The sequence below is a fragment of the Bartonella sp. ML70XJBT.G genome (assembly GCF_028618575.1).
Classification (GTDB): Bacteria; Pseudomonadota; Alphaproteobacteria; order Rhizobiales; family Rhizobiaceae; genus Bartonella.
Map to the genome: position 1 here is coordinate 1 of NZ_JAQITA010000012.1, position 57671 is coordinate 57671.

The window sequence follows — 57671 nt, forward strand, 5'->3', positions numbered from 1 at the left end:
AGCGAAAATTTGTGAGCAGCGACAAAACAGCACGACAAGCACGCCTTAAACTCACCCTTACCGGTGGACCGGCGGCGCGGTCCATGGTGCGTGATTTTGGCGCCGGCATATTGTGATAAAAGAAACACATGACAAAAATCAAAAAACTCGACATGGAATTGCCAAAAGAGGGACGTTTTATCAGTTCTGAATTTCCAATCTTGCGGGAAAACTTAGGCAAAATTGATCAAGCACTTGCGGATATTGAGGAAAAGGTAGACGAAAAAGCACCTTTAAAACACACGCACACAATCAGTGATGTGACGGGTTTAGAAAGCGCCCTTAATGGCAAGATGGCAGCCGATAAAACCTTCACCTTTGCTGATTTAAGCGATATCGAGGGGGCAAAAGATGCTGCCAATAATTATGTTCTTTACAAATCAAGCAATAATAATTTTACCTTTGGCAGTGCTGTATCTTTGCTTGGTTCTCATCAACATAAGATTGAAGATATCGTGGGGCTTGATAAATTTAGAGCCAAGCTTAATGAAGACCTCACAGCCTATGGTCGCCTAAAACAAGCCAATGAATGGCAAAGTTATAATAAGTTTACCGGCAAAGTCACTATGAGTGGTGGCTTAGAACTGTTGGGAAACACATCATTGAATATTACCCATAATAACAAAGTGATCACTAACTTAAGTACAAGCGGAAGCTCGCTTAAAGGACCTTTAAAAGTCGATGGAGATCTTGTTTATACGAAATCAGAAATAGATATTCTCAAGCAGGAAATTAAAAACATCAAAAAAGATTTGATTAATAAACTCATTATTGCCGATGCTGAATTGCTCTATACGCAAGATGGGAAAATTGAATGGCCCGATTGGGTTACGGATAAAACCAAAGTCGAAATTACAGCCTGGGGTGGTGGCGGTAGTGGTGGTTGCTCTTGGTCTTATTGCTTAGGCGGCGGCGGAGGAGGAGGAGGTTGTTCCGTTTGGTATGGCTATAAAGCCAGTTTAAAAGGTCATGAAGATATCACAATTGGTAAGGGTGGAACTTCTGTTGTAAAGCATGGTGCGACAGGAAACTCTGGAGGAACAACAATCATTGGAAAAAATTTTATTACCGCTACAGGAGGAAAAGGTGGAGGTGGAGCTTATTATTACAATTCATCTAATTACTCTTCAGGTTCTGGTGGTTCTGGAGGAGTTGGCGGGAACTTTGGTTGGACAACAGATGGTCTCTTAGGACTTGCCAAAGGCGGAAATGGTTATGCTGGGACGAGTGGAATTAATGCAGAAATGAGTGGTAACGGAGGTGATGCTGGGGGAGATACATCAAGGGGTGGTGGTGGAGGAACGGGAGATGGTTACCATACTTCAGGAAAAGCAGGGCGTGGTTTTGGAGGTGGAGGTGCTGGTGCTAACGGGGATGGGTATTACAGCGGTGCTGGAGCTGATGGTGCTGTTCTTATAAGATTATGGAAAGAATGAATAATTTATGCACTTATAACTTATAAAAAAGTGATACGCTTAAACGGACAATTGTTGTCTGATAGCTTATAAACTGTATAGTTTCTTTTTTATAAAAGTTTTTTTAAAATTCTTTTAAAGCCCTTTGAAAGAGCTTTTTTTGATTGACACTGTCAGTCTTATGAAGCATGATGATGGTTGTTATTGTCTCTTCATTGATTTGGAGAGCAAAATGGCAATAGAATTTAAACTTCGTATTCGCTTTATTAAGAATGGCAAGGAATCTGAGTTTTTAGCAATATTTGATCAGACAGCCTTTGATGTGGTTGTAAAATCCTTGATGTTGACGTGCAAATTTATCCCCTCCATGCACCTATTCTTCTCTTTACGCATGAGATGGAGAAACAGGATAGTGTTCTGTTTCATAAGCTTCAATTAACAAAACAAGAGTTTTCATTCTATCAAATTCTGGAGTATTAACTTCTGGCTGATTGTCAAACATTGCAGATACAATTTCTAAGGCTTTTTGATAATCTTTCTCAGTGCGAATGGGCTTGATGTTCATTTCTTAAATTTCTTTAAATTACACAGTATTATTGTGATACTATTGAAATTGTAATAGTTTTAAAATTAATTGCAAAGAAGACTATCCATGACCACACGTAATCCTAATCGCTGCCCTACTCATCCAGGAGAAGTTTTAGCAGAAATTATTCCTGAAACAGGCAAAACAAAATCAGAAATTGCGCAGATGCTTGGTATATCACGCCAACATCTCTACGATATTCTGAACGCAAAAAAAACTGTTTCTCCTGCTATTTCGGCTTGTCTTGGCAAAATGTTTGGTGATGGAGCTGCTATATGGTTACGTATGCAGCCAATTATGATGCGTGGCATGCTGAACGCGAAACAAATGTTAGCAAAGTTCCAACACTTCACGCTGTTTGACTTTGTGACTCAATCTCTAGAGACGATGTTTTCTGAAATACTAGATAAATAATGACATCCCCTGCTTTAAACATGGTCATCGCTATTCAAAATGTCATCTAAACCACGATCTAAATCGTCTAATATATTTTGAGGTGCATCTGCATAGGAAAAAGACTGTGCGTGAGAGCGCGCTTTTATTAATTCATGATATAAATCAACAGGAAGCATAATGATTTTTTCACGCCCTCGTTTCGTTAAAGCAACAGGCTTTGACATTGCTTCATCTAAAATATCGCCTGCCCCGCGATTTACATCTGTAAAACTATATTTTTTCATCAGTACAGCCCTTTAATAAATAATACGTATTATACGTATAATATGTATTGCGTAAAGAGATTTTACAACGTACTGGAGAACACTTTTGTAATTGGAATAAGCTTCTTTAAGGGAATCTACTAAACTCTCCCCCACTTAGAAGCAGGGAAGAGAGGTTATGTTTTTTAATTAAGCCGCTTTTGTGACAGAGCTTTCTAAACTCGGCTCGTAAGATTTTAATAAAGGCTCTATAATCGGAGGAGGTTTTAAAGTTCCAAAATGTGTAATCATTGCTAAAATTTTTAGTGCATTTGGGGTTTCATCTTGAAGCTTGAAAATTAAAGCTTTTTCTATCGCATCCATGGTTTCAATGAGAGTATTAAAAGCATTATCTTCAACATCATCACGATCAGAAAACTGATACAACGCCATCCATAAATCGCATAAAAAATCAATACTGGTATTCATTGTACACCTCCATGGATTTGTTCTCTTAAACATGCCAAACCTCTTGAAGTGATTTTTGTTGAAGGCAGTACCTTTTCTGTCCCATCCGGTCTTTGAATGGTGATAGCAGGGCAATCCATAAAACCCTTCTTGATTTTATCTTGATAAGGCAACAGAGGTGCCCCTGGAGCCCGTCGATACACCCAATCATGTTTACGCAAGTAATCAGTTAAGTCCTTTGGTCGTACCTCTAACATCTTTGCTGCTTCAATAAGACCGAACAGCCCATCAGAACGCTTTAAGCCATCCAGAGCTTGTGCTTTTGGAGTTAGTTCTGCAATCACATGATCTTTCTGTTCGATTTGGCTCTGTAAGTGATTTAAAACACCAAGCAATGCTTCGGGTTTGGAGTAGTCAACTTGTAGAGCGGCTATATTCAACTTGTAGAGCGGCTATATGTTGTGTTGCTACTTGTTTTAACTGTTTTTCACATTTGATAAAGTATTGACGTGCTTCATGTCCTCTATCATTACGCTCTATCATGGAAAGGTGTTTAGCCATATCTAAGATGAGGTAGTATTCTATGCTTGGGCGCCCACCTTTTTCTAAATTTTTAGAAAAACCTATAAAGTCTATATTTTCTCGAAAGTTACATTCTTTAATACGATTTTTAATCCAGTCTGCAAACTTTGATGTAATTTCTAAAAACGCGTGTAAATCACGGGCATTAACTGTTTGAACAGTCTCTTGATCAATGATTTGTTCTTTAATTTCTATAAGAGTGTTCATGATGAACTCCTATGCAGTTAGACGTTTGTTAATGACACTCTAAAAAAGAGTGCCGGGCGCTAACAAACACGGTGCATAGTCCGTCGTTACGCTTTTCCCATAAGGGTATTGTATAGCGTAACTACACCCGACAAGAATCATTATATGCGTGTAACACACAATGAGTCAAAGCCTTTAATGTGCGGAGAAGAGATTGTGTCGGCAATCTACCCGCTATGCATTTAAGGTGTTTGTTAGGCACCTGATTCGAAAATATACAGTACAGAAATAATGTCAAGCATCTTTCGATAATTTTTTTATTTTTGGATGACGAGCTCTGAAAAACACAGCTCTTTACCTCTCATTTTTCCCATTCATTTTCATTCACCCATCATTTAAAGGAGCATAAAGTATGGCAACAGGTTTTCTACACGGTGTTGAAGTCGTTGAGGTTGACGACGGCACCCGTCCCCTTCGTGCAGTTCAGTCTGGCGTTATCGGAATTATCGGCACAGCACCCGATGCCGATGAACAAGCTTTTCCTCTTAACACACCCGTTTTGGTCGCAGGCTCTCTTTCACAAGCTGCAAAACTGGACAAAACAGGCAAACGACGCGGTACTTTACCCAATGCTCTTGATCTTATTTTCAAGCAAGTGGGAGCAATTGTTGTCGTCGTGCGCGTGAAAGAAGGTGACAACGAAAACGCAACACTCACCAACATTCTAGGCGGTGTGAACGAACATGGCGCCTATAAAGGTGTTCATGCTTTCATTGGAGCGCAATCTGTTGTGGGACAAACACCACGTATTCTGATTGCGCCAGGCTTTACCCATCAACGCCCTTCCAGTGTGAATATTGAAGGGAATGAAATGAGTGATAGCGCCAAAACTGAGATCAGTACAACATCTAATCCCGTTGCGGCAGAGTTGATTGGCATTGCCGAGCGTTTGCGCGCCATTGTGGTGATTGATGCCCCCAACACAACAGATGAAGCAGCCCTTAGTGCAGCAAAGGATTTTGATTCAAAACGCGCTATTCTCATTGATCCATTTGTAAAGGTCAATCGCAATGGCAAGATCTTAGAAGAGCCAGCAAGTGCAGCGGTTGCTGGAGTCATTGCTAAAACGGATTTTGCCAATGGCTTTTGGCATTCTCCTTCCAATAAAGTGATCAATGGAATTGTAGGAACTGCGCGCCCAATTGATTTTTCCATTGGTGATCGCGCAAGCCGCGCTAATCTTCTAAACGAACAAAACATCACAACCATCATCCGTGAAAACGGCTATCGCCTCTGGGGTAATCGCACACTTTCAAGCGATACAAAATTTGCCTTTTTATCGGTGGTACGCACTGCAGATATGATTAATGATGCCATTTTGCGCGGACATCTATGGGCAATCGACCGCAATATCAAAAAGACTTATCTGAATGATGTGAGTGAAAGCGTCAATGCTTATTTGCGTGATTTAAAAGCACAAGGCGCCATTCTTGGTGGACGCTGTACACCAGATCTAGAACTTAACACAGCAAGTGCCATTGGAGACGGCAGAGTCTATTTCAATGTGGAATTCACACCAACAACACCCGCAGAACACATCACCTTCCGTTCACAAATCATCAATGATTACCTAGAGGAGATCTTTTAATGACTGTCCCCGTTTTACCAAGAGTTCTGAAATATTTTAACATTTTTGTCGATGGTATTCCCTATCAAGCAAAGTGTGAAAGCGTCACCCTACCGAATTTGAACTTGACCGTTGAAAGTTATCGCGGCGGTGGCATGGATAGCGCCATTGAAGTTAATCTTGGTCTTGAAACCCTCATCCTCACCATGACCATTTCTGACTGCTCTCCAGAATTAATGGCGCTGTTGGGACGCACAGATCTCGACATCTCACTGCGCAGTTCAATGCAAGCGCAAGGAACACCCGCAGAAGGGGTTATCATTACCATGAGAGGACTTTGCAAAGGCTTTGAAATGGCAGAATGGCAACCAGGAAGCAAGGCAACATCCACAGCTACATTCACATTGCAATATTTCAAATATGTTCAGAAAGACGTTGAAATCGTTGAGATAGACGTCCTCAATCTCATCAGAAAATTCAATGGTGTCAATCAACTCGCAGACCATAGAGAAATTTTAGGATTATAAAATGACTATACAACAAAGAGTTACCCATCAATTGCTTGTTCCTATTACATTTGAAGGAAAAGAACATAACGAAATCACCTTAAACCGCCCCAAAACAAAAGATTTGCAAGCCATCGACAAAATAGAAGGCATAGAGCAAACAATCGCTATGATCGCACGTCTTTCTGGATGGCCGCATGAGGCGATCAGTGAACTCGATATCAATGATCTCTCAAACATTGGAGAGATTTTGGAATCTTTTATCAAACGGCGGGAAACCTCGATTGGGAAACCGCCGCTAAACTGATCGCCGATATTGCTATTGTGTTCCATTGGTCCCTTTCAGAGATGATGGAAATGGAGCCACAAGAACTCATATTCTGGCGAAAACAAGCAGCAGAAAGGTATAAAACAAAATGAGTGAAAAAGTTGCTGATGCAAAGGTAAAGTTGTCTCTTGAAGACCAACTTACCAAGCCTCTTAAACGTATACAAGAGCATTTTAAGAAATTGTCTCATAGTTTGAGTATTCCACGCTTTTCTGCTGCTTTACAAAACATGACAAAAAGCCTTCATGGCGTTCAAAGTGCTCTTGGCACCGCGGCAAGTCGTGCTTCGGTTTTTACCGGTGCTTTAGGACTTGCTGGTGGTGGTCTTGTGGCAAGTGTGACCGCCGTTACCATGAAAACCATGCATCTGGGCGATAGTCTTCACCATGCATCACGGCATTTGGGCATGAGTGTTGCATCGCTTCAATTATGGGGCGATGCGGCGGATAATTCAGGATATTCTGCCGAACTCTTTCAACAATCCTTAGCCACTTTAAATAGGCGTTCAGCACAAGCATATGCTGGACAAAAAAGAGGCATTATGGGTTTTGAGGCGCTTGGCATTTCTGTAAAAGACGCCTCTGGAAAGCTGAAATCAAATTCGGCTTTGTTGGAAGAAATTACCGACAAGATGAGTAAGATGAAAAATCAAGCACAAAGGCAGCACATTGCCGCTCTGTTGTTTGGTGGTGATGGTAAAGAAATGGCGGCCATGCTTGCACAAGGCATGGCGCCAATCAAAGAGCTGTTTGCAAAGGCACGGAAAGGAAAATGGCTCATAGGTGCCGATGTTGCACGCTATGCAGCAGATTTAAGTGACAAGATGGGAGCCTTTAAGAAAAAAATAGGCGGTATCGCGAGCTTTATTAGCGCGCGTTTCATGCCCGTCATCAATGATATGATTGACGGTTTTTCTCGCCTGATTGATGAAAACCGCGACCTCATTCAAACAACCGTTGCGAGCTGGGCAAAAACCTTAAAAAAAGTCTTTAATGATTTGCTTAATCCTACCTCTGATTTGAGAAGAGGAATCAGTGATCTTACAGAGAGAATTAAAGGCTGGTTTCAATGGATGGAGCCGTTGATTGGTGAAATAACCCTCTTTAAGGTAGGACTTGTAGCACTTGGTTCATTCATTTTTGGTCCACTCATTGCGTCATTAGCCGCTGCTGGAGCAGCGTTTGTCTCCCTTGGTATCACAATCATGACCACACCTATCGGTTGGATACTTGGTGGTATTACGGCACTTGTTGGAGCTGGATATCTGCTTTATAAAAATTGGGACAAAATCAATGGCTGGTTGGTTGCATCTTTAGCCGTGGTTAGCGTAGTTTGCGTCAGGCTTGCTGTTGCTCTTACAGGTCCGCTGTTTTCAGCCTTAACGCCAGTTGCTTCTAAAATTGCCGGTCTTGCTGTAACTCTTGTAGGTTCACTTATTTCGGCAATAACCGCCGTTAGTTCTGCTTTTATATCGCTTGGTGTCGCGATCATGACCACTCCTATAGGCTGGATCATCGGCGGTATTGCTGCCCTTGTTGGAGCTGGGTATCTACTCTACAAAAATTGGGATACGGTAGTAAGCTTCATAAGCAACTTGTGGAATTCTTTTGCCAACTTGTGCAGTAACATTTTCAGTAACCTCTTTACACTCTTTAAAAACTTTTTACCACTCCCTTGGATTGCAAAAAAAATCAATGCATTGATTGAATGGTTGTTTGGGGTCAATCTCATGGAAGCAGGAGCCAATCTGATTAACGGGCTTTGGGAGGGCATCAAAAGCAAGTGGAATGACCTATGCAACTGGTTTAGCAGCATGATAAGCAAATTAACCAGTTGGATGCCTAATTGGGTGAAAGAAAAGCTCGGTTTTAATGTTTCAATCAATAAAACTTCAACCCAAACTTTAAAAACCTTTACCGATGAGACCAATGCACGCGCAAAAAAATGGTTGATACAGCAATTGTACCCAATGCTCCATCTGGAAAAGGTAAAAGTGGTTTTAATACAAGCATAGTCGAAACAGGACAAATGCAGGCAACAAATAAAGTGGGTGCCTTTAAAGCTCCAAAGCCCATTACGGTTCATAAACCTGTTGAAGTAGACGCCCGCGTAACCATTACAAATCTCAATATTTCAGTACCAAATGGTCTCAAGGACGAAATCAGAGATGCAGTCAATCAAGCACTTGAACGCTATGCAAAACAGCAACGTTTAGCCATAGCCTCTAGCCTTTCGGATTAAATACTATGATGTTAGCTTTGGGTGGTTTTATTTTTTCGATTGAAACAGCAGCTTATCAAACACTCGATATGTCTTATGGGGTTCCATGGGTGGAGCAAGGGCGATTGGGGAGAAAGGCTGCTCTTCAATTGCCAGCTGTTGCAAATGCGGAATTTTCTTTAGCAGGCGTGATTTATCCAGATTTCAAAGGCGGTCACAGACAGCTCGAATATTTACGACAAATAGCGCATATGGGACCTCACATTCTTGTGACCGGTCAAGGCAAGATTTTAGGCAAGTTTGTCATTCTTTCTGTAGAGGAAAAACAAAGCGTTTTTCATCATAATGGCACCCCCAAAAAACAAGAATTTACGATAAAATTGAGAGAATATGGTGAAGACCAATGAGTGATCTTTACAGGACCAAAGATGGCGATATGGTGGATGCCATTTGCTGGAAATACTATGCCAAAGGTCAACAAGCGCTTGCTGTTGAACGCGTCTATGCGGCGAATTTTGGGCTTGCAGACTATGGACCCATTTTAAAAGCAGGCATCACAATACTCTTGCCGTCCCTCCCCTATCCCAAAGCCACACCAGTGATCAGAATTTGTGGTAGCAAATCAGAAACCTTTTTGCATGGTTCTGGCAAATGGAGAAAACATCACCAAAACGCTCATGGATTATGTTTTATCAATTGAAATTACCGATGAAGCAGAGGACAAGAGTGACCGTATCACCATAGAGCTTGATGACCGCGCACGTGACAGTGATAACGGCTTTTTAGACATTCCTCTTATTGGGACGGTTATTTCCATAACACTTGGCTATGAAGGCGGGAAAAACCGCGATATGGGAGCCTATCTGATAGATGAAATCTCTGTAAGCAGCCCACCACAAAGCTTAAGCGTGACAGGGCGCGCTGCATCAATGAACACATCTTACAGCCCCCCCAAAAGCCAATCTTATCACCAGCAAACCCTTGGCAGTATTGTTCAAGAGATAGCGCAGCGTAATGGTTATACGCCAAAAGTGATCCTTCTCTTGCAAAAATCGTTGTGCGTCACATTGACCAAACAGCTGAAAGCGATATGGCTTTTGCTACACGCCTTGCAGAAGAATATGATGCGGTAGCAAAGCCCGTTGATGGCAAACTTGTGCTCGCCAAACGGGGTGAAGCAGGTGCAGCTAATGGCTTAGAAACGGATGTGGGGAACGACCAAAAAGCCGCTGCTGATGCACGAGAACCAGAAGAGATTGATGATGATGAAAACTTTATCCATATGGATGACAATGACAGAGCACCATCATCATCTGAATCGGAAAAAGCAGAAAAAGAATCGGAAAAGCAAGAACAAGAAGAAGACAAAGAGAAAAAAGGCGGTGTTCTCGCAACCTATCATGATTTACGCAGTGGTGAAAAAAAAGAAGTCAAAGTTGGTAATCCGCCGTTTCATGAACTCAAATATACCTACCATAACCAATCAGAGGCTGTTGCAGCCATTGCTACTTATCGCAATAAATCATCACGCGGTAAGTCTTCTTTCTCATGTGATATCGGTGGTGATCCCTTTGTGCAAGCAGAAGCAAAGCTTGTTCAGGAGCCCCCTTTCCGCCCCTATATTCCAGCAGAATGGCGTATCAAAAGTGTTAAGCACAAACTTGATAAAACGGGTGGTTACACCACAAAAATAGAGTGCGAACTTTTTGATAAAGCGCAAGAAGATGCGGCTGGAAACGTTGCAAACACAACACCAGACAAGGAGGATACCCTTGATCCAAACGCTCCACCAAACGCATGCGACGAAGGCCAAGGCGTCATCCATATGGATAAAGAGGATACATGATAGGTTATAAACCAGATGTAGAGCCCCTCATTAAAAAGGTTGCTTAAGTATCTCCCTTCCCCATCTTTAAAGGTGGGGAGATAGTCAAGATGCTTCTTCTAAAGCTGCTTGTTCCTTACAATTATTTTGGATAGGCGTTAAGCTAATCTGCAAATTTAAAGCACTCAAAACACTAAGAAAAGTAGAAAGCCGTGGGTCGCCTTTATCACTTAAAGAACGATAGAGGGACTCGCGATTTAAACCTGTCTCTTGAGAAACAGCTGTCATTCCTTGTTTACGTGCAATAATACCTAATACATGTGCAATATAACCACTATTTTTAGTTTCTAAAGCATCATCTAATAAAATCTTAAAGTCTTCAGGCGTGTTAAAATATTCACTTACATCAAATTTAGTAATTTCCATGTTTCATTTCCTTTACTAATTGAAGGGCTTTTTCGATATCTTTTTGTTGTGTGGATTTATCACCAGCATTTAACAATAAAATGATTTGTTTTCCTTGTTTTACAAAATAAACCCGATAGCCTGGTCCATAATTTATTTTTAACTCACCAATACCACGGAAATATTTCACGTCTCCTAGAAGCCCATATTCAAGGCGGAAAATACGTGCAGCAATTTTCTTTTGCACCTGTTTGTCTTTTAATGAGTCTAACCACTCTGTAAAATATAGTGTTTTTTTAACAATAAACATCTGTAGTTTATATGCTACAAAATTGATAATGTCAAATACATTCTTTTGTTCCAATGAAAAAGCGACATGAAGCTTAACCAAGCTATCTTTCCGAATGAGAAAGATGTCAATTTTTTAATCCAGCTCTGCTTTTTGCGGGGCTTTTTTTATGGAGAATCATATGCGAAAAATATCATCAGAAGGACTTACACTTATCAAATAATGGGAAGGTTTGCGTTTGAACGCCTATAAAGATGCCATAGGTGTATGGACAATAGGTTATGGACATACAAACAGTGCTGGAAAACCTTTTATTTACGAAGGCATGACAATCACTGAAAAGCAAGCAGAAGAACTTCTTTGCCAAGACTTAAGACAATTTGAAAATGTCGTTGAACGCGCTGTTACAGTTTCATTAACGGATGAACAATTCGCGGCGTTAGTGTCGTTTTGCTATAATGTAGGAACAACAGCCTTTTGTAACTCGACACTGTTAAAAAAGCTCAATCAAGGTGAATATGAAGCTGTCCCTGCAGAGCTACAGAAATGGACCAAAGCAGGCGGTAAGCGTCTTGAAGGTCTCGCACACCGGCGCGCGGCAGAAACAGGCTTATGGGCGAAAGGGGCTTATGTTTCCTCCAATTATCAAACAGTAGAAACGCAAGCACCAACGGGGGTTTTCAAAGCAGAAGCGCTTGCACCGATTATAGGATCGTTTTCTGGACTTGGCGGCTTGTTAGCAGGCAATGGACCAATCCAATGGGCTTTAGCCACCATTATGATTTTAGCCGCATGTGCTGCTATTTTCTTTGTTGCTAAACGCTTTCAGGAGCACCGCCTATGATCTTATGGATGAAAAGAAATCTGATGGTAACAGGCGCGGCTTTAGCCGCTTTTTTTATGATTTTAGCAAGAGCTTTTACCCTTGGTAAGAAGAGTGAAACAGCAAAAGCAAACAGAAAAAGCTTTAAAAGCAGCCACAACACGTCTGGAGGTGGAAAGTGAAGTTAATCAAAAAAGTGATGCTGATGTGCGTGCTGCTCTCTCTGACTGGTTGCGCGACAAATAAATATGCTTTTTCTTGTGTTGGCTGGTTGCCAATTTATTTAAGCCGGCAAGATCTGAACGCCATCAGTTCAAACTTAGCAAGAGAAATCTTAAAGCATAATAATCTAGGTGAACGCGTGTGTGGGTGGAAACATGGCTAGAAAAAAAACACAAGACGATATAGAGCTTACAGAAGCAGAAAAAGAAATCCTTCAAGAAATCATCATGACCTACAAAAGTGTAAAAGTGATGTCACGTTATACGAAATGGATTGTACTCATTATACTCTTATTAGCGCTTGATTTTTCACGTATTATGGATGCGTTTGTAAGTATTTTTACACAAAAACCAAATATCCGACTCTAAACATACTCTGAGACGCGCGAAATTCTTTAGAAAATGATTTCTTAATTTTGCTCGTCTCATGGAGGCTATCAATAATGTCTTTGTACATTTAAAACAGTGGTTTTCAAAAAATTAAAAATTTACCCCCTCCCCGCTTTTGAAACGGGGAGAAGAGTTGTGTTTTTGAGTTAAGCAACCTTTTTAATGGGATGTTCTAAATCTGGTTCGTAAGCTTTTAACAAAGGCTCCATAATCGGGGGAGGTTTAAGGTTCCAAAATTTGTAATCATTGCGAGAACTCTGAGTGCATTTGGCGATTCATCTTGCAGTTTTAAAATCAAAGCTTTTTCTATTGCATCCATAGTCTCAATCAGAGCATTAAAAGCTTTATCTTCGACATCATCACGATCAGAAAATTGAAACAATGCCATCCATAAATCACATAAAAAGTCGATACTGGTATTCATTACACACCTCCATGGATTTGTTCTCTCAAACAAGCCAATCCTTTTGGTGTAATTTTTGTTGAAGGCAGCACCTTTTCTGTTCCATCTGGTCTTTGAATGGTAATCGCAGGGCAATCCATAAAACCTTTCTTTATCTTATCTTGATAAGGTAACAAAGGCGCCCCTGGAGCACGTCGATATACCCAATCATGTTTACGCAAATAATCGGTTAAATCCTTTGGTCGTACTTCTAACATCTTAGCTGCTTCAATAAGACCGAACAACCCATCAGAGCGCTTTAAGCCATCCAGAGCTTGTGCTTTTGGAGTTAGTTCTGCAATCACATGATCTTTCTGTTCGATTTGACTTTGTAAGTGATTCAAGACACCCAGTAATGCTTGAGGAGTTGAGTAATCTATTTGTGGTGTTGCTACTTTTCTCAAAAGTTTTTCACATTTGATAAAGTATTGACGTGCTTCATGCCCTTTATCATTACGCTCTATCATGGAAAGGTGTTTAGCCATATCTAACGTGAGGTAGTATTCTTTTACCTTTCCACCGTTTTCTAAATTTTTAGAAAGCGTTATAAAGTTTATATTTTCCAAAAACTTACATTCTTTAATGCGATTTTTAATCCAGTCTGCAAATTTTGATGTAATTTTCAAAAACGCGTGTAATTCACGTGCATTGACCGTTTGAACAGTTTCTTGATCAATAACTTGTTCTTTAATTTCTATAAGAGTATTCATGATGAACTCCTTGGTAGTAAATTGTTTCTTAATGACACCCTAGAAGGGTATCGGGTGCTAAGAAACACGGTACCAAGTCCGTCGCTATGTTTTTCCCGTAAGGGTATTGTATGACATAGCTACACCCGATAAGATCACTATATGCTATAGACATATAATGAGTCAAAATCTTTAATGTACGGAAAAAGATTGTGTCGGCAATCCGTCCGCTTGGTATTTTAAGGTGTTTCTTAGGCACCTGATTCGACAATAGACACATTGTTATAATCCTGTCAAGTCGCTCCTGTTATAAATGTAGCCCACTGTTCCAAGAGAGAGCGCCGTTGCTCTAAAAAGTCTGTCCGCATATAAGCTTTCGTCACTGAACTCCCAACTGAATGGGCAAGAACAGTTTCTGCAATCTCAAAAACGGTGTTGACGTTGTCTCTGCTATCCAGTCCCGTAAACTTGAACGAAAACCATGTGGACGATAAGTCAAACCACAAACTGTCATATATTTTGCCATGGTAGCATCAGAAATGGGATTGCCTTTAAGACCAGAAAAGAGAAAACCATTCTTTTCAAAGGGAAGAGTTTTTTCAATAACTCTCAAAGCTTCATCACTCAGTGGCACGCGAAAGTCTGAAACTTTCCCTACAAGACCTTTCATGTTGTCTTTTGGTATCGTCCATATATTTGTGTCAATTTGTTCAAGACGCAAATAGCGCAATGGATATGACCGTGCTCCAGTTAAAATCAGTAACTTTAGTGCTAAATTTGAAAGGGTATCATCTTTTAAGTTTTGATAAAAATCCGGCACTTCTTGCCACGGCATAGCAGGAATATTTGTTGATGTCGCACGTGGTTTTCCTAAAAGTGCGCGTGCCTTCATACAAGCCTGTAGATCAACATCTAAACCAAGAGCAGCGCCATATTTCAAGCAAATATTGATACGGTTAAGTGCTTTTCGCGCTGTATCTGCTTTTTCATGCCAAAGGGGTGAGAGAACATTGCGAATGATATTGGCTGTTAATTTTTCTATAGGTAAATTACCAATGTGTGGAATAACGTGCAACTCTAGTGGAGAAAACCAGCGGCCGTTTTTGCCTTCATTTTTCAACTCTGCTTTTTGCTTTCAAAAGCCGCTTTTGCAATTTCTTGGAAGATATTGCTTTGCTGTTTTAAAATAGTCTGTTTTCGAAAGACAATAGGATCATTGCCTTCTTTAAGAATATCACTATAATATCTTGCAAGCTCACGCGCTTCTTTTAAAGAGAGTTTCGTAATAGGACCAAGTCCCATTTCACGGCGCTTATTGTGGTGTGTATAGCGAAAAAACCAAGAGCGTGTATTGTCTTTTCGGACATTTAACCACAGCCCTGCCCCATCACAATATTTACCCTGCGGAGACGTCTTTACGAATGATGCTGATAACCGATGAATTGCTCTCACTTAGCTTACCTTCTCGTCCACCTTTTCACACATTGCCCGTCCACCTTTTAGACCACCTTAAATTTCTGATTTGAGATTTTTTCTTTAATTCTTAATTTTTTTATTGGAACATAAAAAATTACAGACATCAATACGTCCTTGCGCTTCTTTACACAATCTGATTCTTGCTAATAAAGCCTGATTCGCCCTCTGGAGGCACCATGCTCTTTTTTATCCAAAATAACTTATTGATTTTCCATATCTTTTTTACTGTGGGGGATACCCGAATAAAAGTAAGGGAATAGGATTTTCAGTGTACCTCTCAATTATTCTGAATCAGAACTTCTTTTCGAGGTTTTTTTATGAGAAATTTAGAATAAAGAATCTTACGATATTTCTCTTTTCCTAAATGAAGGGGAAAACTAGTATCATCTGCTTTTACAAAGAAATAAAAATCATCAAAGTCATCCTTAAGTAGGCAAGCAGATAAATAATAGTTGATCAAAGAAATACGCTGTGGAACCGCATCATCATCTGGAAAATCAATAACATCCTTCTGAAAACTAATATCATGGTTTTTGGCTTTATTTTTTCTACTATAATGATAACTGCCTAGAAAATATTGCGACAACCTCAAGGTGATTTATGAGAGGCACTTTTCCAGCTCTCTTCTCTAGTCCTCCCTACACCATCCCCTTGTGGTGCACAAGCAAGCGAATAAAATTAATTCAACATAAAGAGACATAAGAGTATATTACAATATTCGGGATTATGATTCAAGGTATATAGCGATGATTTATTATTATAAATCAATTCATTACCTGAATATTAACCTCACGTAATTTCCCTTAATTTAACCAACGTTCAGTGCGTCTCTCACATGTGTTTTTACTTCAAGAATCGCCCCCATATCCATAAGGATAAATACAGTAGCGAAACTTCTATCCTTTTCGCTCCCATCGGAATATCCCCAACACAAACAGTTACCCATTCTTGTAACGGTTTCTTAAATTTATCGACAATTTACTTCTTTTCACCGATCATCCACATGAGAGTTACCCAAAACACGCTGCCGAATATCCTTACCACGCTTAACTATTTACTTAGCGCCTCCAAACACTTTTTAAGGGATTAAATTTACCTAGATGTGACATAATTCACTTCTATTTCATTAAACATCTGCTGGATACATTTATCCGAATCCAATAGAAAGCGAGAGTTCACACCGGGTCGTGGCAGAACAAAGGTAAAAAAACAAGGACCTTCAATCGGATTACCCAAAGACCACACATTTTTTCTCACATCTCCATTGAGATCGATAATGTTATAATTTCTATCAATATTCAAGCCACCAGTATGATAGTTTCCATTTATATATTCTGTGAGAAAACCCTTATTAAAAAGGTTTCTGATTAATGGTGAGCGCTCAAGATTTATGTCAAATGGATCTATCCTTGCTTGGATGACAACATCTGCAACCTGAGTCGTTATTTCTTCTGAGAAAGTACTAACAATACGGAAAACAGAATTTTTCTCGTCAATTTCTAAAATAGGTGAAGGACCAAGATCTATGCGAAGTAAACCACTATCAATTAAAGCGAGTAACTGCCTGTTCCGCACTAAAGGCGGACCGACAGCTATACGATTCATAATAGGGACAAAGTCGCTTACAAAACGAGCATGCGATTCTGGTGTCAAACCACCCCATTCAACGCAATAGCGCATGGTATCACGCACATCTCTCAAGACATCGGCTGCTGCTTTGACACTGCCAGAAACATTTCCTGCGTAAGCATTTTTGAGATCGTTTTCCAAAAATTCATAGATATAGCGTTTGTAATCAACAGCATTTTTGAATACAACACCTTGTAAGGGATATAATATTTCGTCAATTTTCCTAAAATCTTCATAGTCAATGCACGCAGTTTTCCCCACGGCATGATAGTATGCCCTCAACATTTCCTTTTTCAAGACTGGAAGAACATCTTCAAAAAAATCAAATTTCTTTTTTTCTTGTCGCAGAGATTTGAAGTAATCTAATGTAAAGAATTCAGCTGTATAAGCCTCAGAGATTCCTTTCTCATTTATGGCTCTAGAAGAAAATGGAAGTCCTTGTCTGGAGAAGAGACTGATGACAGGCTCTCGCCCTGATGGTATATATTCCAAGCGGCCTCTGTTCTCTTTATATCGGCCTCCTCTTCCAACAGTTAGCTCGGCTATAACATCATGCGCTGTTAGTCCCATACCCTGCACCAACACTCGAGCATCAGGGCTAACACTTTCTATCATGGATAAAGGATAAGGAGATCTTATAAATCCTAAGTTGGGATTTTTATGCTTATTTGAAGAAACAAAATCTGTTTTTTGTTGCTCATTTTCTGTGAGTATATTAGTACCATGCCCAGTAGTCATAAATATAAATTCAAAGGACTGCTTATAATCCCCATCTACCACAACAATAAATTCGCGCTCTGATAATGGCTTAATATCAATCACATGAGATCTGATAATGGACACATCTACATTACGCGGTCTGTTTGCTGTCAATAGATCTACAACGAATTGTAAATAATTTCCTAATTCAGCACGTGATAGATAGTCATTATCGTCTATAGGTGCTCCAACATCTGAGTCTTCAGCCATATGATAGAAATTAGAACCTATTTTACGGATACCTGCATCTTTAGCCCATTGAGCAAATGATGGTCCGTTGGTATATGGGCCAGAAACTTCACAAGTTTTATCTAAGAACATAGTCATTTGCGATGCAACTGTATTGACTAATAGATAATCTGCTTGTCTTGGCGAATGAGATCCACAACCATGTTCATTGGGATCAAATATTGTCAGGTTTATATGCACACTACTTATATAACGACGAGCATAGGCATTTATCCTCTCATAAAAACTAATGCCACGCGCCCCAAAACCGATGATAGCACAATTAATGGTTTTTTTTCTGTTTATAGCCATAGTATCTTTCCTGTATAAACCCCACGCATAGAATAAAAAGAAGAAATGACGAAATAGAGAATATTAGGATATAACTCTCTATTATATAGAAAAGCCAAGTAAACATATACGCAGCTATTGCTTGTGATACGGCGAATGCTGACACTGCTCTGCTCCAGATAATCTGCTGAATTTGTGGATCAGATGAAGACAATTCTCCTATTAAACCAAGATATAAAGGCACAATGCCAGGGGTAGCGGCACCCATAATAAGAGCCGGTAGTAACAATGCGATCTTCAAATCAGGGAACAATAGCAATAGAAATGAGGCAAATAATTGCACAAAATTCATCAAAAAGATCACCGAGCGATACGATGTTTTCTTGGCTGCTATGCTCAATATTATGGCTCCTAAAAAGGCACCAAAGGCATAAACTAGCCAAATGATAGAAGCAAAATAGGTTGATGGTATTGTGCGAAGCAAAACAAAATTCACAAGAAACAATATATATGGCATAAACGCTGCAGCATTGATGCCATATGTTATATATATGAAATAATCTATTCGCTTAGACTTATACGACTTTTTAATATGCTTAAAATTCGTGTTGGGTATAAATTGATAGGTTATTATAAAAAATATAAGAGTGATTAAAAAAAGTATCCCCCAATAATAAGATACTTTAATACTTGCTATCATAGGTGTAAACAAAGCAGACAATAGCAAGCCTAACCCCACTCCTGAGAACATTATACCACCAGAACGAGCACGATCTTTTGGATCTATAGCCGATAACAAAGTTGGAGCAGCCACAGCTGTTAAGATCCCGCCCGACAAGCCAACAATAAAACGCCATATCATGAACCATAAGCTTCCATATGGATAACAACAGCATAAAAAAGACAGCCCACTCATGAAGAATGCTAATCTCAATGCATATCTTGGAGAAGTGAGGCGTAAAATATAAGGGGATGAAAGAGCACCGATGAAGTAACCAAAAAAGTTTGCAGAACCTACCCAAAAAATATGATTTTCATCAAGCCAACCTTGGCTTATAAGATAAGGTGTTGCAGGCGTATAAGCAAAGCGTGATAAACCTATGCCAACCAAGGATGCGGCAAATCCACTCAATACGCACTTGACCGTTTTATTCATTGTCATATTAGCTTTAGATTCACTTTTGCTTAGCTGTGTATATAGCGAGCATACTCGTTTTCTAACTCTGCGATAATTTGTGCTGCCGGAATAAAACGCGCCAAGAAAGCACTTTGCCCCGCCCAAAAAGGACCTATATCAAGATCTTCTCGTAAGAGCATACTTTTTTGCAGCTGCTTGAAGGCATCATAACCGTAAGGATACTCCGGAATATCCTTATCAGTAATACTCATCGCCCATTGGACAAATGACGTCATTATTGACCGCGCAGGCCGCCCAGAAATGGCTCGCGTCAAAACGGTCGGTATAGATTTATCAGACTTCAAAAGATTTTTATGACAATGACTCGCACCGCTTTCGCTACAACCTATAAAGGCACTCCCTAATTGTACTCCCTGAGCACCCATGAGCATAACGCTCGCTATATCAGCCCCAGTCATTATACCGCCTGCAGCAATTATAGGAAGTGATAAGTGCTGGGCTAAAAGCCGTGTCAAGACGTGCGTTGATAACTTTTCGTCAAATTGCGAAAGATTAAATTGTCCTCGGTGTCCTCCTGCCTCAAAGCCTTGAGCTATTATTGCATCCAAACCCTTGACTGCAATTTCTTTCCCCTCCTCAAGACAAGTTGCAGTCGCCATAAGTTTGGCACCGGTTTGTCGAAAAATGTCAATGATATCATCGTCAGGGACACCAAAATGAAAGCTAATAATATCAGGGGATTGTGCAGCGACAGCGATAGCTAAAGCCTTATTATTTTTAATAGAGGCATATATATTCTTAAGAGGAGTATTTAGAATCGTTTCCCCACCTAAAAAATGATCGTTTAGCTTAGTTCGCCAATAAGAATCTTTTGCTGTATCCACACGCAAAAAAGGATCATGACAGAAAAGATTAATATTAAACGGTCGATCAGTTAGTGCTTTCGTTTTTTGAATTAACGAAACTGCTTCATCCGGTCCTAATCCGCCAATAGCTATCGAACCAACCGCACCAGAATTAGATACGGCTGCCGCCATCTCAGGCGTCGATACACCAGCCATAGGAGCTTGTATTATTAAAGAACGTATATCTTTAGGTAATGTAGCTAACACAGTAGCCCTCAAAATTAATGGTTTGGAAATTCATCACCTATAATGCTTTGGAGACTATAGATGGGAAGTACGAATAATAACACTGCTTCCTCTTGCTCCACACCGCTTAGCATTAAGTTAGCAGCAAGAAAATTAAAGCTTCGTTCATTTTCATATCCAGCGGCGATATATATAAAAAAATGTACGATTGCAACAATCCATTATCCTGATAAATTGTGATATATACAGTTTTTCTCTAACCTTAAATCTACTTCATTAGGCTTGTCGTGATATATCTTATTTGTTTAGTACAGTAGGTAGAAAACTATGAGCAGTTTTTTGATGAACGTATTATAATTTCAAGAAAAACAAAGAGAACTAAATCACTGTAAAGATCACCACGCCCTTAAATTTTGTAAACGATATTTTGTATCTCATCTTAACCTACAAAACTTTATAATACTAAAACCAATCAACCAAAGAATGGTTAAAGCAGAAAGAAAAACAAGAAATTGAAGAGATACTAAAAATAACCTGTGCTCTTTTTTCTGAAAGCCTCTCTAAAGATAATATCCATGATGTTGCCGCCTCTCGTTTTATTGTCAATGATGTGACGGTCGAAAAACTTGGGAAATTGTTAAAAGCCCCCCGTGGTCTCTTAATGGTTCGTGATGAATTATCTGTTTTTTACCAATCTGGAAAGAAATATCAAACAGACTGTGCTTTTTATCTAACAACTTTTAATGAAGATGATTAATTTACCTATGACAGTATCGGGCGTGGAACCATTTTTATTCCCAATGCAACCCTTTCCATTATAGGGGACATTCAACTTTCACGGATTATTCCCCTCATTAAAGAAATCCTCCATGGGAGAAATGATGATGGTTTGCTCCAACGGTTCCAGATGCTAGTGTGGACGGATGCAATCGAAGAGCCGGACTAGGTTGATAGGTGTTCCAAGTAAGATATACAGCAAGATTATGAAGGGCTGTTTCTTTCTCTCTATAATAAACTCCTTGGCTCACCAGAACACCAGATTATCATGCATTTCTCTGCAAGTTTACAAGCACATCTTTGGAAAATGAATAAACCCCTACCAACCTTGCCTTGACTTTTGAACTTATTGATGGAGGGCGTTTTGAAATCAATAAAGCAATTTTTCAAACAGCGTTGCGTTGGGAAAAATATCTGATAAGTCACGCAAAACGTCTTTATGTGGCGGGAGATAAATTAGCAGCAGAACGTGCAAAATTAATTGTTGAACGCTGTGATTGTTTACAAGATGGCTTTACTGTACATGATATTTATAAGCGCGATTGGAAAAGTTTAAAAGATAATGAAACCGTTAAGCAAACTTTAGATCTTTTAAGCCGTTGTAACTATATCCGTGAAATCTCTGGAGACAATAACTTTCAAGGTGGTCGACCTACCATACGTTATGAATGGCCCCTCTTAGTGAAAATTCATAAGACATCATACAGAGGCAATCGTGAGATCTTATAAAACTTTGAACTATTAGTTTTAAAGTTTTTTTGGGGGAGCTTTTTACCATTATTATTTTATTTTTTCAGTCAAAAATAAAAGTTATTATATTTCAATGTATTAATATTTATGAACTTTTCAAAAAACAATCTATATCAACAATACAACGCATAAATTCAGCTATAGAATATATTTTCTGGGGGGATGTAAGAGTTTTGAGGGTTTTTAAAACAGACAAAACCTATCTAGATAAAACCTATCAAAATAATCATTCTGATGATCTAAAACACATTATAGCTTTTGTAAGACTTTACAAAGGATGTAACCATCTAAAAAGTCCTGTTAAAATGAAGTAACATTCTTCTGAAGCTAATAAATCTTTTTGAGATTTTCTTCAATTATTACGAATCAGGATTTCTGTTCGAGGATTTTTTTGCCGTATAAGATGTTCAAAAAGTGCTTATTTCTAGAAAATCAAAATTTTTAAAGATCTCTCACAGTTGGTTACAATCATTCAGATTCTAAACAAATTTTTCCTTAAATATCTTTGAGAAGCTTTGTCATGGTCACAAAATTATCTACAGTCAAGTTCCCAGAGCTATAATACAGTTTTACAAGATATTGTGGGTCTAAATAAAACAAACTGTCTGGAGCATAAAAAAGTTTAACACTATGTTCCCACGAATAATTTAAAATAGTTGTATCAAGCAGTTTTTTATCTAATATGCTTCATTTTTTAAACAATACCATGGATATTACCCTCTAAGAATTCCATGTTGATAACATAGCCCTCTTCTATTTTGTTTCTTACCGCAGTAGATATACAAAAAAAGAGCTTTGTTTTTTCAAATTGAAAAGCAATTGTAACACAATAGAAGCAGACACCCTATAAAAAGGAGTTTTCTTGTTTCAATGCTCGCCTTTTTGTTATAGTATCAATCCTTTATATCCCTCACGCAATCAAAGTAATTTTTTCCTTTGCTATAAAGCTAATAATAGCTCTGCTGATTTTGAACCTAATGAAACTTTACCTCAGTTTTGGTGGAGGGGGCATTTTAAATTCTCTCCCCCATTTGTGGATCTAGTTACTTTTTAAAAGATGTGCGTGAAGTTGAAGATTGCTTTTGTAAAGCTTTTTTTGCTTTTTGATATCGTTTTTCATTCTCAAAATGCGTTAATAAAGCGCGTTCTTTTTTTGTTGCATTAGACATACCAAAGCTCTCATTATCCATAAATTGCTGATATCCTGCTATCATGAGATTGGTTAAAAATGAATCACTTCTTGGAGCTTCTACAAAATAAATCCCCTTTGAATCCTGTAATTTGTACCGATAACCTGCTTTGGACATACACTCATAAATTGATGCAAACTCACCCACACGCGAATTCGTATCTTCAGGAGAAGCATAAACTGGTTTCCAGCCACATTGTGATAGAGCCTGTTGAAGAGTAGCTTTATCAACACCTGGTTTTTCCCATAATGCCAAGGTTGACGGAGGTGGCTGATTAATACATCCAGCTGTGCTTAAAAGAGCTATGGTGCTCAATAATTTCAAGATTTTTTTCATTCTTCCCCCCTCTTTTAATGAATTTATTTAAGACAAAAAAGCTTTTAAGTCTACTCATTTTTTATTCCAGTTTTCTAAAATAGTTTAGAGTTGAGTTGAGATAGTAGATTGAAAAAACATTCCACACAGATAAAAAAGAAAGTAGAAATTATTGATGATCGCTAGTAATAAAACTTAAGTCTAATATTTATATTGTTCTGAATATTTCATATAGTAGAAAAGGCTATTCAAGCACTTCGCGGTACTTCGCTGAGGAATGACAATAATAAAAAGACAAATGGAGAGGTCGTCTTCTTTAAATGTGTCCTCCCCACTCTACTCTCCAAATTTATCATGAAATCCGGCTTGAAGCATGCAAAATTCAATAGAACGAATATACATGAATCCTTAGTTTTGATTTTCTTGATCAATACTATAGAGGGCATACTACATTTCAAAAGTGCTTTTGCTATTTCAGTAAAATCTCTACAAAACTTCTCACATAAACGTCGGAGTTTCTTCTAAATAATATCTTGCCATAAATAACAAAGGTACAGCTTTTAATAGTTTTAAAATTTATTTCATTTTTCTTTCCAAATAAATTTATCCACGATGGAAAACCCCCATAAAGTCTTTAGAATATCGTATTCATCTCCAAAACAAGCATGGATACTGTTGGGACCTGCAACATTTTTGAATGCTTCTTTCTACTAATTGCCATTTGCTGAAACTGTTTTGTAGGTAAAACTATTATTTCTGATCTATCTAAGCTAAAATCATCTTTATGTCATCAAAACGAACAGGGGTGTATTTTTCTCACTCAGCGAGTCTAACTTACCTGCTCTAGCCACAGAACATGCGATCCCACTCTATAAAGATTATCACTTGTTTTGCTTGCTATACCTCTTGAACATTTTTTTATTCTAAAGAACTTTGCGTATTATGCCCTATCCGTCCACTGCGACTATAGGCATAAATTTTCAATTTTATATTGCCATTTCTCTTCAACAAGTCTTGTGATTCTTGTGTTGAGTTGCTAAGAGAAGTTATTCTCCGAAAATTTCAGATATTCTAATATTATTTGCATTCTCATATAACGGTATCAGTGTATGAAAATATAACAAAATGAAAGTCATTCATTTTGATTATCTGCATGTTGAACGGCGTAACGAGCAACGTTATCTGGTGGGATAAAATGTCAATATAGAATATACGAACATTGCCATTAGCACTTGTTTGTTTAATGTTTTTTCCCTTTAGCCATTAAATAGAGAACAATATTGTACATGCATGGAAAAGAAAAATAAAGAGGTTATTATTTATAATCATTAGCAATACTTAAGATTCTATTATTACTTTTAAAAACATTAATTGCAAATATGTAATATTTATAATATAAAACGATATTTATATATAAATATAATTATAAAATATGATTAAAGTACGCGCTTTGTTAACTGATTATTAGCTATCTTTAATTATTAATTTATAATCGTCATTCAATTTTATTACTATTTTTTTATTTATATTATTAGCAACCATTTAATATGATAAAAAAATTCAAAAAACTCTTTTTAATCCTGAAGGACAACGAGAAAACATTTTTTAGCTAAAATTTCAATTCACTTTTTAATTTAACCTTTGCTGGTATTTTAATTTATTTTGATTTTTCTTTAGATTGTAAATTTTAAGGATATAGAAACAAATAACAAGCCAAGTAATCCAGCTAATGCCCACGATCAAAACTGGCCGCGTATCATCGAAAAACCATAATAGAATAAAGATGAAAATCATAAATAAAACAGAAAAAAATGATCCTATCGGCCACAATGGAATTGGAAATTTTAAACTACATTGTACTTCTTTAGACATTTTAAGCCGCATAAAAATTTGCGAAAGTAAAATCATCATCCAGACAAAAACTGTTGCAAATGTTGCCATTGCTGCAATAAGAAAAAAGAGACCTTCATGATAAAAATAATTAAGCACAACGCCAAGAAGGAAGATGATAAAGATCAAAACAATCACAAGAATTGGTATACCGTTTTTTGATAAATGTTGAAATTTTTTTAAAGCATAACCTTCTTGCGATAAGCCATGTATCATACGACAGGCACCATACATTCCACTATTCATCGCTGAAATAGCTGCTGTAACAATAACAATGTTCAAAATATTCGCCGCATATGAAATTCCAAGATTTTCAAAAATTGACACAAAAGGACTATCCATAAGACCAATTTTATTCCAAGGATAAAGGGACATTAAAATAGCTAACGTCATGATATAAAAAAGCAAAACACGAATTGGAGTAGAATTAATTGCCTTTGAGATTGTTTGATGAGGATTTTGTACTTCCATCACTGCCATCCCAATGATTTCTATCCCACCAAAAGCAAAGACAACAACACTAAAACAAGCCAAAAAACCAAACCAGCCATTGGGAAAAATACCACCATTTTCCCATAAGTTGTGAACACCGATAGTAGAAGAATTCGTATTTGTATCCCAACCAAATAAAATTATTGCTATACCCAAAATAATCATTGCAATAATAGCAATAATTTTAATGGATGACAGCCAAAACTCTAGTTCGCCATATACTTCTACTGCAGCTAAATTAATCCCTGTAATGATCAGTGTAATGCTAAGTGCCCATATCCAAGGTGCAACCTGAGGGTACCAAAAGCCCATATAAGTTGCAAAAGCTGTAATGTCAGCTAAACCAACAAGAATCATTTCAAATACATATGTCCATCCCGTTAAAAAACCAGCCAACGGTGATATATAATTTGCAGCATAACGGGCAAAAGAACCGGGCATTGGATTATAAATAATCATCTCACCAAGTGCTCGCATAACCATAAAAATAGCTAAACCAGCAATACAATAGGCAATCAAAACACTTGGACCAGCAAGCTTAATCGCTTGTGCTGATCCATAAAACAGACCTGTACCAATAGCAGAGCCAAGAGCTAAAAAAATAACTTGACGCTTGTTCATGCCCCGTTTCAGTTCATTTGTTGCCATTTTTTTCCTTCTTCATTGAATTTTGATAAAACGTTTACTACAGCACTAACTCTATGATAAATAAAACCTCATATTTCTCTCAAAAATATATTTTAAAAAGTATAAAACACTGGCTTACCAGACATTTTGTCTTAGGCAGTGGAAAATACTTTTATTGCGAATGATCCAAGCTTTTTATAGCCTACAATCGCACATCATTTCATTGAGATAACGTGATAATGAATTTTTTTACAATTGTCATTTAATTCGTTTCGTATTTTCTATTTTTTACAGAAAAATAAAATTTATTATAATACGAATTCCCTTACTTTCTTTTCAGCACATTAAAATAGAAGCTTAAAAACTTCTACCATAGCAGTTGGGCGTAAGTATGTTATTTTTTTGTTTTTTCGCAAATTCTCTTACTTTGTAGCTCATAACAATAAAAAACTATCATAGTAGCCTATAAAACAACTTGCTAATATGGAACGCAATAACTTCATCAGTGATAGAGTGAATCTCGCCAATTATAAAAAGCTTGCGAAAATCTAGCACTTACCCATCTCTTAAGGACTGCGACTGTCTTCAATGCAATTCCTCCAAGAAAAACAGCTATTGCGGTAAAAATAACCTTTTCACCTTTTTTCTCAGTAATAGATTGACCATTTTCTCCAGCACTTTGACCTGAAATAATAATGAACGCTCCATTTGTTTTTTGAAAGAAAATATCTTTCCTTTGTGGTCCTACGGTAATGAAAATATTCTCTTGAGATCTCTCCCACCAAATTTTTGCATTCCCCTCTACGACTGATAAAAAATACAAAATGATAGATGTTAGAATAGATAATTTATTTTTTGCTAACATTTCTTTTTCCTTTGTGTTTATTTTAAAATACAAATAAGTAAGTATTAAACGCATAAGGATCTAAAAATAGAAATATAGCTAATAAAAATATTAACTTTAATTGTTAACAATAAGTATAATACAATTTTATGAGTTCGACAATTTAAGAGAAAAATAACATGACAGGACTATTGGAAAAATATTAAAAATACTGCTCTTATAAATTTGTGTTTGTAAATCACATCACCGAAAAGATAATGTTGGCAATATAACTGAAAACACCTTTTCAATATATCAGCAAATAAATGAGCACAGATTTGTTTAGTTGTGCAAAGTCTCATTATGAAGCCACAAACGTTGTATGAGAAAGCCAATAGTTAAATGGCTTTCTTTATAAACTTTAAAAACAAATATTATTGGGGATACAATGGAGGAAAAATTGTTTCGGGTAAAATGGATAATAAGTACCCTTCACGCACAAGTATATGTGCTTTATGAAGATCTGGAGCCATGTAGCGATCTTCCTTAAGAGTGTCAATATTTTTGCGTAGATGCTCCATAACAGTCTGTAGGAAAAAACTTGTTTTCAAAGGTGTACGATATTCAATTCCTTGTGCTGCAACAAGCGTTTCAATGCCAATAATGGTAAAAAGGTTTTCACTCATTGCCAATAACCGGCGAGCACCATGGCAGGCCATTGAAACGTGATCTTCCTGATTTGCGGATGTCGGCGTTGAATCTACAGAAGCAGGATGTGCCATTTGTTTATTTTCAGACATTAAAGCAGCAGAAGTTACTTCAGCAATCATAAAACCTGAATGAAGACCGGCATTTTGCGCTAAAAAAGCTGGAAGCCCATAAGAAACTGCTGGATCAACCATAAGAGCGATACGCCTTTGGCAAATAGAGCCTATTTCACATAAAGCAAGAGCGATTTGATCAGCAGCAAATGCTACAGGTTCAGCATGAAAATTTCCTCCCGATATTACTGCTCCATCACTTAAAATCAAGGGATTATCTGTAACTGCATTTGCTTCAATAATAAGTGTTTTTGCTGCGGCAATAAGAACATCAAAACATGCTCCCATAACTTGTGGTTGGCAACGTATACAGTAAGGGTCTTGTACACGATCATCGTCACGTAAATGTGTAGCTCGAATTTCTGAATCCTTTAAAAGCTTTTCTAATGTTTGTGATACAGCAATCTGCCCATAATGGCCTCGTAAAATATGAATATCGGGATGAAATGGTGCTGTTGATCCCATAATAGCGTCTGTTGTCAAAGCCCCCGCAAGAAGTCCACCGCACAATGCACGATGACTACGGAAAAGACCTGCAAGAGCAAGTGCTGTCGATGTTTGGGTACCATTTATAAGAGCCAAACCTTCTTTTGCCTCTAAAACAATAGGAGATAATCCTGCTTTTTCTAAAGCTGCAGCTCCACTCATGCGCGTATTTTGAAAAAATGCTTCTCCCTCTCCCATCATAACAGCAGCCATGTGAGCAAGTGGGGCAAGATCACCTGATGCACCAACAGATCCCTTTTCAGGGATGACAGGAATAACACCTTTTGCAAGCATATTTTCTAGTAAATGTATCAACTCTAAACGAACACCAGAAGCACCTCTTCCCAAAGAAAGAAGCTTTAAAGTCATTATCAAACGGACAATATTTTCAGTTAACGGTTCTCCCACCCCACAACAATGTGATAAAATAAGATTTCTTTGTAAAATGGCGACTTCGCTTGCATCAATTTTAATCGAAGCTAATTTACCAAAACCAGTATTGATACCATAAACTGGCTCACTACCCGCAGAAATTTCAGCAATACGCTCTGCTCCCTTTACAATCGATAAATGTGTATCGCTGTGAAGTTTACTTACTTCACCATTGAAATAAACAGCTTCAAGTTCACGAAGTGTTACCTCAGTAGGTTTTAATATGATCGCCATAATTTTCTTTCTTGTTTATTGAATATGATACTTAATATCACTAGGCTTTTCTATAAAAATATAAAAAGCTATGGAAACTCTGTGAGAAGAATTCAAACCAATCAGATAATAAATTCTGTTCATTGTTCTTTAATTTATAAAGAGCAAAACAAATCAGTTTTCTTTATTTTCTTAAAGAAACCCATGATACATGTCTTTTCAACAGCCCTAAACCAAAATCTGCTTTTTTGTTATTTGAAGAATTTGCTTATATTTTCTGCGCATGAATCCCCCCATAAATAATAAAAATCCAGTAAATTTTGATATTTTAAAATATCAATAAAAAATAACTATACTCACTTATAATACAAACAATACATTTATTATCATTAAATATAAGTTAAAATAAATTATAGAATATAAAAACTAATCCTATAAAGCTGTCTTTAATAAGATGTATTTTAATATTTATATAGATGTTATTAACATAAAAGACATTTTATATTTAAATCATTATGATAATAATATTTACTTTTAGAGCACACTTTGCAAATTTATGACAAGGTGATAAAAATACTCAGATAATAAAAAGAATATTTTTTTCACAGTCAAAAAAGAAAAAATAATTATACAATGCAATTACGCATTTGAACAAGATAACTATAAAGCGGCACCATTTTACCCATGAGTTTTGTACAATATTTTTTAAGCGAATAACAAAGGAAAATGGTTTGACATAATGAACTCTTTCATAATACCTCCCTCTCCTTTAATTCAATATTCAACATAATTGACAGAAAAGGTTATATAGAAAACACAATATATTCTTCTAAAATTATTTTTTCGTATATAACTTAACAGAAAATTCTCACAATTTTTTTAATAAAGACAGCTTTATTTCTTCTCAGACCATATGCTCACCAAAATAATATGAGATAGAACAAAAGAGTGGTGCACCCGACAGAATTCGAATCTGTGACCTCTGCCTTCGGAGGGCAGCGCTCTATCCAACTGAGCTACGGGTGCTTATAATTGAACAGTAGTCTTTTAACTGATCATACTCGCAGCTGCAATAATGAATTCTTATTCTTTTTAAAATAGATGTTCATGGGTTTATATCACGATACAATTTTTTTATTCTCTTCTGTATGATAGATTACCTGAAACAAATCAATTTTCAGACATAATGCTTTTTCTTACAAAAACGTTTTTTTATGATACAGTTTTAAAACTTCCCCTCAATAGGCTAAAAAATAAACTGTGAATATCAGGATAATTCTTAATGATGACATTACCAAATCGCTTTCATTTCATTTCTGCCGAAACGGAAGAAGCTATCAAAGCTACTGATAAATTAATTTCTGCTTACGGTCATTCTTCTTTAAAAGAAGCTGACGTTGTGATTGCAATCGGTGGTGATGGAACGATGTTACAAACAGTACGGGAGATTATGAACACAGGAAAACCTATTTATGGTATGAATCAAGGTTCTGTAGGATTTCTTATGAATGAATTTCATGAAAAGAAATTGCCAAATCGTATTGCTGCCGCGCATAAAAAGGAAATTCATCCCTTACGCATGATTGCAGAAGCTGAATGTCAAGGAACCATTGAAGCATTAGCAATCAATGAAGTTTCTCTTTTTCGTCAATCCTATCAAGCAGCAAAAATTCGCATTAGCATTGACGGCAATATACGTATGGAACAACTAATTTGTGATGGTATTCTTGTTGCCACCCCAGCAGGATCTACAGCATATAATTTATCCGCACAAGGCCCTATTTTACCGCTCATGGCTCCGTTGATGGCACTCACTCCTGTTAGTCCCTTTCGCCCACGACGTTGGCATGGTGCATTACTGCCCAATACGGCAACAATACGTTTTGATATGCTCGAATCTGATAAACGTCCCGTCAATGCAGCTGCTGATAATGTTGAAGTTAAATCTGTTCACTCCGTCACTATTTTAACCGCAACAGAAATAACAGCTTCAATTCTTTTTGATGCTAATCATTCATGGGATGAGCGTATTTTATCAGAACAATTTCGCTATTAAATATTGTATTATGTTCTCTATGTGTATATGGCTGTTATAGTTGACTTTTTGTGAAGTCGCCTTAACCCCTCTAGAGTAGTGTAATATTTAATTTCACGAATAGTTCAATAGCGAAATTAAAATCGCAAAGCAATTGATAAAAAAATGATAGAACCTTTAAACAGTTTTGATGATTTGGGTCTTTCCACAAAGGTTATTAAAGCCATAAAATCAGTGGGATATACGGTTCCAACACCTATTCAGAGTGAGACGATCCCCCATGTCCTTCAAAGAAAAGATGTTTTAGGAATTGCTCAAACAGGAACGGGAAAAACTGCTTCTTTTGTTTTGCCTATGCTCACATTGCTTGAAAAAGGTCGTGCAAGAGCACGAATGCCTCGTACTCTCATACTAGAACCAACTAGGGAGCTTGCAGCCCAAGTTGAAGAAAATTTTGATAAATATGGAATAAATCATCGTTTAAATGTTGCATTATTGATTGGTGGCGTTTCTTTTGAACAGCAAGATCGTAAACTTGAACGGGGGGCTGATGTACTTATAGCAACACCAGGACGCCTTCTTGATCATTTTGAACGCGGTAAATTGCTCCTTATGGGAGTTGAAATTCTTGTTATCGATGAAGCTGATCGCATGTTGGACATGGGATTTATTCCTGATATTGAACGCATCTGTAAAATAACGCCTTTTACACGTCAAACTTTGTTCTTTTCTGCAACAATGGCACCAGAAATCAGTAAACTGACACAGCAATTTTTACATGCTCCTGTATCTATTGAAGTTACAAAAGCTTCCTCAACAGCAAGCACAATTACACAACGGCTCGTCAAATCTGGAAATAAGGCATGGGATAAAAGAGCAGTTTTACGAGAACTTATTCATAATGAAGGCGATGAACTTAAAAATGCTATTATTTTCTGTAATAGAAAGAGAGATATTTCTGAACTTTTTAGATCACTCGTAAGATATAATTTTAGTGTAGGCGCACTTCATGGAGATATGGACCAATATTCGCGCACCAACACACTAACAGATTTTAAAAATAATAAACTCAAACTTCTTGTTGCTTCTGATGTTGCTGCTCGTGGACTTGATATCCCAGCTGTAAGCCACGTTTTCAACTATGACGTTCCTACACATGCTGAAGATTATATTCATCGAATTGGTCGTACAGGGCGTGCGAATCGTAGTGGAAAAGCTTTTACTATCGTTACAAAAGCGGATCAAAAATATATTAGTGCCATTGAAGAAATGAGTAACGAAAAAATTGAATGGCTCAATGGAGATCTCTCCACATTAACAACAGATGATCAAGGAAATGATGGCATTGTAAAGACAAAATCTCCAAAATCATTAAAGAAAACCGCGTCAAAAGGGACTATCATTCAAACTAAAAAAAACTTAAAAGATGATAGGGCAGATTATATTCAAACCACAAAGAATATATCAAAGTTTTCTGAACAACACCATCCTCGAAAAAACAAGGTGTCTTCTCCCTCTGGATTTGGGGATGATATCCCAGCATTTATGCTCATAAAAATCCGCAATTAAACGGAAAAATTCTTTTCTTGGAAAAGACAAAAAAGAATAAAATGTTTTTAAAAAGCTGCTCTTACGCGCTTTGAAGTGTCAGCCTTTTAATGATCTTCTCGCGCCCTAAAAGCGGTAAAAGTTTCCCCATTTCAGGACCATGATCCATTCGAGTAAGAGCCTGACGTAAGGGCATAAACAACGCTTTCCCACTACGACCTGTTTTTTCTTTTAAAGCTTTTGTCCAAACTTTCCAGCTTTCATCATTCAGCACACCCTCAGGCAAGAAATCCAGTGATTGACGGACGAATGCACGATCCTCAACCGGCACTGTATCAAAATGCTTATCATCATGAATAATTTCCCACCATAAGACAGCATCATTCACTTTATCAATATTGCTTCTTATCGCATTCCAAAAATATTCCGCCTTTTCTCCCTTAATAGAAAGACTTTCAAGGCGTGTTTTAACTTCTGCATAAGTTAATTCATGGACAAGATGACGATTTAAAGCAACAAGATCAGCAGTATCAAATTTTGCAACGGATCTTGATGTGTCCTGTAGGTTAAAATGTTTTAAAAGCGCTGTTTGATGAGGATAGGGATGCACATTTTGCGATGTTCCAATCAAAACCGCAAAACATTGAATAACTATAGATTCAAATCCTTCCGCTCGTAAAGAGCGAATAGAAAGATCATTGTTCCGCTTGGATAGTCCTTTTCCTAAAACTGTTGTCAATAAATTGAAATGGCCAAAGATTGGTAATTCTGCACCAAGAGCTTTAAAAAGAGCAATCTGAACACCCGTATTGGTAATGTGATCATCGCCACGAATAATGTGTGTAATGGCCATGTCTATATCATCAACGACAGAGGGCAATGTATAAAGGTAACTCTCATCTTCACGAATGAGAACAGGATCTGAAAGAGATGCCAAATCAATTGTCTGTTTTCCTTTTACCGCATCATCCCAGCAAATTTCTGTTCGCTTTGTTTGTAAAGGATTATTTTCAAAATTGGGAAGAAGAAAACGCCAATGAGGTTTACGACCTTGCGATTCAAATAATTTTTTATCCTCTGCTGTTAATTTCAATGCAGAACGATCATAAATAGGAGGCAATTTACGAGAAAGTTGGATTTTACGACGCCGCTCTAATTCTTCAGCGGTCTCATAACAGGGATAAAGAAGACCACTTTGTTTGAGAGTTTTTGCAACTTCATCATATCGAGGAAACCGTTTAGATTGATAATAAACCTCATCCGGTTGAATATTAAGCCACTCAAGATCAACGGCGATAGCATCAATATATTCCTGTCTAGAACGTTCAACATCTGTATCATCATAGCGCAAAATAAATGTTCCATTCTGCGCTTGTGCATAAAGCCAGTTGAAGAGGGCACTACGGATATTGCCAATGTGAATATAACCTGTTGGAGAAGGTGCAAAACGAACTCTTACCATAAAAACAACACTCAATTCTTATCGCGAAAACGATTAACAATAGGATAACGACGATCACGTCCAAAGTTCTTGTAACTGATCTTTACACCAGGTGCTGATTGTCGCCTTTTGTACTCTGCACTATAGAGAAGATCTTCAATTTTCTCAACCGTTTCGCGTGAATACCCACGTTTAACAATATCATAAACACTCATGTCATCTTCCACAAGAGATTGCAAGATATCATCTAAGACAGAATAAGGAGGAAGAGAATCTTCATCTTTTTGATTTTCACGAAGCTCTGCGGAAGGTGCCTTTTCTATAATACGAGAAGGAATTACAATTCCCTCTGGTCCCTTTAAATTTTGCAAGTGGTTTTTATTGCGCCACTGTGCCAATGCATAGACCTGTGTTTTATAAATGTCTTTAAGAGGATTAAAACCTCCATTCATATCACCATAAAGCGTCGCATATCCCACAGCCATTTCCGATTTATTACCTGTCGTTACCAACATTGAACCAAATTTATTTGAAAGCGCCATCAAAACAATGCCGCGTATACGACTTTGAAGATTTTCTTCTGTCACATCAGATGGTAAGCCTAAAAAAACAGGCGTCATTATATTCAAAAAAGCCTCAACAGGTTGCACAATCGGTATCACTTCATAACGACACCCTAAAAGATCTGCACATTCTTTGGCATCTTGCAATGATTTTTGTGAAGTATAATGATAAGGCATCATTACGGTGCGAACCCTTTCAGCACCAAGGGCATCTACCGCCATTACCGCACAAAGAGCTGAATCAATTCCTCCTGAAAGACCAAGAACAACATCCTTAAAGCGATTTTTATTGACGTAGTCTTTCAACCCCAAAACACAAGCTTGGTAATCAGCAGCTAACCCATTGAAAAAAAAATCATTTGGACCAGAAATACACTGCCATCCTCGTTCTTTTCGTTGCCAATGGTTTATAGCAACATGGCTTTCAAAATGTTTCATTTGAAAAACGATTTTGCCTTGCCCATTCAACGCAAAAGATCCCCCATCAAAAACCAGCTCATCCTGACCACCTATTTGATTAGCATAAATAACCGGTATGCCGGATTGAAGAACTTGCTTACGTACAACTTCTATTCGTTTTAGTGTTTTATCACGTTGATAGGGAGACCCATTAAGGGCGAGAATAACCTCAGCTCCTTTATTAGCAAGTTCTGCACAAAGAGAAAAATCATTCCAAATATCTTCACAAATCACGACACCGAGTTTTAGCCCGTGATAGACGATAGGCTCAGGACGAGGACCTGGAGAAAATAGCCTCTTTTCGTCAAATTCAGCATAATTAGGTAAATCAAACTTCAAGCTTTCAAAAACAATTTGTCCTTCATCAAGAAGAACGACACCATTGTAATTTTTGTTATTACGCTCTAGCGGAAGACCAATGATAATTCCTGGCCCCTCTTTTGTTCTCTTTGCTAATTTTTTAACAGCTTCTTCACATTTTTTGATAAAAGCGGGTTTAAGAACAAGATCTTCCGGTGGATAAGCACTTATAAAAAGCTCCGTGAATAAAACAAGATCAGCACCCTCTTCCTTCGCCTGCTGATGCGCCATTACAGCAAGAGAAAGATTTCCCTCAATATCACCGACAACAGGATTTAATTGGGCAATTGCTACCCGAAAATCATTTTTCATAAGCCTTTGTATCATTTCATCTGTTTGGTGACTACAACTCTGTTGTAATTATCAGAAACATTTCTTTTTCCAAAGAATCTATTTTCCTATAAGTCGTAAAAAAAAATACTATACCCTTTTTGTCTAACCATTTGCAGCAAGAGCCACTGAATCAGTACGGCGATTTTTTTTAAGAAGTTCAGCAACAAGAAAAGCCAATTCTAATGCTTGATCTGCATTTAATCGCGGATCACATTGTGTATGATAGCGGTCAGATAAATCTTCAACAGAAATAGCATGTGCTCCACCTGTACATTCTGTTACATCGCGACCTGTCATTTCAATGTGAATGCCCCCTGGATAAGTTCCCTCCCCATAATGCACTGCAAAAAAATTCTCTACTTCCTTTAAAACATAATCAAAGGGGCGTGTTTTATAGCCATTTACAGTCACTGTATTCCCGTGCATGGGATCACATGACCATATCACCGCACGCTTCTCGCTTTCAACTGCACGGATCAATTTAGGCAGATAATGCTCTACCTTATCATAACCAAAGCGTGTAATGAGCGTTAACCGTCCCAGCTCGTTCTCAGGGTTTAAAATATCAATCAATCTCAAAAGCTCATCAGGCTCAAGTGAAGGACCACACTTCAATCCCAATGGATTTTTAATACCACGGCAATATTCAACGTGAGCATGATCAATCTGACGTGTACGATCACCAATCCATAACATATGGCCAGATGTGGCATACCAATCTCCAGAGGTTGAATCGATGCGCGTTAAAGCCTCCTCATAACCAAGCAAAAGAGCTTCATGACTGGTATAAAAAGATGTTTCACGTAATGAAAAATTTGTTTTAGAGGTAATCCCTATAGAACGCATAAAATCAATCGCTTCAGAAATACGCTCTGCCAACAATTCATAACGCTCTCCCTGAGGGCTTTTAGAAACAAAACCCAACATCCATGCATGAACATTTTCTAAATTGGCATACCCTCCTTGTGAAAAAGCACGCAGTAGATTGAGTGTTGCTGCAGATTGGCGGTAAGCCATAGACATTCGTTGTGGATCAGGAATACGGGAATCTGGCTTAAATTCAATGCCATTAATAATGTCCCCTCGATAAGAGGGAAGCTCAACTCCTCCTTTATTTTCCATGTCTGAAGAGCGTGGTTTTGCAAACTGACCAGCAATGCGACCGACTTTAACAACAGGCTTAAAGCTGCCAAAAGTTAAAACGATCGCCATTTGTAAAAAGACCCGAAAAAAATCACGAATATTATCAGCTTCATGTTCTGCAAAGCTTTCTGCACAATCTCCACCTTGTAATAAAAAAGCTTGACCTTGTGTCACAGAGGCCAATTCATTTTTCAAATCACGTGCCTCACCCGCAAACACCAAAGGAGGATAACTCCGTAGCTTTCGTTCAACATCTGCTAATACAGTTTGATCCGGATAAGTTGGAACTTGTTTAATTGGCTTTTTTCTCCACGAGCTTGGCATCCATTCTTTTATCATTTCTACTCTCTCCAGAGCTTCAGCACATAAGCTTCACCATATTAAAAACTTTGCTGCTTACTATAATCTGTGCTCTTAATTTTCTATTTTCTTTCCATTTTCATATACATAACTTGGTTTATACATCGTTACCAATTCTTCTGCCATCGTTGGATGCAATGCCATAGTCTCATCAAACACATCTTTCGTCAGTTTCCCTTTAAGAGCTATACCAACAAGTTGTGCCATCTCAGCAGCATTTTCTCCTAAAATATGTGCACCAACAACAATACGGCTTTCACCATCAACGATAAGTTTCATAAGCATTTTTTCCAAACTTCCGGAAAGAACATTGCGCATAGGACGAAAAATTGTACGATAAATCTCAACATGCTTATAACGCTGTATCGCATCCTCTTCTGAAAGACCAACCGTTCCAATCTCAGGCTGTGAAAAAACCGCTGTCGCAATTAAGTCATGATCCGGTATAGTTGGTACGTTCTCAAATGCAGTCTTCACAAAACACATTGCATCATAAATCGCAACAGGTGTTAATTGCATATGACCTGTCACATCACCGACTGCCCAAATATGAGGTACATTCGTTGTCATTTTTTCATCAACAACAATTGCACCCAATTCATTTACTTCTATACCAGTCCTCTCAAGCCCTAATCCCATTGTATTTGGTACACGACCGGTAGCCAACATAATCTGATCGGTATTGATCGTTTGTCCATTTGATAAAGTGACATCATAACAACCACCTGTCGCTTGTACTTGAAAGACTGTCACCCCATAAAGAATAGAAATCCCCTTTTCAATCATTGCATCATGAAGAAATTGCCGTAAATCATGATCAAATTTACGAAGAATTAAATCACCACGATGGACTAGCGTTGTTTTTACACCTAATTCATGAAAAATATTGGCAAATTCAACGCCTATATACCCACCACCAACAATAACTATTGATTTTGGAAGTTTTTCAAGATCAAAAATTTCATTGGAAGTAAGGCACAAATCACTACCTCTTATGGCAGTACTTGGTGCAACTTTTGCCCCCGTCGCTATGAGAATTTTTTCTGCGCTTACCCGCTCATCTGTTAGAGAAAGCTCTAATGTGTGATCATCCACAAAAACAGCACGGCTTTCATAAATATGAACATTGTTATTTTGTAGTCCCTTGCGATAGAGATCTTCTAATCTTGATATTTCTTCATTTTTAGCCGCAACTAATTTTTCCCAGCTAAAAATTGGATCCGCATATTTCCATCCAAAACCAACGCTTTTACGAAACTCTTTTGCATATTGTGAGGCGTAAACATACAATTTCTTGGGAACACAACCGCGAATAACACAAGTTCCCCCGATACGATATTCTTCTGCTATAGCCACACGCTTGCCAAGTGCTCCAGCAAGGCGCGCTGCACGTACTCCACCAGAACCACTTCCAATAACGAATAAATCAAAGTCAAAAGATCCCACGAACTATCCCTTCTTATATGTTTACAACAATAGGTTATGATCATCCATTATCAAATGAAAGTCTTCATTTATTTTCAAATATCACTTTTTCTATAAAGCAATGTCTTTTAAGAGACCATTTTATTAAAAACGGTGGGAAACCCACCGTCTTTTTTACAAACTAGGTAACATATATAATTGTAATGATATCAATCAAACTATTTTTTCTTTTCTGAAGGGCTCGATTTTTCAGGCGTAAGAGAGTTATCCAAATTAAGTGTTTCGGACATCTCCTTTTTTACATTTTTTACAAGATCCTGCATCAGAGTAGAACGCCATGTATCAAACGTAGAGTAGGCATCTCGCGCAAGATTTGGAACTTCTGTCAAAAATTTCTTACCGGTATCAGAATTATAAAATGCTGTGATGGCATCAAGTTCTTGCTGAGTAAAATACTTTGCATACACATGAGCAATCTCTTTTTCTAAATCAGCGCGTCGCTTAGCCAAAGCAAGTGCCTGCTTATCAACAATATCAGAAATAGCAGTTGCCAAATTGGGATCATCACCCATGAGTTCATCTTTGAGATCACGTGCCGCATTTGGGAGAAAGCTATCAAATTGATCCGTTGCACGAATAGCACGAATAGCTTTTCTGGCTGAAATTAAATGCTGCTCACTCACACCTTGTGCATGAGACATTCCTATATTCATAACCAAAACGGCAATTGCACCAAAATATACGACAATACGCTGACAAGAAAATACTTTTTTCATTAATGATTACCCCGATTTATAATTCAAATTCGTTATTTTATCTAAAATCTTTCATATTTTACTGTGTTAACATATCTTGATGTAAACTGTCTTCTCTAAAATCAAATGGCTCTAAAATTTTTATTTCTCCATCAGCCATAGCAACAATTGCACGTGAAGCTAATCCTAAAAAAAGACCATGCTCGACAACACCAGGAATTGCAAGAAGTGCATCTGATAATGATTTTGGCTGTAAAATACATCCCCAAAATGCGTCAAAAATAAAGTGACCGCCATCTGTTCTAAAAGGCGTTTCTCCATTCATTCGCAAGACAACTTCTCCAGAAAGCCCTAAACCACCCGCTACTTTTTCTATGGCTTTGCGTGTAGTATGAAGACCGAATGGATTGACTTCAATGGGCAATGGAAAAGCGCCAAGTTCTCTTACCACCTTTGTTTCATCCGCAATGATAAGCATCGCACGAGATGCCGATGCGACAATTTTCTCATGTAACAATGCCCCACCTCCCCCTTTAATAAGAGACATCCCTGGACCAATTTCATCCGCTCCATCAATATCAAGATCTAGTTCAGGTGTTTTCTCTAATGTACTGATAGGTATTCCGAATTTACGACAGAGTTGTTCAGAATAGAGCGAGGTAGCAACACCAGTCACCCGTAACCCCTTTGTAACACGCTCACCAAGAAGGCGAATAAACTCATTTACTGTCGAACCAGATCCGATACCAAGCCGCATATCATCTTCAACAAATTCAAGTGCCTTTAAAGCCGCCATTTCTTTTAACTGCTGAACATTCATGAATTACTTTACCTTTTGTCCCATCAGCGTCAGTTATCACAATGCGATAATAATGAAGTAGCCTATTACTTCAACCTGTTATCAATTTATTTGTCACTTTTTGATTGAGAAGAGATTTTAATTATTATAAATTATAAAAACAGATGATAAGAGTAAAATAGAATAATTAACAATTTTATCTCTTTAAAAAATTTATTGATATTTTCATTTTATTCTGCTCACCTCGATGAGGTCACACATAAAAAGTTTGCTACAAACTTATCAAAGTGTTTAGATATAAAAACATTGCTGCCGTAAGAAAATTGGAAGCAGTTTCTCAATTTTCATAATATTGAGAAACGCACGGCAAAAAAGCATAATCAAAAAAACTACCTATTATTTTTCTCTTGCTGTGTGAACACAAAAAAGGATGGAAAATACTACAGGCTATGCAATTTTTGTGAATATTGCCTGTGCATATTCCACGGTCTACGAAACCCCATCGAAGACCAAATAATATCTCCACTTTTAGTAATCATAACACTCCCTCGTGATAACAATTGTCGGAGAGTAAATATTATTTTTGCCTTTTTAGGACATGTTTGATTATCCACTGCAAATGTCTTAATGACAATATCTGCCTCTAAACATTGATCTGTTTCTCTATGCAACACAATTACTTTTAATCCATTTGCTAATAAGGATGCGCATACATTATGATCACATATGAACTGTCCATGAAATGACGGACCATATTTTGTTGGCTTGATCATCCCATTTACACGAAATAATTTTTCCCATATTGATGTCGTGAATTTAGAAATATGATGACGATCAATATATAATTTCTTTTCATCGATAACACCCACGAGCTTCATATTATCTGCTATAATGAGTTGTATCGGTGAACGCACAAAGCAAACAAAAAGACCAGACAAAATAAAAAAACTAAAAAAGAACCTAATGGGTGTTTTACAAAAAGTCAGTCCAACTAAACCTATACTTAATAAGACCAATGCAGATAACGGCATAAATCCAGGATTTAAAACAGGAGAAATAGATTTTATAGCATGAGCAATTTTTATCACAAGACCAATACCAAAACCCATAATTTGAAGTGGTAGCCATTCAAAGCCCCAAAACATTGAAAGGACTGCGATTAATCCAAAAGGTATGACGAAGATTGATACTATAGGTAAAGCTAAAGCATTGCTGATGATACTCAAGAATGCAATATTAGAAAAATGATAAGCAGCATAAATTCCACTGGCAGTCCCCGCTACAAACGAAGAGGCACATATGGAAAGTATTGATAAGAGAGCAAAATGAATGACTCCAGCTCCAATATAAGAGGGTGTTGTTTTTCTTATGCGATAAGATGACTGCCTGCCCCACCAATCAAAAAAAGCAATCAAAGCAGCAGTAGCAGAAAAGGACATTTGAAAGCTAGGTCCTAATATTTCATGCGGTGCAATAGCCAAAGTTATCAAACCTGCAATAGAGAAATTACGCATTGTTGCAGCAGAACGATTACACAAAACAGCAACCAACATAACAGCAATCATCACAAAACTTCTCTGTGCTGATACAGCAACACCAGACAAGAGCATATAAAACGCTGTTATCATTAAGGCAGCAATAGCAGCAAATTTTTTAGTAGAATAATAGGATGAAAAAACCGGAAAAAGTGCCAAAAAACCACGGATACTCACAAGAACTATGCTGCTCAACAAAGCCATATGTAAACCTGATATTGATAAAATATGGGCTAATCCAGCCGCACGCAATGCTTCATTTGTCTCATTTGAAATACCAGCTCGCTGTCCCGTTATAAGAGCGGCAGCAACATTCCCCTTTTCTCCGTCCATTGCCTTATGGATTCGTTGGGTTATATTGTTTCGTAAATTTTCAATTTTCTGTAAAACTCTATTAAATATTTTATTGGACTGTGAAACGGATATTTTAATTGGTTCTCCTAAATAAACTCCCTGAGCACCAATTCCTTTAAAATAATTATGGAAACTAAAATCATAACCTCCCGGATACACTGGCCCAGATAATGCACGGATCTTGACTTTTCCCTGTAGCCCATCACCAATTGCCGATCTATGTGGTAAGCGTTTTGCCGATAAACGAATACGATGAAGGCTATGACGTAATACAGGCTTTGCTGTCCTCAAAACATCTAGGACTAAACGAAACTCTCCCCCTTTTCCTGACTCAATAGAAACAATTCTTCCTGTTAGCGTGGTAATAACGTCGCTGCTCAGCATTGGTGTAGCTATCCGGTATGTTTCTATTTTTGCAGCCAAAGCACCCAATACAATACAAAACAGAAATCCTGTCAGAATCCAAATTCTCCGATAGAACCGTAAAATATACAACATTGCAATGCAGAGACTAATCAACATGGCAAATTGCCCCCAATTGGGCTCCTGCTCTAACCTAAAATAAAAAATGATACCTATGGAAAAAAAGACCAAAATTAAGGAGAAAAGAATTCCCCAAGAGATTTCTTTGTCGATGCAATCGACCAACCATTCCCAGAAAAAAATTATTGTATCTTTTAAAGGTGCAAAGATAAAAATCTTTCGTTTCTTACAAGTATCGTTATTTGCATCAGAACGGGGAGAAAAAGCTTTCTGCCATATCAGACTCGATGTTTTTCTTTCTGAAACATCATTTATGGATAAACCATCCTTAACTTTATTTTTATCAAACATCTGCAAATCCCCACTTTACTTGCAATGCGGCTATTGCACCCTCCATCAGCTATGCTAACATAATCCTTCTATAAAGTCCTATAAATAACATCTTATTTTTAAAGGAAGAGATCCGTGTCCGTTATTACCCGCTTTGCCCCATCACCAACAGGCTTCCTTCATATCGGAGGTGCTCGTACAGCCCTCTTTAATTGGCTTTATGCCAAACATACCGGTGGTAAAATGCTGTTACGAATTGAAGATACAGACAGAGAACGTTCAACAGAAGCAGCTGTAAAAGCCATTATAGACGGTTTGCACTGGATGGGACTTAGTTATGATGGAGCTCCTATTTCACAATTCGAACGCGCACAACGTCATCGTCAAGTTGCAGAACAATTGGTAAAAGATGGCAAAGCTTATTATTGTTATGCTTCTCCTGAAGAGCTGGCTGAAATGCGTGAAAATGCCCGTGCAGAAGGTCGCCCACCGCGTTATGATGGACGTTGGCGTGATCGTGATATTTCTAAAACGCCTAAAGACATCAAACCTGTTATTCGCATTAAAGCACCACAAGATGGGGAAACAATTGTGCACGACCGTGTTCAAGGTGACGTTCGCTTTCCTAATAAAGATCTCGATGACTTTATTATTTTGCGTTCTGATGGCTCACCTACTTATATGCATGCTGTAGTTGTTGACGATCATGATATGGGAGTCACTCACATTATACGTGGTGATGACCATCTCACAAATGCAGCTCGCCAAACAATTATTTTCAAGGCAATGGGATGGGATATTCCTGTTATGGCACATATTCCACTGATACATGGTGAAAATGGTGCAAAATTATCAAAGCGACATGGTGCCCTCGGTGTAGATGCTTACCGGACAATGGGTTATCTTCCTGCTGCTTTGCGAAATTACCTCGTTCGTCTGGGCTGGAGTCATGGTGATGACGAACTGATGTCAATGGAAGATATGATTTCTTGGTTTGATATTGATGATATTAATAAAGGTGCAGCACGTTTTGATCTCAAAAAACTCGATGCTATCAATGGGCATTATATACGCATGAGCAATGATCAAGATCTTTTTGAATCTGCTCTTAGTATTTTACCAGAAATTGAAGGTGGCTTACAAATCTCAGAAAGACTTGATGAACAACGTCGTGTTCAATTTCTAAAAGCTATACCACATTTGAAAGAACGTTCAAAAACATTGTGCGAACTCATTGACAATGCTTCTTTCATTTTTACACAACGACCATTACAACTTGACGAAAAAGCACAAACACTCCTAGATAAAAATGGACAAGCCATTTTAAACGATGTTTATCTTGCTCTGAAAGAAGTCCACTCTTGGGATACAAAAACGCTCGATGAAAAGCTTCGATCTTATGCGTGTACACAAGATCTCAAATTTGGCTCCATTGCACAACCACTTCGAGCAGCTCTTACAGGACGTCCAACTTCTCCTGGAGTCTTTGATGTTCTCATGTTACTGGGACGAGATGAATCACTCAATCGTATCAATGATCAACTTCTCACCACCACATGTTAGCGATATGTACATAGCCTATTAATCCGATAAGCATTCACGTACCAATGTTTCTACACAAACGGAAAACTAACTTCTTTTTTCAGTCGTGGAAATATACATTTGGTAAAATTGCAAATAAAATATTTTTTAGATTGCATGCGCTCACTTTTAGGGTAAATCTACCTTTAAATAGGTAGAGAAGAGGCTTCAATCATAGATCTCACACTCTGATGAAGCAGCATTTTGATTTTTAGGGGAAAGTATCTGAAAGGAATATCTAATGTCTGAGAATAAAGCACATATTATAGTAAATAATAAAAAAATAGAACTTCCTCTGCGTAAAGGTACAAGTGGGCCTGCTGTCATTGAAATTGCTTCTCTCTATAAAGAAACAGATATTTTTACTTACGATCCTGGTTTTACCTCAACTGCTTCTTGTGAATCAAAAATCACTTATATTGATGGAAATGAAGGGCTCTTGCTTTATCGTGGTTATCCTATAGATCAACTGGCTGAAAAAGGAGACTTTCTCGAAAGTTGCTATCTTTTACTCTATGGTGAACTCCCAACAAAACAAGAGAAAAACGACTTTGACCGTTGTATTATGCAGCACACGATGGTTCACGAACAGTTCGCACGTTTTTTTCATGGATTTCGTCGTGACTCGCATCCTATGGCCGTCATGGTCGCATGTCTTGGAGCTATGTCTGCATTTTATCATGACTCTATTGATATTACAGACCCTCAACAGAGAATGATTGCTTCTGTTCGTCTTATCTCAAAGGTTCCAACTCTTGCTGCTATGGCCTATAAATACAGTATCGGGCAAGCATTTGTTTATCCCAAAAATGATCTTAGTTACGCTGCCAATTTTCTTCGTATGTGCTTTTCTGTTCCTTGTGAAGAATATAAAACCAACCCTGTTCTGACTAGAGCAATGGATCGAATCTTTATTCTTCATGCTGATCATGAACAAAATGCTTCTACATCCACAGTACGTCTTGCAGGGTCATCAGGAGCAAATCCATTTGCATGTATAGCAGCAGGTGTCGCATGCCTTTGGGGACCAGCGCATGGCGGAGCCAATGAAGCATGCTTGAAGATGCTACAAGAAATAGGTTCCGTTGAGAGAATTCCTGAATTCATTGCACGTGCAAAAGATAAAAAAGACCCTTTCCGCCTTATGGGTTTTGGTCACCGAGTCTATAAAAATTATGATCCACGTGCAAAAATCATGCAAAAAACCTGTCATGAAGTTTTAAAAGAACTGAACATTCAAGATGATCCACTTCTTGATATCGCTATAGAACTTGAAAAAATTGCTCTGAGTGATGAATATTTTGTAGAGAAAAAATTATATCCCAATGTCGATTTCTATTCTGGTATCACGCTAAAAGCTTTAGGTTTTCCAACCGAAATGTTTACTGTTCTTTTTGCATTAGCACGCAGTGTTGGTTGGGTTGCACAGTGGAAAGAAATGATTGAAGATCCTGCTCAAAAGATCGGTCGTCCTCGCCAACTCTATACAGGTTATACCATGCGTGAATATGTTCCTATTGATGAACGAGTCAATTAAAAACATAAAATACCAATCAATACAGCCTCAATTGAGTGAGGCTGTATTGTGAATAGAACTAACAGCATTAAGATGGGTTTTTGTAAACCTTAATTTTGAAGCTCTTCTTGATAGCTATAATATTACTATAGAAATGATGAAGAAAAAATTTCTGGTGGCTTTTACAGAATAAATGAAGAAAATCCACAATGCTTATTTCTAAATAAGACAAAGATTTTTTCTAAAATAAAAATCTAACTTAACATCCTCATTCTATTCAATAAAGCAGTCTTGTATTATTCAATATACAGGCTTAGAAATATTATCATACAGTCATACTCAAAAGCAGCAGTATAACTCTGTCTTCCGATTCTAAAGAATGAGAAAAATAAATGACTCTTTATAGATATATCCTAATAATTGCTATTTTTCTTTAGAAGATGAAAAATGAAATAAAACGAACTCTTAAAATTTGCCGACGTAAAATAATATGTTATCAATAAGGTGCTATAGAAAAATCTATTTTGTGATGACACCCTCCTCATCAAATATTCCAATTCTCTATTTTTAAGCGCTTTTGTATCAGAAAAAGTTCCTATTTATGGAAAAAAATATTTTTTAAATATCTCAGCAACTTACAATACCATAACGCGAATGCTATTTTTTCGCTTTTCTGAAAGCTAAAATCTTTTTGCTTAAATTGAATAATCTTTTTTTAAAGCTAAATCTTATCTTCTAAAGAAAAATGATGAGAAATCATCTTAGAATAAATAATTTATACAATATAATCAATGAGATATTTATTTCTCTCTCTATCGAGTATCTCTATGTGATAAGAGAATATCCATTGTCATAATAGCAAAATAAACAATAATAAATTTTTGATTGCTCACGACAAGCTTACAGATTATAAAATACATGACGATCTTATATTTCCCTGCTTATCCGATAGGAGAACATAATGAAACTATTAGCAGTCGTTCTTATAATAAGTGCGACATTGTTTCCCCAATTTGCCCATGCTCAAACGCTCAAAATTGCGAGTGATGCTTCCTATCCCCCATTTAGTTACATTGACTCAAATAACGAACTCAAAGGATTTGATATTGAGATATCTTATGCACTTTGTAAAAAAATGAATGTTGAATGTGTCATCGTTACGCAAGATTTTGAGGGAATGATCCCTGGTCTTCTTGCAAAAAAATATGATGCTATTGTTTCTTCTCTTGCACCAACACAAGAGCGCTTACAAAAAATTGACTTCACAGACCCTTACTATAATACGGTACTCGCTATCATTGTTAGAAAAGATTCAGATATTAAAGAGATCTCGGCAGAAGCGTTTAAGGGAAAAAATTTGGGTGCACAATCAAATTCAACACAAGCAGCCTATGCAGAAGATCATTATGTCTCTAAAGGAGTAAACATTAAACTCTATCCTACAGTCATAGAGGTTACTCGTGACCTTTTAAGTCGTCGTGTTGAAGGGATTATCGTTGATAAAATACACGCTTTAAACTGGCTTAAAAATGAAGGAAAAGACTGCTGCCAACTGCTAGGAACTTTGGAAGAAACAAAATTTCCCATTGCAATTGCAATACGTCAAAACAATCATGATCTGAAAAATAAGTTCAACGAAGCGATAAAAGCAATCCGTTTAGATGGAACTTATAATAAAATTATGAAGAAATATTTTGCATTCGATATATACTAAAATCAATAAAAACGGGAATTTAATAGACGGTCTATTTCTTAAAAAATATTATCATAACTCTTTATAGATTTCTCGATATCTAGGATATAATAAGAGTGATATTTTATATGTCTGAGAATTAATTTTTGCATGCTTAAATTTAATAATCTTTTTTCAAAGCCAAATTCTATACTTTTTGAAAAAAATGACAAAAGAAACTCTCATGAGAGATAAAATAACTAGGCAATATAATCATGAGATAATTATTTCTTTTCTGTATGAGTAGCCCCATACTTGATAAAATAAATATTTTTTTGATAATGCTCTTCATCATCATGATCGAAAAACGAACAGCAATAAATTTTTGCATTGCTCCTAGAAGAGTTTGCAGATTATAGAATATATGACTATCTTATATTTCTTCGCTTATCCACAACAGGAGAACATAATGAAATTATTAGCAGTCGCTCTTATAATAACTGCAACACTGTTCACCCAATCGGCTCATACTCAAACACTAAAAATTGCAATTGAAGGTTCCTACCCTCCATTTAGCTACATGGACTCAAACAATAAAGTGCAAGGTTTTGACGTTGATATATCTTATGCACTTTGTAAAAAGATGAAGATTGAATGTAGCATTGTTACGCAAGACTTTGAGGGAATGATCCCAGGTCTTCTTGCAAAGAAATATGATGTGATTATTGCTTCTCTTGCTCTCACAGAAGAGCGTTTACAAAAGATTGATTTCACAGACCCTTATTATAACACAGAACTCGCTGTAATTGTTACAAAAGATTCGGAAATTAAAGAGATATCAGCAGAGTCTTTTAAGGGAAAAAATCTTGGCGTACAATCAAATACAACACAAGCTGCCTATGCAGAAGATCATTATGCCTCTGAAGGAATAAATATTAAGCTTTATCCTACAACAATAGAAGTTAATCGTGATCTTTTAAACCGTCGTGTTGAAGGGATTATCGTTGATAAACTACAAGCATTAAATTGGCTCAAAAATGAAGGAAAAGATTGCTGCAAACTTTTGGGAACTCTGGAAGAAACAAAATTTCCTATTGCAATTGCCATACGTCAAAATAATAATGATCTTAAAAGTCAGTTTAATAAGGCACTAAAGGATATTCGTTTGGACGGAACGTATGATAAAATTATAAAAAAATATTTTACATCTGATGTTTATTAAATATCAATCCGAACTAAAATTCGACAAACTGTTTATTACTAAAAATATTATCTAACTCTTTATAAGGAACACAAGAATGATTGAAAATTTAGCATTGCTATCATTTAGCAATGGTGGGTGGGGCATGGTTATACTTTCTAGTGCAGGAGTAACATTATCATTGGCTTTGTGCTGTGGGCTCTTAGGACTTCCTTTAGGTCTTCTCGCTGCCGTGATGATTCGCTCTAATATTAAGATAGCAAAAACTATAGCTACCCTCTTTTCATCGGTGTTCCGTGGGTTACCAGAGCTGTTAACTCTGTTTTTAGTTTACTATGGCTTACAAAATATTATTCAAATTGTTCTTGATTATTTTAATATTGAAATAATGTTCAGCATCAATGCCTTTGTTGCTGGTGTTTTAGCACTTAGTATGGTTCTTGCAGCCTTTTCTTGTGAAGTTTGGCTTGGAGCATTCAATATCTTTGATAAAGGTCAATATGAGGCAGCTAAAACTTTAGGACTTTCACGCTCAACAACGTTTTTTCGTATAGTTTTTCCTCAGCTTATTCAAAATGCTCTACCAGGACTTTCTAATAATTGGCTGACGTTACTTAAAGATACATCCCTCGTGTCAACCATTTCACTTGTTGACCTGATGCGACAAACGAATCTAGCGGTTGCAGCTACCGATAAACCAATGCTGTTTTATCTTGTTGCATGTTTACTCTATTTGTTATTTTCAGCGTTTTTTTCTGTCATCCTTCATTATCTGGAAAGATATACTCAAGCAGGATATAGAAAGGTATTAGGATGATGATACCTGAGTGGCTCTATTTTCTTTTTAATCCTGCTCTTTTGAACCGTTATGGCCCCAAATTTATTGAGGGCTTTATTGTTACTATTGAGCTTGTTTCGATAGCTTGTTCTATTGGTTTTGTTCTTGGTATGCTTATCGCATTTGCACGTTTGTCAAAGAATAAGTTATTAAAATATGTTGCACAGGCTTATGTCTACTTTTTTCGCGGTTCTCCTTTACTTGCTCAACTTTTTCTTTTTTACTACGGGCTTGGTTCAATGAACAACTTCTGGCAACAGATTGGCCTATGGTGGTTTTTTCAAAACGCATGGTATTGTTGTCTTTTCATTTTTGCTCTCAATTCTGCTGCCTATCAATCTGAAATCTTTAAAGGAAGTTTTCTCTCTGTAACAACTGGGCAACGTGAAGCATCAAAAGCATTAGGATTAAGTCGTTCTGTAACATTTTTCAAAATTATTCTACCGCAAGCAATGGTCGTAGCATTACGTCCCCTAGGCAATGAATTCATTTTAATGATAAAATCCAGTGCGATTGCCTCACTCATCACTATTTATGATTTAATGGGAATTGCCAAAATGACGTATTCACGTACATTTGATTTTCAAGTTTATATTTGGGCTGCTCTTATTTATCTTCTTATTGTTGAGCTCATTCACCGATTTGTTGTTTTTATCGAATATCGTCTCACCCGATATTTACGGTAAATAAACTGGTCAGAAAAAACTTACCAAATCAAAATGTTAAATTAAAAAATTTATTTACCAATGAAAGAATACAACAAGATGAATTTGGAAAATGATAAAGCTATCCATACAACTACACCCGTGATTTCCATTCGCAATTTAAATAAATGGTACGGATATTTTCAGGTACTCTATAATATTAATTTTGATGTTAAAACCGGTGAGCGTATAGTGCTGTGTGGCCCTTCTGGATCAGGGAAATCAACCTTGATCCGGTGTATTAATCAATTAGAAAAAGCTCAAGAAGGTTCAATTTGCATCCACAATATTGATATTCATGCGGCTCCCTTATACCAGCAAAAAAAGGTTCTCCGTAAAATAGGAATGGTCTTTCAGAACTTTAATTTATTTCCTCATATGAGCGTTATGCAAAACTGTATTTTAGCACCTATGACGGTTCAAGGCCTTTCTAAACAACAAGCACAAGAACGAGCAATGCATTATCTGACAAATGTTGGCATTGAAAAACATTGTCATAAATATCCTTTACAACTCTCTGGTGGTCAACAACAGCGTGTTGCAATTGCTCGTGCACTTTGTATGGAACCTGAAGTCATGCTTTTTGATGAACCAACCTCAGCTCTTGATCCAGAAAGTGTTGGTGAAGTTTTAGAAGTTATGGCCAAATTAGCAGATACAGGTATAACAATGCTTTGCGTAACACACGAAATGGGTTTTGCGCGTGAAGTCTCAGAAAGAATCCTCTTTCTGGAAAATGGGAAAATTATTGAAGACACAGCCTCTGACGAATTTTTTACCAATCCTCAAAGCCAACGTGCCCGCGCGTTTCTCGCTAAAATTAAACATTAACCATCAAGATTGTTTTACCAGCACAATTCTAAGTGCCTTGTTTTCTTGAGAAGGCGAAGAATTGTTTGGGCCCCAATAACTCCCGATGGGATTTCAGTTTTCATTTTTTGTTCCACTATCTCAAAAGCATCAAGTTGTGCCTGTCGTAATAAAGGATTATATAAAAGCTGTTCTATCTGCCTTGCTAACATGCCAGGGCGTATGAATTCGTTAAAGTATTCTGGCATAATAGGCTTATCAGCAATAATATTTGGAAGAGCAGCAGTCCATATTGTTATTTTAGGAAAAAGAAATAATTTAGAAAAAAAATCAAGTTTATAGCAATGAACCATGGGAATTTTTGCTAAAGCCAATTCCAGTGAAACTGTTCCATGTGCAGCAAGTGCAACATCTGCTTGTGCAAAAGCATGCCATTTTTCATCTTCACCAACAACAACTTCTACAGTGCTTTTCCACCTCTGTACAGAATCACGAATCGCATCCTGCAAATATGGTAAAGTTGGTAGAATAATACGTAAATGAGGAATACGTTGAGTAAGAATTTCTACGGCTTCTCGAAAAATCGGCATTAAAGAGCGAATTTCGAAATTGCGTGATCCTGGCAAAAGAACCAATGTGAACGATGATGTTTTTTCATCACGCAAGTGTTTTTTTTCTGCTTGATGTTTTCTTTCTTCTTGAACAGCCAAAAGTGGAGGATGTGTCGAAAGAGAATGACCAACATAGGTTGTAGGAGGACCTTCCAAGTCTTGCATAACCTTTTCTTCAAAAGGAAAAATCGCTAAAATATGATCAACAAATTTGCGCATACCCTTAGCGCGCTTTGGACGCCATGCCCAAACAGTTGGTGCAACATATTTAACAATAGGAATAGAGGGAGCTAAAGCACGCACCTTTTTTGCAACACGATGGGTAAAATCTGGACTGTCAATAATAATTAAACAATCAGGCTTTTCTCGCGCGATAAATTGAGATAAATTGCGAATATGGCGTAACAATAGTGGCAGTTTTTTTAATACTGTCCCTAAACCGATTAACGAAATATCTTGAGAATCAAAAAAACTTTGTAGGCCTAATGCCTTTAAATTCCTCCCACCAACACCAATCAAATGAATGTTGCTTCCTGTTTGTTGTACTAAACAAGAAATCAAATCTGCTCCAAGGAAATCTGCAGATTCCTCGCCTGCAATAACAGCAATTTTAAAGAAACAATTATTCATGATTAAACCTTTCAAATGTTTCTATAAACAAGGAATATTTGTTTGCTTTTTCTATTGTTGTTTTCACTGATAATATAAGACTTTTATTGGCCTCCACCGCAATGCCAGATAATCCACTTTTTGCAATATTTATTATTGTTGCTGGTCCAATTGATGGTAAGTCAACACGATGATCTTGTTGTGGTTTTGCACATTTAACAAGAACACCACCTTTAGGAGGAATTTGCTCTCTTTTTCGCATTTCATAAACCCGCCGCAGCATATTATCGGTTCCCTCTGCTCCCTCTAGCGCAACCACCCTTCCATTAACGACTACTGCGGCTTGCCCAATATCTAATTGACCTAAAAGCTTTGCGGCTTTTACTGCTAAGAAAATATCTTTTTTTTCTTTTTTCGTAGCCCGCCGTAATGTTAAATTAAATTCTGCTGATGCTAAAAGATCTGGTACAATTTCATGAGCACCAATCACACAAAAACCATATGCTTCAACAATGCGTATAAAAGCTTTTAATAATGCATCATCCCCACCTCTCAAAGCACCGATTAACTTAGGGAGAGCTAAAAATGTTGTCCAATCGAGTCGCAATTCCGTAAGAAGTGGTCGCCTTTTCACACCACCTGCCAACACAATATTACAAATTTCAGCTGCTTTTAAGATTTTAATGAGTCTTGCTAACTCTACAATGGACAACTCGCAATGCTCATAGCGACAAAGCACAGAGTCCGCCTCATTACGCAACAGCACAAGAAAAGGACTTTGTCCGTGCTTTTCAAGTGCTTCGGCAATAGTGATAGGTAAAACACCATTTCCTGCTATAATAGCGGTACGGCCGGAAAGAAAACTTCTGGCACAAGAGACAGGCATTTTTAATCCTTATTTTCTTTTATTCTATCACCTTCAAATTTGGGTGTACAATAAAAACGTTTTCCTTCTTCTTTAATAAAATTAACGACATCAACAACAGATTGAGAAGTAGAATAGACAGTAGAAATATCGCTCACACGCTCTTTAAACGGCTTACTATGATCAAAAAGCATAGTAACAGCGTGACGTAATGCATGAATATCTTTACGTTCAAAGCCTGCGCGTTTCATACCAATGATATTTAATCCTGCTAATTTTGCCTGCACACCAACAGCTGTTCCGTAGGGAATGAGATCGCCCACCAATGCAGATACACCGCCAATAAATGCATGATGCCCAACACGAACAAATTGGTGAACAGCAGCACCACCACCAATAATAACATAATCGCCAACAGTAACATGACCAGCGATCATCACATTATTGGCAAATGTTACATGATTTCCTACATGACAATCATGAGCAATATGCGCATAACAAAAAAACTGACAATAATCACCCACAATAGTCATTCCGACGCTCGAATCCGAGCCCCTATGCATTGTCACGCCTTCACGAATCGTACAATTTTTACCAATAGAAAGGGTTGTATGACCTCCCTTATGTTTACTATTTTGCGGTTCTGCTCCCAAAACTGCATGTGAAAATACTTTACTATTAGCACCTAATGTTGTGTCACCCATTATCACAACATGACTCATCAAACTGCATCCATCACCAATAACAGCCTCTGAACTAATATGACAAAATGGCCCAACTTGTACATTCTCACCAAGCTGCGCTCCCTTTTCCACAAGAGCCGTTGGATGGATTTTTGTACCGGACATTGTTAAATTCCTATTAATCTTGTTTACTTTTCTTCGATAATCATCGCAGCAATTTCCGCTTCAGCGACGCGAACATCTTCTACTTTTGCAACACACGAAAAACGCCTCATACCAGCTCTCTTTTTTAAAAGTTGAACATGAATCTTGAGCTGATCACCAGGCACAACAGGCTTACGAAATTTCGCATTATCGACAGTCATAAGATAAACCAAATTTGTTTGCGTATTCCCTAATTGTAAAAGTGAAATAGCTCCCGCTGTTTGCGCCATAGCCTCTAAAATCAATACTCCAGGCATGACAGGCTTTGCAGGAAAATGTCCTGTAAAATGTGGCTCATTAATAGTTACATTTTTAATACCAATAGCCTGTTGTTCTCCATCAATATCAACAATACGATCAATCAATAAAAACGGATAACGATGCGGTAATATTGAGAGCAATTTTTCAATATCTACAGCCTCCAAATTTCTCATCTCTCCGCTGTTGACCATATTAGCGTTTCTCCTTTCTCACTTTGCCAATATTACGCAATGCCGCTACTTCTCTAAACCACTGTTTAAATGGCCGCGCTGGACTACCTCCCCATTTTTCTCCATCCGGAATGTCATTCATAACACCACTACCAGCAGCAATTTGAACACATTTACCGATTGCAATATGATCTGCGACTCCAACACTTCCACCAAGTTGAGACATATCACCTATTGATGTACTTCCAGCAACCCCGCATTGCGCAGCAATAAGGCAATAGCGACCAATCTTTACATTGTGTGCAATCTGGACAAGATTATCAATTTTGCTTCCTTCACCAATAATGGTATCTTCAAATGTCCCACGATCAATCGTCGTGTTCGCACCGATTTCTACACCATCTTCGATAATCACACGACCAAGTTGTGGAACTTTTTCAATTCCAGAAACACTCCCAACATAACCAAAACCATCTTGTCCAATGCAAACGCCAGGGTAAAGCTGAACTCTATCACCTATTAAAGAATACTGAATTGTTACCTTTGGACCGATATAACAGTCACGCCCAATACGACAATTTTCACCGATAACAGCTGTAGATGAAATAAGAGTTCCAGCACCAATCTCCACATTTCGACCGATAACAGCTCCCGCTTCAATACACACATCATGCGCAAATTTAGCAGTTGGGTGAATATGCGCATGCGGTGAAATTTCTCTCTGTCCAAACCAAGGCATTGGCTTGACAGAATCCGGAAATAAAATACGCCCAATCTGAGCAAAATCACGCTGTGGTGTAGAGGTAACCAAAATGGCCATAGTTTCAGGAACTTTAAAAACAATTTCATTCGTACAAAAAACGGCTACAGCAGAACTTCCTATGAGAGCATCAGAAAACTTTCGATTCTCTACAAACACAAGAGAACCCTCCACCGCACTTTCAAGTGAAGAAAGAGTATTGATCACTGTATTAGAAAACTCTGGATTAAGAAGTTTTGCCCCTGTTAATTCCGCAACATTAGCAACCGTCAATCGCCGGGACGGCGTAAAAAAAAATGTATCCGCCATCAAAACACTTTCTCTCCCAGCCTAATCCATTTTCTCCAATTTTTCCTCTAAAGAAAATTCAAATCAGAATTTTGTAGAAATACCAAAATTCAATTTTTGCAAACGATCACCTTCCTGTTTCTTTATCGGCCAAGCATAATCAAAACGCAAAGGACCAAACGGTGAATCCCACATTAAACTCACCCCAGCAGACGAACGCCAAGCACTTCTTGTATGTGTAACGGGGGGCTCGCCTTCAATAACAGGTCGATAATTATTTCCATAGAGCGTTGCAACATCTGCAAATAAAGCGCCGCGTAATCTTAACCCTTCAGGAACAACAGGTATAGGGAACTGCACTTCAGCAGTTGCATTCATATATGTCGTCCCACCTAAGAAATAAACCTCACCCTTACTGGAAACCTGACGTGGACCTATCCCATTGTATTTAAATCCTCGAATCATATCAGAATTTATTTTAAACATATCAAAGATACGAACACCATCTTTGCCTATTTCGTGGATATAACCCCCGCCAAAAGAAAATAAACCGACAAGATCCATCTGTTCAGACAATGTCTTATACATCATTGCTTTACCAGTTGTCTTTAGGAATTTTGCACTTCCGCCAAGTCCCGCATACTCTTGAATAACACGCGCGTACCATCCATCATGAGGATTTTTCATATCGTCAATAGTATTATAAGTAAAACCATAACTAATTGATGAGCGCTTCCAAGGGCTTTGTTTTGCTGCTTGAACAATCGCCCCAGAATACTTCCCATATAATTCTCTTATGTCTGATTCTTTATTTAAGTCATACTCTTTACCAAAATCATATTCTTCCTGAACATAAGAATAAGCCAAATTAGCAGATAATTGATCATTAATGGGGATGGAGAATCGCAGTGATCCACCGGTTTGACGTACATCATATGCTTTATCAGCACGATAAGTACTACGGAAAATATCAACACCTGCAGACAAACGATATCCCAAGAAATAAGGATCAACAAACGACAAATTGTAATTACGGGATTTTTCTTGCCCAGCACCTAATCCTAAACGAACATACTGACCTCGTCCTCCAAGATTGCGTTCAGTAACAGACGCTTCAAGAGACATACCAGGGCTTGTACCACCCGTTGTGTATCCACCAGATAAAGAAAGATCTCCTGTTGGAGCCTCAACAACATCTATCACTAAGGTAACCTGATCAGGCTGGTCTGTAGGAACCATTGAAATATTAACAGCTTTAAAAAATCCTAAATTTTCTAAACGACGCCTTGCCCGCTGTACTAAAGTTTGATTGTAAGCATCCCCCTCATTCAAATCAATCTCACGGCGAATGACATAGTCGCGCGTCTTGTCATTACCACGTATTTCAATACGTTGAATATAAGCGCGTTGTCCCTGTTCAATGTTATACGAGATCGAAATTGTATGATTTGCCAAATTACGATTTCCCCGTGGCTCAACTTTAGCAAAAGCATACCCCGAATCAGCAGCTCTATTATTGATAATTGCAACGGACTGTTCAATGTCCTCTGCACTATAAATATCACCCGACCGAGTTTTAAGAAGTCCCTTTACAGCTTGAATATCAATCCCATCAATATCGCTTTCAATTTGAATATCACTAATTTTATAGCGCACACCTTCATCAAGAACAAAATAAATTTTATATGTATTACTTGCTTGATCAAAAGTTGCTTGAGAAGAAATCACACGAAAATCAGCATAGCCACGATTATAATAAAAGCGACGGAGTGCTTCTTCATCAGCAGCTAAACGTTCTTCACTATAAACATCCCCTCCCAAGAGCATTGAGAACATTCCTGAAGACTTTGTTGAAATCACATCACGCA

At 37.5% G+C, this 57671-nt stretch carries 46 protein-coding genes, 1 tRNA gene and 8 pseudogenes (1 of these 55 running past the window's edge); 24 read left to right on the top strand and 31 right to left on the bottom strand.

Annotation, left to right across the window (positions count from 1 at the left end; translation table 11 throughout):
* The first annotated feature begins 128 nt into the window (after positions 1–128).
* Positions 129–1475 (top strand): Bgr_08870 family protein, encoded by a 1347-nt coding sequence (locus tag PVV64_RS06530; RefSeq protein WP_273760320.1) that lies wholly within the window; start codon positions 129–131, stop codon positions 1473–1475.
* 364 nt (positions 1476–1839) lie between these two features.
* Here the strand turns inward: PVV64_RS06530 and PVV64_RS06535 are convergent, their stop codons facing one another.
* Positions 1840–2019 (bottom strand): hypothetical protein, encoded by a 180-nt coding sequence (locus PVV64_RS06535; RefSeq protein ID WP_273757157.1) that lies wholly within the window; start codon positions 2017–2019, stop codon positions 1840–1842.
* Positions 2020–2106: 87 nt separating this feature from the next.
* Between PVV64_RS06535 and PVV64_RS06540 the strand changes: the two are divergent.
* Positions 2107–2402: pseudogene (locus tag PVV64_RS06540) on the top strand (HigA family addiction module antitoxin).
* A 66-nt stretch (positions 2403–2468) separates the two neighbouring features.
* Here the strand turns inward: PVV64_RS06540 and PVV64_RS06545 are convergent.
* From PVV64_RS06545 to PVV64_RS06555, 3 genes and pseudogenes are all read right to left on the bottom strand, one after another.
* Positions 2469–2720, bottom strand: a complete 252-nt coding sequence (locus PVV64_RS06545; protein ID WP_273760321.1) for a type II toxin-antitoxin system Phd/YefM family antitoxin — start codon at positions 2718–2720, stop codon at positions 2469–2471.
* Positions 2721–2888: 168 nt separating this feature from the next.
* Positions 2889–3167: a hypothetical protein gene (locus PVV64_RS06550; protein ID WP_273757153.1), complete on the bottom strand. Its 279-nt coding sequence runs from the start codon at positions 3165–3167 to the stop codon at positions 2889–2891.
* Positions 3164–3935, bottom strand: a pseudogene (locus PVV64_RS06555) (antA/AntB antirepressor family protein). Before PVV64_RS06555 ends, PVV64_RS06550 begins: the two are co-directional and overlap by 4 nt.
* A 391-nt stretch (positions 3936–4326) precedes the next feature.
* On the opposite strand from PVV64_RS06555, the gene PVV64_RS06560 reads away from it, so the two are divergent.
* The 8 genes and pseudogenes from PVV64_RS06560 (at position 4327) to PVV64_RS06595 (ending at position 10441) form a co-directional block, all read left to right on the top strand.
* Complete coding sequence (locus PVV64_RS06560) at positions 4327–5562, top strand: phage tail sheath subtilisin-like domain-containing protein (protein ID WP_273760322.1); 1236 nt, start codon at positions 4327–4329, stop codon at positions 5560–5562.
* Positions 5562–6068, top strand: a complete 507-nt coding sequence (locus PVV64_RS06565; protein WP_273760323.1) for a phage major tail tube protein — start codon at positions 5562–5564, stop codon at positions 6066–6068. The genes PVV64_RS06560 and PVV64_RS06565 overlap by 1 nt, the downstream gene beginning before the upstream one ends.
* A gap of 1 nt (position 6069) precedes the next feature.
* Complete coding sequence (locus tag PVV64_RS06570) at positions 6070–6354, top strand: phage tail assembly protein (RefSeq protein WP_273760324.1); 285 nt, start codon at positions 6070–6072, stop codon at positions 6352–6354.
* A gap of 8 nt (positions 6355–6362) precedes the next feature.
* Positions 6363–6467 carry a GpE family phage tail protein gene (locus tag PVV64_RS10535; RefSeq protein WP_268885528.1) on the top strand — a complete coding sequence of 35 codons (105 nt, stop codon included), beginning with the start codon at positions 6363–6365 and terminating at the stop codon, positions 6465–6467.
* A pseudogene (locus PVV64_RS06580) lies at positions 6464–8616 on the top strand (phage tail tape measure protein). Before PVV64_RS10535 ends, PVV64_RS06580 begins: the two are co-directional and overlap by 4 nt.
* 5 nt (positions 8617–8621) lie before the next feature.
* Positions 8622–9002 carry a phage tail protein gene (locus PVV64_RS06585; protein WP_273760325.1) on the top strand — a complete coding sequence of 127 codons (381 nt, stop codon included), beginning with the start codon at positions 8622–8624 and terminating at the stop codon, positions 9000–9002.
* Positions 8999–9220 (top strand): annotated as a pseudogene (locus tag PVV64_RS06590) (tail protein X); the annotation flags it as partial. The gene PVV64_RS06585 and the pseudogene PVV64_RS06590, both read left to right, overlap by 4 nt.
* 13 nt (positions 9221–9233) lie before the next feature.
* A pseudogene (locus PVV64_RS06595) lies at positions 9234–10441 on the top strand (contractile injection system protein, VgrG/Pvc8 family).
* Between the two features lie 84 nt (positions 10442–10525).
* On the opposite strand, the gene PVV64_RS06600 reads toward PVV64_RS06595, so the two are convergent.
* Complete coding sequence (locus tag PVV64_RS06600) at positions 10526–10846, bottom strand: addiction module antidote protein (RefSeq protein ID WP_273755886.1); 321 nt, start codon at positions 10844–10846, stop codon at positions 10526–10528.
* Positions 10833–11135, bottom strand: coding sequence for a type II toxin-antitoxin system RelE/ParE family toxin (locus PVV64_RS06605; protein ID WP_273755885.1), 303 nt, complete (start codon positions 11133–11135; stop codon positions 10833–10835). Before PVV64_RS06605 ends, PVV64_RS06600 begins: the two co-directional genes overlap by 14 nt.
* Positions 11136–11346: 211 nt before the next feature.
* Here PVV64_RS06605 and PVV64_RS06610 point away from each other — a divergent pair, with 211 nt between their 5' ends.
* The 3 genes and pseudogenes from PVV64_RS06610 to PVV64_RS06625 all read left to right on the top strand — a co-directional run bounded on the left by PVV64_RS06610 (position 11347) and on the right by PVV64_RS06625 (position 12527).
* A complete protein-coding gene (locus PVV64_RS06610; RefSeq protein ID WP_273760326.1) occupies positions 11347–11958 on the top strand; it encodes a lysozyme in 612 nt (203 codons plus the stop codon).
* Positions 11955–12183: pseudogene (locus PVV64_RS06615) on the top strand (hypothetical protein). The gene PVV64_RS06610 and the pseudogene PVV64_RS06615 overlap by 4 nt, the downstream one beginning before the upstream one ends.
* Before the next feature lie 131 nt (positions 12184–12314).
* Complete coding sequence (locus PVV64_RS06625; protein ID WP_015856478.1) at positions 12315–12527, top strand: hypothetical protein; 213 nt, start codon at positions 12315–12317, stop codon at positions 12525–12527.
* 167 nt (positions 12528–12694) lie between these two features.
* Here PVV64_RS06625 and PVV64_RS06630 read toward each other — a convergent pair.
* The 6 genes and pseudogenes from PVV64_RS06630 to PVV64_RS06655 all read right to left on the bottom strand — a co-directional run bounded on the left by PVV64_RS06630 (position 12695) and on the right by PVV64_RS06655 (position 20312).
* Positions 12695–12972, bottom strand: a pseudogene (locus PVV64_RS06630) (hypothetical protein).
* Positions 12972–13700: an antA/AntB antirepressor family protein gene (locus PVV64_RS06635; RefSeq protein WP_273760328.1), complete on the bottom strand. Its 729-nt coding sequence runs from the start codon at positions 13698–13700 to the stop codon at positions 12972–12974. Before PVV64_RS06635 ends, PVV64_RS06630 begins: the two are co-directional and overlap by 1 nt.
* A gap of 272 nt (positions 13701–13972) precedes the next feature.
* A pseudogene (locus PVV64_RS06640) lies at positions 13973–15131 on the bottom strand (tyrosine-type recombinase/integrase).
* 1116 nt (positions 15132–16247) lie between these two features.
* The gene (locus PVV64_RS06645) at positions 16248–18083 is read right to left on the bottom strand and encodes an FAD/NAD(P)-binding protein (RefSeq protein WP_273760329.1); all 1836 of its coding nucleotides are present in this window, start codon (positions 18081–18083) and stop codon (positions 16248–16250) included.
* On the bottom strand, positions 18055–19344 hold the full coding sequence (locus PVV64_RS06650; RefSeq protein WP_273760330.1) for a YbfB/YjiJ family MFS transporter: 1290 nt from the start codon (positions 19342–19344) through the stop codon (positions 18055–18057). Before PVV64_RS06650 ends, PVV64_RS06645 begins: the two co-directional genes overlap by 29 nt.
* Entirely contained in the window at positions 19248–20312 is a 1065-nt protein-coding gene (locus PVV64_RS06655) for a nitronate monooxygenase (RefSeq protein ID WP_273760331.1), read from the bottom strand. The genes PVV64_RS06650 and PVV64_RS06655 overlap by 97 nt, the downstream gene beginning before the upstream one ends.
* A gap of 589 nt (positions 20313–20901) precedes the next feature.
* On the opposite strand from PVV64_RS06655, the gene PVV64_RS10540 reads away from it, so the two are divergent.
* Complete coding sequence (locus tag PVV64_RS10540) at positions 20902–21048, top strand: hypothetical protein (protein WP_404978419.1); 147 nt, start codon at positions 20902–20904, stop codon at positions 21046–21048.
* Between the two features lie 97 nt (positions 21049–21145).
* Here PVV64_RS10540 and PVV64_RS10545 read toward each other — a convergent pair whose 3' ends face one another.
* Positions 21146–21319 (bottom strand): hypothetical protein, encoded by a 174-nt coding sequence (locus PVV64_RS10545; protein WP_404978420.1) that lies wholly within the window; start codon positions 21317–21319, stop codon positions 21146–21148.
* An 82-nt stretch (positions 21320–21401) separates the two neighbouring features.
* Between PVV64_RS10545 and PVV64_RS10550 the strand changes: the two genes are divergently transcribed.
* Positions 21402–21797 (top strand): hypothetical protein, encoded by a 396-nt coding sequence (locus tag PVV64_RS10550; RefSeq protein WP_404978421.1) that lies wholly within the window; start codon positions 21402–21404, stop codon positions 21795–21797.
* Positions 21798–22861: 1064 nt separating this feature from the next.
* Here PVV64_RS10550 and PVV64_RS06665 read toward each other — a convergent pair.
* The 5 genes from PVV64_RS06665 to PVV64_RS06685 all read right to left on the bottom strand — a co-directional run bounded on the left by PVV64_RS06665 (position 22862) and on the right by PVV64_RS06685 (position 30133).
* Complete coding sequence (locus PVV64_RS06665) at positions 22862–23344, bottom strand: hypothetical protein (protein ID WP_273760332.1); 483 nt, start codon at positions 23342–23344, stop codon at positions 22862–22864.
* 1608 nt (positions 23345–24952) lie between these two features.
* Positions 24953–26353 carry an amino acid permease gene (locus tag PVV64_RS06670; RefSeq protein WP_273760333.1) on the bottom strand — a complete coding sequence of 467 codons (1401 nt, stop codon included), beginning with the start codon at positions 26351–26353 and terminating at the stop codon, positions 24953–24955.
* A gap of 481 nt (positions 26354–26834) precedes the next feature.
* Positions 26835–27197 (bottom strand): hypothetical protein, encoded by a 363-nt coding sequence (locus tag PVV64_RS06675; RefSeq protein ID WP_273760334.1) that lies wholly within the window; start codon positions 27195–27197, stop codon positions 26835–26837.
* 392 nt (positions 27198–27589) lie between these two features.
* Complete coding sequence (gene hutH / locus PVV64_RS06680; protein ID WP_273760335.1) at positions 27590–29128, bottom strand: histidine ammonia-lyase; 1539 nt, start codon at positions 29126–29128, stop codon at positions 27590–27592.
* A gap of 928 nt (positions 29129–30056) precedes the next feature.
* Positions 30057–30133: transfer RNA gene (locus PVV64_RS06685), tRNA-Arg, on the bottom strand.
* Positions 30134–30389: 256 nt separating this feature from the next.
* On the opposite strand from PVV64_RS06685, the gene PVV64_RS06690 reads away from it, so the two are divergent.
* On the top strand, positions 30390–31163 hold the full coding sequence (locus tag PVV64_RS06690) for an NAD kinase (RefSeq protein WP_273760336.1): 774 nt from the start codon (positions 30390–30392) through the stop codon (positions 31161–31163).
* 144 nt (positions 31164–31307) lie between these two features.
* On the top strand, positions 31308–32711 hold the full coding sequence (locus PVV64_RS06695; protein WP_273760337.1) for a DEAD/DEAH box helicase: 1404 nt from the start codon (positions 31308–31310) through the stop codon (positions 32709–32711).
* A gap of 61 nt (positions 32712–32772) precedes the next feature.
* Here PVV64_RS06695 and gltX (PVV64_RS06700) read toward each other — a convergent pair whose 3' ends face one another.
* The 7 genes from gltX (PVV64_RS06700) to PVV64_RS06730 form a co-directional block, all read right to left on the bottom strand.
* Positions 32773–34152, bottom strand: a complete 1380-nt coding sequence (gltX, locus tag PVV64_RS06700) for a glutamate--tRNA ligase (RefSeq protein ID WP_273760338.1) — start codon at positions 34150–34152, stop codon at positions 32773–32775.
* Positions 34153–34163: 11 nt separating this feature from the next.
* Positions 34164–35825 carry an NAD+ synthase gene (locus PVV64_RS06705; RefSeq protein WP_273760339.1) on the bottom strand — a complete coding sequence of 554 codons (1662 nt, stop codon included), beginning with the start codon at positions 35823–35825 and terminating at the stop codon, positions 34164–34166.
* 123 nt (positions 35826–35948) lie between these two features.
* Positions 35949–37328, bottom strand: coding sequence for a class II 3-deoxy-7-phosphoheptulonate synthase (locus PVV64_RS06710; protein WP_273760340.1), 1380 nt, complete (start codon positions 37326–37328; stop codon positions 35949–35951).
* A gap of 75 nt (positions 37329–37403) precedes the next feature.
* Positions 37404–38795 (bottom strand): glutathione-disulfide reductase, encoded by a 1392-nt coding sequence (gene gor / locus PVV64_RS06715; protein WP_273760341.1) that lies wholly within the window; start codon positions 38793–38795, stop codon positions 37404–37406.
* A gap of 197 nt (positions 38796–38992) precedes the next feature.
* Positions 38993–39550: a DUF2059 domain-containing protein gene (locus PVV64_RS06720; protein ID WP_273760342.1), complete on the bottom strand. Its 558-nt coding sequence runs from the start codon at positions 39548–39550 to the stop codon at positions 38993–38995.
* Positions 39551–39608: 58 nt separating this feature from the next.
* On the bottom strand, positions 39609–40349 hold the full coding sequence (gene rpiA / locus PVV64_RS06725) for a ribose-5-phosphate isomerase RpiA (RefSeq protein ID WP_273760343.1): 741 nt from the start codon (positions 40347–40349) through the stop codon (positions 39609–39611).
* 419 nt (positions 40350–40768) lie between these two features.
* Positions 40769–43051: a ComEC/Rec2 family competence protein gene (locus PVV64_RS06730; RefSeq protein WP_273760344.1), complete on the bottom strand. Its 2283-nt coding sequence runs from the start codon at positions 43049–43051 to the stop codon at positions 40769–40771.
* Positions 43052–43165: 114 nt separating this feature from the next.
* Here PVV64_RS06730 and gltX (PVV64_RS06735) point away from each other — a divergent pair, with 114 nt between their 5' ends.
* The 7 genes from gltX (PVV64_RS06735) to PVV64_RS06765 all read left to right on the top strand — a co-directional run bounded on the left by gltX (PVV64_RS06735) (position 43166) and on the right by PVV64_RS06765 (position 51373).
* Positions 43166–44593 carry a glutamate--tRNA ligase gene (gene gltX, locus PVV64_RS06735; RefSeq protein WP_273756123.1) on the top strand — a complete coding sequence of 476 codons (1428 nt, stop codon included), beginning with the start codon at positions 43166–43168 and terminating at the stop codon, positions 44591–44593.
* 259 nt (positions 44594–44852) lie between these two features.
* Complete coding sequence (gene gltA / locus PVV64_RS06740) at positions 44853–46148, top strand: citrate synthase (RefSeq protein ID WP_273760345.1); 1296 nt, start codon at positions 44853–44855, stop codon at positions 46146–46148.
* 940 nt (positions 46149–47088) lie between these two features.
* Positions 47089–47841 carry a transporter substrate-binding domain-containing protein gene (locus tag PVV64_RS06745; RefSeq protein WP_273760346.1) on the top strand — a complete coding sequence of 251 codons (753 nt, stop codon included), beginning with the start codon at positions 47089–47091 and terminating at the stop codon, positions 47839–47841.
* A gap of 427 nt (positions 47842–48268) precedes the next feature.
* A complete protein-coding gene (locus tag PVV64_RS06750) occupies positions 48269–49021 on the top strand; it encodes a transporter substrate-binding domain-containing protein (protein ID WP_273760373.1) in 753 nt (250 codons plus the stop codon).
* A 76-nt stretch (positions 49022–49097) separates the two neighbouring features.
* Entirely contained in the window at positions 49098–49817 is a 720-nt protein-coding gene (locus PVV64_RS06755; RefSeq protein ID WP_273760347.1) for an ABC transporter permease, read from the top strand.
* Complete coding sequence (locus PVV64_RS06760; protein ID WP_273760374.1) at positions 49817–50524, top strand: ABC transporter permease; 708 nt, start codon at positions 49817–49819, stop codon at positions 50522–50524. Before PVV64_RS06755 ends, PVV64_RS06760 begins: the two co-directional genes overlap by 1 nt.
* Positions 50525–50602: 78 nt before the next feature.
* A complete protein-coding gene (locus PVV64_RS06765; protein ID WP_273760348.1) occupies positions 50603–51373 on the top strand; it encodes an amino acid ABC transporter ATP-binding protein in 771 nt (256 codons plus the stop codon).
* A 14-nt stretch (positions 51374–51387) separates the two neighbouring features.
* On the opposite strand, the gene lpxB is transcribed toward PVV64_RS06765, so the two are convergent.
* The 6 genes from lpxB to bamA form a co-directional block, all read right to left on the bottom strand.
* Entirely contained in the window at positions 51388–52593 is a 1206-nt protein-coding gene (lpxB, locus tag PVV64_RS06770; protein ID WP_273760349.1) for a lipid-A-disaccharide synthase, read from the bottom strand.
* The gene (locus PVV64_RS06775; protein WP_273760350.1) at positions 52586–53458 is read right to left on the bottom strand and encodes an LpxI family protein; all 873 of its coding nucleotides are present in this window, start codon (positions 53456–53458) and stop codon (positions 52586–52588) included. The genes lpxB and PVV64_RS06775 overlap by 8 nt, the downstream gene beginning before the upstream one ends.
* A gap of 2 nt (positions 53459–53460) precedes the next feature.
* The gene (lpxA, locus tag PVV64_RS06780; RefSeq protein ID WP_273760351.1) at positions 53461–54285 is read right to left on the bottom strand and encodes an acyl-ACP--UDP-N-acetylglucosamine O-acyltransferase; all 825 of its coding nucleotides are present in this window, start codon (positions 54283–54285) and stop codon (positions 53461–53463) included.
* 23 nt (positions 54286–54308) lie between these two features.
* A complete protein-coding gene (gene fabZ, locus PVV64_RS06785; protein ID WP_273760352.1) occupies positions 54309–54776 on the bottom strand; it encodes a 3-hydroxyacyl-ACP dehydratase FabZ in 468 nt (155 codons plus the stop codon).
* 1 nt (position 54777) lies between these two features.
* On the bottom strand, positions 54778–55824 hold the full coding sequence (lpxD, locus tag PVV64_RS06790) for a UDP-3-O-(3-hydroxymyristoyl)glucosamine N-acyltransferase (protein WP_273760353.1): 1047 nt from the start codon (positions 55822–55824) through the stop codon (positions 54778–54780).
* A gap of 63 nt (positions 55825–55887) precedes the next feature.
* A protein-coding gene (gene bamA, locus PVV64_RS06795) for an outer membrane protein assembly factor BamA (protein ID WP_273760354.1) crosses the window boundary here: on the bottom strand, positions 55888–57671 show its 3' portion. Its footprint extends 613 nt past the window's final position; only the last 1784 of its 2397 coding nucleotides appear in the window; its start codon lies off the right edge, out of view; its stop codon occupies positions 55888–55890.

What these genes read in the sequence shown, in the direction of transcription:
- lpxA (WP_273760351.1), bottom strand. Translation starts at nt 54,285, where the DNA reads ATGTCCGGTACAAAAATCCATCCAACGGCTCTTGTGGAAAAGGGAGCG.
- PVV64_RS06560 (WP_273760322.1), top strand. Translation starts at nt 4,327, where the DNA reads ATGGCAACAGGTTTTCTACACGGTGTTGAAGTCGTTGAGGTTGACGAC.
- lpxD (WP_273760353.1), bottom strand. Translation starts at nt 55,824, where the DNA reads ATGGCGGATACATTTTTTTTTACGCCGTCCCGGCGATTGACGGTTGCT.
- PVV64_RS06755 (WP_273760347.1), top strand. Translation starts at nt 49,098, where the DNA reads ATGATTGAAAATTTAGCATTGCTATCATTTAGCAATGGTGGGTGGGGC.
- PVV64_RS06535 (WP_273757157.1), bottom strand. Translation starts at nt 2,019, where the DNA reads ATGAACATCAAGCCCATTCGCACTGAGAAAGATTATCAAAAAGCCTTA.
- hutH (WP_273760335.1), bottom strand. Translation starts at nt 29,128, where the DNA reads ATGGCGATCATATTAAAACCTACTGAGGTAACACTTCGTGAACTTGAA.
- PVV64_RS06765 (WP_273760348.1), top strand. Translation starts at nt 50,603, where the DNA reads ATGAATTTGGAAAATGATAAAGCTATCCATACAACTACACCCGTGATT.
- lpxB (WP_273760349.1), bottom strand. Translation starts at nt 52,593, where the DNA reads ATGAATAATTGTTTCTTTAAAATTGCTGTTATTGCAGGCGAGGAATCT.
- PVV64_RS06545 (WP_273760321.1), bottom strand. Translation starts at nt 2,720, where the DNA reads ATGAAAAAATATAGTTTTACAGATGTAAATCGCGGGGCAGGCGATATT.
- gltX (WP_273760338.1), bottom strand. Translation starts at nt 34,152, where the DNA reads ATGGTAAGAGTTCGTTTTGCACCTTCTCCAACAGGTTATATTCACATT.
- PVV64_RS06600 (WP_273755886.1), bottom strand. Translation starts at nt 10,846, where the DNA reads ATGGAAATTACTAAATTTGATGTAAGTGAATATTTTAACACGCCTGAA.
- PVV64_RS06730 (WP_273760344.1), bottom strand. Translation starts at nt 43,051, where the DNA reads ATGTTTGATAAAAATAAAGTTAAGGATGGTTTATCCATAAATGATGTT.
- PVV64_RS06695 (WP_273760337.1), top strand. Translation starts at nt 31,308, where the DNA reads ATGATAGAACCTTTAAACAGTTTTGATGATTTGGGTCTTTCCACAAAG.
- PVV64_RS06675 (WP_273760334.1), bottom strand. Translation starts at nt 27,197, where the DNA reads ATGTTAGCAAAAAATAAATTATCTATTCTAACATCTATCATTTTGTAT.
- PVV64_RS06705 (WP_273760339.1), bottom strand. Translation starts at nt 35,825, where the DNA reads ATGAAAAATGATTTTCGGGTAGCAATTGCCCAATTAAATCCTGTTGTC.
- PVV64_RS06605 (WP_273755885.1), bottom strand. Translation starts at nt 11,135, where the DNA reads ATGTTTATTGTTAAAAAAACACTATATTTTACAGAGTGGTTAGACTCA.
- PVV64_RS06625 (WP_015856478.1), top strand. Translation starts at nt 12,315, where the DNA reads ATGGCTAGAAAAAAAACACAAGACGATATAGAGCTTACAGAAGCAGAA.
- fabZ (WP_273760352.1), bottom strand. Translation starts at nt 54,776, where the DNA reads ATGGTCAACAGCGGAGAGATGAGAAATTTGGAGGCTGTAGATATTGAA.
- PVV64_RS06530 (WP_273760320.1), top strand. Translation starts at nt 129, where the DNA reads ATGACAAAAATCAAAAAACTCGACATGGAATTGCCAAAAGAGGGACGT.
- PVV64_RS06570 (WP_273760324.1), top strand. Translation starts at nt 6,070, where the DNA reads ATGACTATACAACAAAGAGTTACCCATCAATTGCTTGTTCCTATTACA.
- PVV64_RS06635 (WP_273760328.1), bottom strand. Translation starts at nt 13,700, where the DNA reads ATGAATACTCTTATAGAAATTAAAGAACAAGTTATTGATCAAGAAACT.
- PVV64_RS06585 (WP_273760325.1), top strand. Translation starts at nt 8,622, where the DNA reads ATGATGTTAGCTTTGGGTGGTTTTATTTTTTCGATTGAAACAGCAGCT.
- PVV64_RS06760 (WP_273760374.1), top strand. Translation starts at nt 49,817, where the DNA reads ATGATACCTGAGTGGCTCTATTTTCTTTTTAATCCTGCTCTTTTGAAC.
- PVV64_RS06690 (WP_273760336.1), top strand. Translation starts at nt 30,390, where the DNA reads ATGATGACATTACCAAATCGCTTTCATTTCATTTCTGCCGAAACGGAA.
- PVV64_RS06550 (WP_273757153.1), bottom strand. Translation starts at nt 3,167, where the DNA reads ATGAATACCAGTATTGATTTTTTATGCGATTTATGGATGGCGTTGTAT.
- PVV64_RS06720 (WP_273760342.1), bottom strand. Translation starts at nt 39,550, where the DNA reads ATGAAAAAAGTATTTTCTTGTCAGCGTATTGTCGTATATTTTGGTGCA.
- PVV64_RS06710 (WP_273760340.1), bottom strand. Translation starts at nt 37,328, where the DNA reads ATGATAAAAGAATGGATGCCAAGCTCGTGGAGAAAAAAGCCAATTAAA.
- PVV64_RS06775 (WP_273760350.1), bottom strand. Translation starts at nt 53,458, where the DNA reads ATGCCTGTCTCTTGTGCCAGAAGTTTTCTTTCCGGCCGTACCGCTATT.
- PVV64_RS06565 (WP_273760323.1), top strand. Translation starts at nt 5,562, where the DNA reads ATGACTGTCCCCGTTTTACCAAGAGTTCTGAAATATTTTAACATTTTT.
- PVV64_RS06745 (WP_273760346.1), top strand. Translation starts at nt 47,089, where the DNA reads ATGAAACTATTAGCAGTCGTTCTTATAATAAGTGCGACATTGTTTCCC.
- PVV64_RS06670 (WP_273760333.1), bottom strand. Translation starts at nt 26,353, where the DNA reads ATGGCAACAAATGAACTGAAACGGGGCATGAACAAGCGTCAAGTTATT.
- PVV64_RS06750 (WP_273760373.1), top strand. Translation starts at nt 48,269, where the DNA reads ATGAAATTATTAGCAGTCGCTCTTATAATAACTGCAACACTGTTCACC.
- rpiA (WP_273760343.1), bottom strand. Translation starts at nt 40,349, where the DNA reads ATGAATGTTCAGCAGTTAAAAGAAATGGCGGCTTTAAAGGCACTTGAA.
- gltA (WP_273760345.1), top strand. Translation starts at nt 44,853, where the DNA reads ATGTCTGAGAATAAAGCACATATTATAGTAAATAATAAAAAAATAGAA.
- PVV64_RS06665 (WP_273760332.1), bottom strand. Translation starts at nt 23,344, where the DNA reads ATGAAAAAAATCTTGAAATTATTGAGCACCATAGCTCTTTTAAGCACA.
- PVV64_RS06645 (WP_273760329.1), bottom strand. Translation starts at nt 18,083, where the DNA reads ATGGCTATAAACAGAAAAAAAACCATTAATTGTGCTATCATCGGTTTT.